Here is a 56596-nt window from a genome sequence, read left to right as displayed (position 1 = left end):
GCTTGCGGCGGCAGTGGACCTCAGCCAAACCGGCCTGCTGCACTACTTCGGCACAAAAGAGGATCTCTTCATCGAGGTGCTGCGCAAGCGCGACCAGCTCGACGTCGAGGCATACGGCGTCTCCGACCATGGGCCCGCCACGGGCACTGGCAGCGGCACTGGCACCGACACCGGCGCCGACATCATCGGAGCCCTCCTCCGCGTGGTCCGGCACAATGCCGACGTTCCCGGACTCGTGCGGTTGTACACGCAGTTCTCGGCGGAGGCGACGGAACCGGACCACCCGGCGCACGAGTATTTTCGGGAACGCTCCGCGACGTTCAGGTTCACCGTGGCGGCCGCGATCCGTCAGCAACAACGCGCCGGAAAACTGGCGAGTTCACTCGATCCCGACCGCATCGCAATGCTTCTCATCGCCGCGATCGACGGACTCCAAACCCAGTGGATGCTCGATGACAGCGTCGACATGGCAGCGCACGTCGCGCAACTCTGGGACTACCTCACTCGCGCCTCACACGCTGCTGAAGCATGAGGTTCTGGCGGCGGGCGAGATGCCGCCAAATTACCGTTGAACGGTTTGTTAGGTCAGCACTCGAGGGTGCGACAACGGGGTCATCTCGTCCACCTGTGACTATCGTCGCGCATGTTCGAACCCTGGTCAACACCGGCGTAGGTCGTGATCCGTGGGCGAGTGCCCGGCTCACTGCGCGATAGCGCAATCTCCAGTCGCAAGATCAGCTAACGTCGAGGGCTGCGACTGTCTGAGTTGAAGACGGCCTCCAGCCAGCCGAGGATGACCTCCAGGCTTTCAGGGTCCAATCGTGTGTCGGGGTCGTTATAGCTGCCACCGGGTGCTGCGACGACCTCAACCCGACTGCGCGGGTCCTCCTTGAACACATGATTCGCGTGCGGTGGGAATGCAAATGACACGTTCGCCAGCCCTCTGGCGGCATTCTGAAGCGGGTCCCCGTCGGCGCGTATATCGATCTGAACGTCGTTGCCGCCGATTAGCACGAGCGCGGGGATTTGGAGTTTGGCCAGCGACTCGCACGCGGATTCGACCCAGAGCTCGCGGGCAAGCGGCAGGTTCACCGGGGCTTCGAAACTGGCAAGCACCATCTTCACGCTGTCGGGCACGGCGGCGTCGACGTCCATCGGTTGTCCGACGCTATAGCGTGCAGCAGCTTCCTCCACCTTCGCCATCAACTCTGCACCTCGGGGAACCTGGGCAGACTGCGTAGTGAGCTGCGACAGTAGCACCGCCTGGACCGGACGGCCGGGCGGTGCCGCCAGCACGACCCCGACAAACGGCACCGCCTGGATGCTTGTGGCGTAGTGGAGCACATGGAGCGTTCCTTCGCTGTTGCCCAGCCCGGCAATCCGCGCGGAGTCCACGAAGTCCCACTGCGAAAGCACGTCGACGGCCGCGACCAGCTCATCCAAATGCGAGCGCATGCTCACTTTCCCGATCAATTTCGGAACGTTCTCACGGGCGTGAGGGCCGGAAGCCCGCTTGTCGTAACGCAGGGATGCGATGCCGGCGCGAGCAAACGCATCCGCAAAGAGACGGCCGCTGCCATTGTTGCCGGGCAACAGTGGTGAACACCAATCTCGATCGGTCGGACCGCTGCCCGCGACGAGAACCACCGTGGGGAACGGCCCCGCGCCGTCCGGGCGGACAAGAGTTCCCTCCATCGAGATGCCATCCAATTGCCAGGTCACCTCAACAGAACTCACCATGCATACATTCTCTCAGAGGAGCGACGCGAACCATGGTCTGCACCAAATCGTCGACAGTAAGTCGACCGGCAAGAAAATCCGGTCCGCTGACGAGACTGCCGCGAGAGGCTTTTGCTGCCTCGTCCGGCACCTAGCACACACGGGCGTGTATGTGATCCTCTCGCAACAATTCGAACGCCGCTTTGTCCCACAGCAGGGACTGACCGCACTCTTCCGCGCGATCGAGCCGACGACCGCTCAGTGCAACATAGACCCGCCCGGTGCGGTAGATGTAGCCCAAGACCCGACCGTCGCACTTCACGCGATCGATGTCTTCGGCACACGGGGTCACAGTCACGCGGACCGGGTGGATCCCGTCGATCCCGACGCCCGGAACGCGCAGTGTGAAGGTTCGACCGACTCCCGCGTCGGAGAGTTGCGGACCGGATGCGTGCGCGGCGGGCGGCGGCACATCGAACGGCGGCACATCGAACGGTTGCGCATCGGATGGTTGCGTGTCGGAACTGCGGGCGATGACTTCCTGCGGTTCGGCAAGCTTTTGCTCAGCTCGGAGAATAGTCATACTTCAACGGTAGGCGTCGAGTACTGGGCGCGCTAGGGTCATTAGACCCGAATGACAAGACACCGCGCGTGGTACCGGTTCACCGGCTGGTCGGCGACCGCGACTCCACACTCAGCACGGCTGCCTGCGTGCGACGCTCCAAACCAAGCTTGCCGAGCAGGCTTGACACATAGTTCTTCACGGTCTTCTCGGCCAGCGCCAGAGTTTCGCCGATCTGGCGATTGGTCAAGCCGTCAGCGATCAGGCTCAGTACCTCGCTCTCCCTGGCCGACAGGGCTTGGAGCCGAGGATCGCGCGTATGCTCATCGCGGATGCGGTTGACGACCTTGCGACTCAGGGCAGACCCGAGCAGAGACCTCCCAGCTGCAACAGTGTGCAGGTTCTCGATCAATCGATTCCCGCGCACCTCCTTCAGCACGTAGGCGGACGCACCGGCAAGCACAGCGGCATTAATCGCTTCGTCATCGTCGTATGCGGTCAAAATGATGCATCGGATGTTCGGATCCTGCGATCGCACGTAGCGGCACACCTCGATGCCGTCGCCATCTGGCAAACGCATGTCCAGCAACACAACATCGGGCCGGGTCGCCAGGATACGTGAGCGCGCCTGCGCCGCAGTGCCGGCTTCGCCGACGATCTCGATGTCCGGCTCTGCGGCGCAGAGGTCGATCACGCCGCGTCGCACGATCTCCTGGTCATCGACGACGAAGACTCTCACGGCGTTACCTCCGATCGTTGACGCTGGCAGGTTCCGACGCCTCGACAATCGGCACAGACCAGCTGACGCGGGTTTCGCCGGGGCGCGAGTCGAATGAGAAATGCCCGCCGCGCGCAGCAGCACGCGCTTCGAGGTTTCCCAGCCCGCTGCGGTGCTTCGCATCAGTCTCGCCTCGTCCGTCGTCAATGACGTCGACTGTAACGCGACCGTCCGCCACCGCGATGTGCAACGAAACGTTTGCTGCCGATGCGTGTTTCACGACATTCGTGAGTGCCTCGCGGGTGACGGCCACAATATCCTCGGCGAGCGCGTCTGTGATGACCAGGTCGACCGGCCCTGTGAACTCAAGTTGTGGATTCAATGCCGACGCGCCCGCCAAGTCGTTGACCAGATCGATGATCCGGTGCCGCACCGTCGGATTGTCGCTTCGCGAACGGGACAAGGCGAAGATCGCTGTGCGGATCCGAGTGATCGTGGCGTCCAGCGTGTCGATCGATCCGTTGATCCGGTCGGAGATCGGGCCGGATGGCAAAGCCCCTGCGACGCTCTGCAGTTCGAGCCCCATGGCAAAAAGTTGCTGGATGACATGGTCATGCAAATCGCGGGCAATTCTGCCGCGCTCCTCCAGCAACATCACTTTCTGCTGGTCTGCCCGTGCTGTGGCCAGTTGCATGGCAAGGCTGATTCGTCCGGCGAAATCTGCAGCGAGCTCCAAGTCGGAGGGGGTGAATCTGCCGCCGCCTGTCTCGCGTGAAACCACGAGTGCACCGCGGGCGCCGTCGGAATCCACCAGCGGGATGGCCATGGTCGGTCCGGGCTTCCGACCGGGCGTTGCTGTATACCCGCTCGCCTCAACCTCATTGACAAGTCGCGGCTGCCCGGCTTCTATCACGCTCGCAGCGATCGACCCCGCAGATGCGAACACGACGCCTTGCGCCGCATCATCGCTTTTGCTGCCCGCGGTTTCCACAATCATGTGCTCTGCGTCATGGATCGGTCGAACAATCGACACGAGGTCGGCGTCCGCGAGCGCCAGTGTGCGGGAGACAAGCAGATCGAGGAAGTCTCCTTGCTGACTGGATAGAAGTGAGGCGGTGATTTCCGCGGAGGCTGTGGCCCAGGCCTGCCGACGTTGAGAGTCGGCAAAAAGGCGAGCGTTGTCTATCGCGAACCCTGCCGTCGACGCAAGTGACACGACGAGCTGCTCATCTTCGTCGGTGAACTCGCCCGAAGCCTGATTCGTCAGGTACAGGTTGCCGTACACCTCGCCCCGCACGCGCACGGGAACGCCCAAGAAGCTGTCCATGGGTGGATGGCCCACGGGAAATCCCGCTGAGCGAGGGTCGTCTGACAGGTGCCGGAGCCGGATAGGTCGCTGCTCGTCGGTGAGTGCGCCGACCAGACCCAGCCCGACCGGCAAATGCCCGATCGCCCTGACTTCAGCCTCCGACATGCCGACGTGGATCAGTTGTTCCAGGCTGCCGTCTGGCGCGAGAACTCCGAGCGCACCGTATTGGGCGTCGACAAGCTCCAAAGCCGTTTCGACAATCTTGCGCAACACCACCGGCAAGTCAAGGTGTTCCACGACGGCCAGGTTCGCTCTGAGCAGCGCTCGCAGACGCCCCTGCGTCGCGGTCACGTGATTGGCGAGTTCGACCAAAGTACCGAGTGCGCGGTCCAAATCAACACGTGGTGCATCCGGAAAACTCAGTACGCCTTCCTCTGCCACGCGCTCTCCAAGACTCAGCCATCGAGATAGGCAATCAGCCAATCAGCACAATTGACCGACGTGCACTCGATAGTGGACGACCGTAACGGCCCTAGTATGCGCCCTGCAGGTTGGTTCGCACAAAGTGAGGACACACTCATCCGGCCGCGTCACTGAATTGCGGAGTTCGGATCCTCCCGCGCGACAGCAAGCTCAGCGTTCAGTCAACATCGCCTGGATGCACGACGACCGTCGGGCCTGTGAGATTGATCAGCACGTCGTGACTCACCGAGCCCACCATCGATTGTCCGGATTCATCTCTGCGTGAACTCCCGATGACCAGGAGCGCAGCACCGGCCGCCGCGTCTGCCAATACTGCCGCCGCCGGCCGTGGCACGCTGCGAGTCCTGACTTCGACGGTCGGGGATACCGAGCGAGCCCGATCGGCGGCATCCGCCAACAGCGTCGATGCGCGCGACTCAACATGCTGCCGCAGCTCGCGGTGCATTGCGTCGTTCCGCACGGGGATGTCGGGCAGGTCGTCTGCCCGGATGAGGGTAAGCGTCTCCCCCGCCCGTTCGGCTTCGTTCGCGCCGAATCGGATTGCCGCCCGACCTGCTGCGGAATCATCCACGCCCACAACGACGCCTCGCCCATCACGTGGCGACCCCTGCGGGACAACCGCCACGGGCGCATGGGCCTCTGCAGCCAGAAGCAGACTCCGTGAGCCGAAGACTTTGCCATTCACGAACCCCGTCTTGTGCGTGCCAACGGCCACGAAATCGACACTCTTCGACGCTGCGGCAAGCTCCTTCATCAGACTGCCGCGAAGCAATTGAGTGTGTACGACCACCTCGGGAGCGATCGACCGCGCGTAGTCTGCTTCGCCTTCGAGCAGGCGGCTCGCGTCTTCGCGAAGTTCGCTCAGCATCCGCGCGCCGATGGTCGCCCATCCGTCATCAAGCACATAGCATAAGGTCACTTCTGCGCCGATCGCGGCCGCCCGCTTCATGCTCCAGCGCAACGCCGCGCGACTGGGCTCGGTGCCCGTCACGCCCACCAAGATTGTTCTTGCCATCTCTCCTCGTCGCCTCTCATCTCGAGGGATGCGCGCCCGAAACTCTTAACGGAACGCAGCATGTTCATCAATGGTGGGGACAGGGCGCTGTGAGTCACCAGGGCCGAAAGTCCCCAAGTGGCAGAAATCGCGGCTGCGCGAACCTGTGCCGAACAAGCCGACGGGACGTTCGACCCTGTATAAGTCGCCTGCATCGCGTTTGACTCTACGTAGTGTCCTATCGAGCAAAGGATCAGTATGCAAACGGTGATAGTCGGCTGGGACAGAGGCGAGGCGTCTTGGGCGGCCTTGCGCTGGACCGTCGAGCGTTCGCAAGACTCCACGGTCTTGCTGATGCAGGTCACGGACGCGGACTTGTCGTCGGATCCAACCGCTTCGCCTGAGTCGCCCGCAGTAGGTGCCCTCGCCTGGCTCCAGGACGATCTGGCACGGGCCCGGAACGAGCATCCGCACGTGAAATTCGATAGCGAACTGGTGTCCGGTGACACCGTCGCCGAACTCGCTCGCCACTCCGGCGACTCGACTCTCGTCGTTGTCGGGTCGGACCGGCGGCAGGGCGGCGGTTTCCGGTATCGCTGGTCGATAGGCGCCAAGCTGGCTGCACGTGCCCGCGGCCCAGTCGGGGTCATCCCGGTGGGCGGTAATTCGAACGACGGCGATATAGTCGTCGGGGTCGATGGTTCGCCCGCATCGCACGCCGCTTTGGAATTTGCTGCGCGGGAAGCCGATCGAACTGGTGCAGCTGTGCAAGCCGTGCTCGCCTGGCAGGAATCTCCGGTGTGGCTCGACGCCACCGTGCCAGATGTCGATTACCTCCAGTCGCTGGAAGTCATGTACGCCGAACTGCTCGACGGCGCACTCGTCGATTTCCAGACCCGTCATCCCGAGCTCCAGGTGCTCCGGCGGCTCACGCGTGGTCCGGCGTCGAAGGTGTTGCTCGACGCGGCCCAGACTGCACGCCTACTCGTGGTCGGGAACCGTGCATATCGCGGTGTCGGACGGTTCTTTCTGGGGTCGGTCAGCCGCGCTGTCGTGGCCGGCACCCCGTGCCCGGTCGTCGTGTGCGCGAACTCCGCCATCGACATTCACCCTCGATGACCATCGTAAGTAAAATGCCGATTGCCGCGAAACAAGAGCACCGTCACAATATGACCCAGGAGGCACACCATGGCTGATCGGACGCGCTTCGTGGAGCGCAATGGGGCGTGGGGATTCTTCTTCCTCCTCGCCTACATCGGAGCCGCGATCTATTTCATCGCTCAGTCGCACGGCAGTTTCTGGGCCGTAGTTCTCGGACTGCTCAAAGCAATCGTCTGGCCGGTCTTTGCCGTTTATCACGGCCTCGCGGCGCTCGGCGTTTGACGGCTTACGTCTTGTGCGCTGTCAACGGTTGCGGTAGTAGTCCCGCCAGATCAGCTTGTGGATCGGGATGAGTCGCGGTATAGAGCGAAGGCCGGGGATGAAGGGCACCAGTGTGAGGAGGGCCGAGAGCAGTAGCATCAGGCCGACCACGACAAGGTCGGCGTTGGCGAGGCCGCCGATCGCAGGGATCTGATACCAGAACGAGAACAACCACAGCCACGACTGGCCCGGGTAGTTGCCGGTCTCGTTCATCATTCCCCATTGGTCACCCGTGAGGTGTTGGGCTGCCGCGAGGCCGGGAAAGTAGTTGCCGTCACCAAGGAAGAGGATCGTCAGAGTGGGGTTCGTGTTGAAAATGCCGCCCTCGCCCTGGATTAGTCCGTCGAGTGAACCACGATTCGCCGCAGCGAGCAGCCCCGCTGTCAGCGCCGGCACCGGACCGTATGCGCCGTGAGCGACTTTCGCCGGGCTGCCTCCCGGCGCCTTAGCCAGAGCGTCGGAATATGCGGATGCCCACTTGTCCTGCTGGCTCACGCTGGCGGCCTGCCAGCGATTGAGCGCCGCGGTCACCACATGGAGCTTCTGCAACGGTGTGACGACAAAATCGCGAGCGGTGTCGACAGGCAGCCGGGTCCCCGAAAGGCTCTGAAGATCTATCGGACCGAGAGTCTGTGTAGCACCCTGGGTGGTCGAATACGGCGGCCCATATGACGCCGTGTTCGAGGTGCGGCCGAGTTCCGCCGTTGCGGTCGCGACGAAGTCGTTCGAGCTCGCCTTCGCCCAGGACTGCAGGGTCACCGTCGAGTCGTCCGGAGAACCCGCGAACGCTGCGAACCCGAGAACGATCAGACCAACGACAATGACACCAACGGTGAGTTCTTTGAAAAGATCGTAGTCGCGCACCGCGCCGCTCCACGGCCGCGCGGCAAGGTCAGGATCCGGCTGAGGACGTCGTGACATCGGAGATCTCCTCGGTGATGAGTTGGGCGTCGGTCACTGCGGCGTCGAGGGGTGGGACCACGCCGCGTGCCCGAACGAGTATGACGTGCATGGCCACGATGACGACCACTGCGGCGGGCAGCAGCAGAATGTGCCACATGAACATCTGCCCGAAGTTGGCGACGTTGAACCAGGCGCCCATGCCGGACGCATTCAGCGCATCCTTGGCCTGGAAAGCAATCCATTCGGAGTCGAAGTTGGTCTGCACCAGGTAGCCCGTGAATGCCGCGACGATCGAGACGAGGAACGAGAACACTCCGGTGATCCACGTCAGAACCCGGTGGCCTCGCCATGCGGCCATCCAGAACTTGCCCCACAGGTGGATGACCATGAAGAAAAAGAAGAATTCGACGCTCCACAGATGCACGCTGTTGACGAAGTGGCCGAGCGCTGAGAGGTGGTACCACATCGGTCCGTTGAGACTGAGAACCGCACCAGAGGCGATGATGAAGATGAGTGCTGCGATTGCACCCATGCCGAAAACGTAGATCCACGATGCGACGTAGCTCGGTTGAGTGTTGGGCAGTAGCTTCTCCGGCGGGAGGCGTTTCACCATCCAACGTCGACTGCGACCCGTCCAGGATCGATCTGTCTCGGCTTCAGTATGGTCGCTCATTTCGTGCGCCTTCCCCCCGGGAACGGCACAATCAACGCGAGCACAAAAAGCACCAGCATGGCGACGATCACGATCAGGTTGCCCAACTGAATTGAGAAGATTCCCCAATTCAGAAAGACCCCGCCGACATCTGACGCCTTCAACAATTCGAGCAGCACCATGGTGACAACCTCTCCACTGTCGAGATTAGATTCCGACGATGGGCTCGGTCAGAGGCTTTAGTCCCGAGTTCAGACGTTGTCGCTGCCGACGTCGTCGTTGCTGTTGAACGTGCCGCGGGCGACTCCGGGCCAGGTCCAAGCGGCTACTTCGGGGATGTCTTCTCCGTGTGCTCGCGTATAGGCGCGGGCACGCAGCCTGGCGTCTTGCATATCTTGGCGCAGGATCGCCTCCCGTGCGCCAAGTCCTGGCACGCGGTCGATGACATCCATGACCAGGTGATACCGGTCGAGGTCGTTGAGCATGACCATGTCGAACGGCGTGGTCGTGGTTCCCTCTTCGATATAGCCGCGCACATGGAGATTGTCGTGCCCGTGGCGCCGGTAGGTCAGACGGTGGATCAGCCACGGGTACCCGTGATAGGCGAAGACCACAGGCTTGTCCCGGGTGAAGATCGCGTCGTACTCGCTGTCGCCCAACCCATGCGGATGCTCCCCCACGCTCTGCAAGCGCATCAGGTCGACGACGTTCACGACACGCACCTTCAGCGCAGGCACCCGTTCACGCAGAATGGACGCCGCAGCCAGGACCTCAAGGGTTGGCACGTCTCCGGCAGCCGCTAGCACGACATCCGGTTCCTCACCGGATCGTTCCGTACCGGCCCACTCGAGCAGTCCCAGCCCGCGCGTGCAGTGTTCGACCGCCTGCTCCATTGTGAGCCAGTTCGCAGCCGGTTGTTTGCCGGCGACCACCACGTTCACATAGTCAACCGAGCGCAGGCAATGATCGTAGGTCGACAGCAGCGTGTTCGCATCGAACGGCAGGTAGACGCGAACGACATCCGCCTTCTTGTTCACGACATGGTCGATGAAACCCGGATCCTGGTGGGAGAGCCCGTTGTTGTCCTGCCGCCACACATGGGAGCTCAGCAGATAATTCAGCGAGGAGACAGGGCGGCGCCATGGGATCTTCCGTGTCGTCTTCAACCACTTGGCGTGCTGATTGAACATGGAATCCACGATGTGGATGAAGGCCTCATAGGAGTTGATCACGCCGTGGCGTCCGGTCAGAAGGTAGCCTTCAAGCCACCCCTGGCACTGGTGTTCGCTGAGCATCTCCATCACGCGGCCCGCTCGCGCCAGATGATTATCGTCGTCGATCGGCCAAAACTCGGCATTCCATTGCTTGTCAGTCACCTCATACACGGCATCAAGCCGGTTCGAGGCGGTCTCGTCCGGGCCGAAGATCCGAAAGTTGTTCGGGTTCGCCGAGATCACGTCCCGCAACCAGCCGCCGAGAACCCTGGTGGCCTCGCTGACCGACCCGCCCGGTGTCGGAACGTCCACGGCGTAGTCCCGGAAGTCCGGCAGTCTCAATTCCTGACGCAACAGACCGCCGTTCGCCGCCGGGTTTGCGCTCATTCGCAGGTCGCCTTCCGGAGCAAGCGCGGTGGCTGCGGCGACCACGCTCCCGTTCTCATCGAAGAGTTCCTCCGGCCGGTAGGAACGCATCCAACTCTCCAACAATCGGGTGTGCGCCTCCGTATCGCGGGCATCTAACAGCGGAACCTGGTGGGAGCGCCAATTGTTCTCCGCCGGATGCCCGTCGATCTCGGCTGGACACGTCCACCCTTTCGGGGTGCGCAGAATGATCATCGGCCAAGCCGGGCGCTGCGTCAGAGAGCCGGCCGCGGCATCCGCCTTGATCTGAGCGATCTGGTTCAGGACGGTGTCGAGTGTCTCGGCGAAGCGTTTATGCACTTCGAGGGGATCCTCGCCGTCGAACCCGCCAGACACCAGATACGGTGTGTGGCCGTAACCGCGCATCAGGTCGAGCAGTTCGTTCTCTGGGATGCGGGCGAGCACGGTCGGGTTGGCGATCTTGTACCCGTTCAAGTGCAGGATCGGCAGCACGACGCCATCCTGCACCGGGTCGATGAACTTGTTCGAATGCCAGCTGGTGGCCAACGGGCCGGTCTCCGCCTCGCCGTCACCGACGACTGCGGCGACGAGCAGGTCGGGATTGTCGAAAGCGGCACCGTATGCGTGCGACAGCGCGTACCCGAGTTCCCCACCCTCGTGAATCGAACCGGGCGTCTCCGGCGCGACATGGCTGGGTATCCCTCCCGGGAACGAGAACTGCCGAAAGAGTTTGCGCAAGCCATCCGTCGTGCGGTCGATGCTGTTGTACACCTCGCCGTACGTGCCGTCCAGATATGCGTTGGCCACCATGCCGGGCCCGCCGTGACCCGGACCCGCAATGTAGATGGTGCTCAAGCGTCGCTCCTGAATGACGCGATTCAGGTGTGCATAAATGAGATTGAGGCCCGGGGTCGTACCCCAGTGCCCCAACAAGCGAGGCTTGATATGGTCGCGGATCAACGGCTCGCGAAGCAGCGGGTTGTCCAGCAGGTAGATCTGCCCGACCGACAAGTAGTTCGCGGCGCGCCACCACGTGTTCAGCTTCTGCAGCGCTTCAGCGGAGAGGGTCTGCGCGTCGCGGTGCGGCCAAGCGTCGACCATTTCAGGAAGCAACCGGTTCGCGCGCGACGAGTACAGCGCATTTCGCGTGCGCAGCACACTCAGCACTGACCGAACCCAGAAGCAGGCCGGCAAACCCGCCGTGGCCACGGGAACCGACAACCAGCAGCTCTGAACCCTCGCTCTGCGCGATCAGAACCTGTGCGGAGTTGCCCTCCGCAACGACGATGGTGAACCAGTCCGGCCAGCGGGTGCCGAAGACTCGATCGGCAGCTTCTCGAGCCGTCTCGCGTGCAGCATCTTCAAAGCTGGGCAACGTCGTGACGGGATACGGGCTCAACGCGATCGGGTACGTCCATGCCGCAACGCCTTCGAGCGAGGCATCCAACGCCGTGGCCAACCGTGCCGCGTGACGTAGCGCGGCGTCGGATGACGCGGACCCATCCAGTCCGACGACGATTTTGGGTTTTGTTTCCGACGAAGACGAGCCTGCTAGTGCGCCTTGTTGCGTGTCCGTGGCTGCATTGTTCATGCGCCCAGCCTGGCACCGGACGCGGCCCCGAGACAGAGTCGAAAGTCCCTGAATCCGCCGCGCCTCTCGGCTACGTGTCTCAGCTACGCCCGGGAATCAGGATGTCGGCTGAACAATGCGCGCGGCATCGAGCGGCCACACGATGAGCAGATGAGTAACGAGCCAGCCGACCAACGTACGGCAACCGTACTATTGATCACCGGTCCGCTCGGCCTGACGTTCTGGCGGGCAGTGCCGGCAGCCGGCGTCGTGCGCTTGGCTGGCGCCCGAGAGGGCATCATTCACATCCATTCTGGTTCAGGCCCGCGCTCGAAGCGTCGCCCAGTCAGACTCCGCGGGACGATACGCACGTAGATACTCTTCAACGTCGGGATCCATGAATTCAACGGCACCTTCTCCGCCCGATCGACGTCTTCCTGCCGGTCGAGCACGGCAGCAGTTCCCTTGGCGATGACGCTCCATGCGATCGGTTCGGTATAGCCATCCACCTCGAACACGACGTTTTCGTTGATGGTCAGCTCAACGAGTTTGTCCCCCGGCGCGGTGCGGAACAGGATGCTCGTGCCGTCCGAATAGTAATTGACGGGGAAGATATCGAGTACGCCACCCGCGCTCGTAGCAACCCGTCCCACTGTCGCTGTGCGCAAAAGCTGCCAGCAGTCCTCCTCAGAAAGCCGCTCGACCGGCCCCTCGACTCGACGCATTATTGCCTCCTCCTATGGAACTCCTTGCACCGAGACTACGTCGATGTCCACGACGGGCACAGGGGCGTTGGTCCTGTTCGCACCGGAGCAACGCGACGGCTTCCGCGCCGACCGGGCCGAACCATCCGCTCTCACCTGATGAGTCGAACGCGCCACAAGCGCAAACAGGGTCGAAAGTCCTACCATTCGATGCGCCGGTGCGATGAAATGAGACCACAATGAACAGCCAGACGACATCGACACCGCACCTGGAGTCTCCGCTCGCGCTGGAACACGTTGCATCGCAGGACAGTGCCGCAGTACTCAGTGCGTTGAACTCGCGCGCGCAAGGGCTCACGTCCGCAGAGGCGGCAGAGCGGCTCGCGATCGTAGGACGCAACGTATTGCGAGCACACAGGGCTCGACCGTGGCGTGTGCTAGGGCGGCAGCTGAAGAGCCCCATTCTGGTGTTGCTCTTTGTGACCGCCGGTGTGTCGGTGTTTCTTGGGGAGGCGGCCGACGCGGCGATCATTGCTGTGATCCTGGCCGCAAGCATCGGTCTGGGCTTCGTGAACGAGTTCCGGGCGGAGCGGGCGGCGGATGCGCTGCACGATCAGATCAGGCATACCGTCGTCGCGCTGCGGGATGGCGCCACGGCGAAGGTCGATGTCACAGACCTTGCACCCGGAGACGTCGTAGAGCTCTCCATGGGTGCCGTGGTGCCCGCGGACATGCGCCTGATTCTCGCCCACAACCTGTCCTGCGACGAGGGGATCATGACCGGCGAGTCGCTGCCGACCACGAAAACGCCGGAGCCGATCGGACGTGGCGCGGGCATCGGAGACCTCACCCCGTGCATGCTGATGGGCACGGTCGTGCAATCCGGAACCGCTACCGGAGTCGTGGTGGCAACGGGTGCCCGCACAGAGTTCGGGCGCATCGCCGGCGGGCTCGCGACCCAGCAACCGCAGACTGAGTTCCAGCGAGGCCTTGGCCGATTCTCGGTGCTCCTGCTCGAAGTGGCCGTCGTGCTGACCACGTTGATCTTCGTCGCGAACGTGCTGTTGCAACGCCCCCCGCTGGATTCGCTGCTGTTTTCACTGGCCATCGCCGTAGGAATCACACCTCAGCTCCTTCCTGCCGTGGTCAGTGCGAGCCTCGCCGCTGGCTCCCGCGCACTGGCGAAACGAAAGGTGCTCGTCAAGAGACTCGTCTGCATCGAGGACCTCGGAGACATGGACATTCTGGTCACCGACAAGACCGGCACCCTGACGGAAGGACGGATCAGCTTCACCGCTGCGCTCTCGACAGACGCGATGACGACGCCCGATCGCGTCTTCCTTCTCGGGTTACTCGCGACCGAAACCGACTACCGCACGCCTCCCGGCACGGTGCTCGCGCTCAATCCGTTGGACTCGGCCCTGTGGCAGGCACCCCGGTCGGATGCGACCAATCCGGCCGTTTATGAACGCATCGATCTGCTCTCGTTCGACCACGAGCGGCGGATGACCACGGCGCTCGTGGAGGCACCGACGCAGGAGCGTCAACTCGTGACGAAAGGCTCACCGGAAGACGTGCTGCGGCGCTGCTCGGTCGTGCCACCTGCAGCTCAGGGCGTTTTGGACGAGCAGTACGCGTCGGGCGCGCGCGTGATCGCGGTCGCGGTCAAGAGCGGATCCGGCATCGGACAGCTGTCACCGGCCGACGAGAACGGTCTCACCCTGGTTGGATTCCTCGTGTTTCTCGATCGCCCGAAAGCGGATGCCCGTGCCTCGCTGGAGACGCTGGCACAACTCGGGGTGGCGGTGAAGATCGCGACGGGCGACAACGCCCGGGTGGCCGAGAAGCTGCTGACGGACATCGGGCTCGCGTCGGGCGGCATCCTGTCGGGCATCGACATCGAGCCGCTGAGCGATGATGAGCTGCGACGCGCGGCAGCGACGGCGACGATCTTCGCGCGGGTCTCCCCCGAACAGAAGGCGCGAATCATCCGCTTGCTCCGGCATTCCGGCCGGGCGGTCGGCTTCCTCGGCGACGGAGTGAATGACGCGCTCGCGCTGCACCAGGCCGACATTGGCATCTCTGTCGAATCGGCCGCGGATGTGGCAAAGGATGCAGCCGACGTGCTGCTGCTGGACAAAGACCTCGCAGTGCTCGCTGACGGCGTCTCCGAAGGCCGCCGCATCTTCGCGAACACGATCAAGTACGTTCTGATGGGCACCTCTAGCAACTTCGGCAACATGTTCAGCGCATCGATCGCGTCTGTTGTCCTGCCTTTCCTGCCGATGCTTCCCGGGCAGATCCTGCTCAACAACCTGCTCTACGACTCCGGCCAGCTCGCGATCCCCGGTGACCGGGTCGATCGCGAGCAGTTGCAGGCACCGGCGCATTGGAACATCGGCTATATCCGCCGGTTCATGCTGCTGTTCGGACCGATCAGCTCGCTCTTCGACTTCGCAACCTTCGCCCTCATGCTTGTCTTTTTCCACGCATCGCAGAGCGAGTTTCAGGCCGGTTGGTTCATCGAGTCGATCGCAACGCAGACACTGATCATCTTCGCAATCCGCACCCGGCGCATCCCGTTCTTTCGCAGCAAGCCATCGCTCGGTTTGACCCTCGCCTCACTGGCGGTGGTCGCAGTCGGAATCTGGTTGCCGTATTCTCCCGTTTCGGGTCTGCTCGGTTTCCAGCCCATACCGGTGCCGTTCTTCCTCGCCCTGGTCGCCATGGTTGTCGCATATCTGGTCTGCGTCGAATTGGCGAAGAAGTGGTTCTTCAGTCGGCCGGCCCAGCAGTTCGAAACGGCTCCCCCGCCCCGTCGCCGACGCGGCTATTTCCATCGAGTGCACCGGCGTGCGTCACGGTTCACCGGTCGGTCAGCGTAGAACGGATGGGTTATCGCGCTCTTCGACGTCGGCACGAGTTGACCGGGCTCAGGTACGATCGTGTTCGGAGTGAATCACCGGGTGCGGGTGACGCTCGAACGAGCGCCCGCGTGCCGTGCTTGTCTGCTTCGAGCGCAACGTGAGGGTTGGCGATCAGTTCGCGGAGTTTGGTGCCGTCTGCGGTGCGAAAGACCACGCTGCGTTTGTCGACGTGGAAGTCGAGCGGGAAGATCTCCCGATACCCATCAATGCTGACTGCCAGCCGCCCGAAGCCGGCGCGGCGCAGTCGACTCCAACAGTGCGCGTCGGACAACTCGGTGACCGGCCCCCGCGGAGACCATCCGGTGAGTTCTTCGTCCATGGTCAGTACTCGAAGACGAGGCGTGCGAGCGCCTTGCCTGACAGCACTTCGGTCATAGCCTCATTGACCTGTTCGAGATGACGCCCCTCGGCGACGATCCTGGTGCGTCCGGCTGCATGCAGCGCAAACACCTCGGTGAGATCCTGCCGGGTGCCGACGATCGAACCGATGATGGAAATGCCTTTGATCACCGTGTCGAAGATCGAGATGGTCATCCGCTCGTCAGCGGGAAGGGCGACGCAGACAAGGCGACCGCCACGGTTCAGCGCAGAGAAAGCCTGCTCGAACACGCGAGGCGAGGCTGCAAGTACGACGGAGACATCGGCGCCGCCAAGCGCTTGTATGGCGGCTACTGGGTCCACCTTCGACGCGTTCACGAGCTGCTCGGCGCCGAGCTCGTGGGCGAGGTCGAGCTTGGCGTCTTCGATGTCGACAGCGATCACGGAGCCGCCCATGATTCGCGCATACTGCACCGCCAGGTGCCCCAGCCCACCGATACCGAAAACCGCGACGCGTTCTGTTGGAACAATGCGGGCGACCTTGAGTGCTTTGTATGTTGTCACGCCTGCACACGTCAGTGGTGCAGCTTCGACGGGCGAAATGCCCTCCGGCACCGGAACCGCAAAGCGAGCGTTCGCGACGGCATACTCTGCAAAAGCGCCATCGACGGAGTAACCACTGTTCTGCTGCTTCTCGCACAGCGTCTCACGGCCGTCGATGCAGTACCGGCACTCGCCACACGCGTAGCCGAGCCACGGAATCGCAACTCGCTCGCCTAACGCACGATTCGTGACGTGCGCCCCGAGCTTTTCGATGATTCCAACACCCTCGTGCCCCGGGATGAGCGGCAAGCGAGGCTTTGCAGGCCAGTCGCCGTGGGCGGCGTGAATGTCTGTGTGGCACAGCCCGCACGCCTCCAAGTGGACGAGCACCTCGCCCGATCCAGGCTCCGGGACTTCATGCTCGAGGATCTCGAGCGGTGCGGTGAACGAGGTGACAACGGCGGCTTTCATAGTGTTTCCTTCCTACTGGTACTCGGATGAATGCGCTCACGCGAACGTTGATGGTCTGGCCGAGCGCTGCTCCCCGAGTGCCACCCGCCTGAAATCCTGTGAATATGATTGCGTTGCGTCGATAAGGCCCGTATGCGATCAGATGGTGCAGAACCCGACCGACCGTGAAAGTGGGGAGAGTCACGACTCCGCCGCGCCCGCACACGGTCGTGATGATCTCGCCGAAATCGTGGGTGACGAACCGTTCGAGTGCTCTGTGAGCATCTTCTTCCCGGCACAGTGGCGCAGGACGCGCGTGCCGTGTTTGCCGGCGTCGCGTTGAGTCGCGAATTGACCATGGTCGCTGTTCTTTCTCCTGTTCGAAGACCGCTCACCGTTCCGCAGTCACCGCGGCATCGGCCGTATGCATGATGAGCACGGGGCAGCGAGCGTGTTCAGCGCAGGCTGTGCTCACGGAGCCGAGCAGCAGACCGACGAATCCGCCATGACCACGTGACCCGAGAACCAGCATCTCGGCGCCTTCGCTCTCGTCGATCAGCGCCTTCGGTGTGTTGCCTTCAACCACGAATGCGTGCAGCCACACCGGGTGTTGTGCACCGAACGCCGCGTGCAGCGCTGTGTTGAGAATGCTGCGCGCGTCTTCCTCGGGGTTCACATCGAATGCAAGCGGATACTCGCCGGCGCTGAGGGGCGTGTGCCAGACCGTCACCGCCTCGACCGATGCACCCAGCGCGGCTGCGATGCGACTCGCGCGGCGCAATGCTGCGATGGACGACTCTGAACCGTCCACGCCCACGACAATTCGTCGATTGTTCGCGTTACCTCCCATTGGCGCGTTCGCTGATGAAAGGCCTTCGTTCGGAGTCTGATTCTCGTCCATCACACTATAATCCGATCCGCGTGCGGCACCCGCCAGAGTCGAAGGTCCTGACCGGCGCTCCGGGTTGTCCTGGCCCGCGCTGCAGTACGGATCAACATTTCCGCCAGCTGGCCGAGCGCCACGCGATACTCGGTAACGACGGAGGGATGCGCTTCAACCGCCGCTCTCGCATCGGCTCTCAGTTCGCTGTCCACAACAGCCGTGATCTCCACGAACGAGGAAACATAGCCGAATTCTTCCTCTGGCGCCTTCGGTGCCGTGTCGTTACTCCATGAGCGGGCGATAACAAGGGGCGCCTTCAGTGCTTCTGCCAGTTCGAGGGCGACAAAAGGGGGCTCGGCTGCGCCGCTCGACCCGTCGGGGCCAACCACGATGCTGCCGCCCGCCACCGATTGATCGACGTCATCGACGTCGCTGTCAGGTTTTGTTGGCTCGTTCACCGTGCTGTCACTCTCAGATCGTGCGTCACGTTCGAATTGCTACAGTCAGTCCGGAGGCGCGGTCATTCAGGCGCGCGCGTCCGAGGCCGGCGCGGATTCGATCGGTTCTCTGCGGGGGGAACTCTTCGCGCGTACGATAACAACCGGCGTCGACATGCCGACCAGCACGCCGTGCGCGACGGAGCCCTCGAACAGTTGTGTGACCGCCGACCGATCGTGATGGCCCACGACGAGCAAGCGCGCATCCTGCGAGGCCTGAAGCAATACCTTCTGCGGTGACCCTTCCTCGCTGCGCGTCTGGATTGCCAACTGAGGAAAGAGCCGCAGCAGGTGTTCCGACGTCCGAGCCAAAATTTCGGCTCGCTCCTCAGCAGGCAGGGTGGGGGGAATGAGGTCAGAGTAGAGCGGATTGGGGGCATAGCCGACGCAAACCATAACCAGCTCGCTGCCCATCGCTGCCGCGTCTGCGGCAGCAAACTCGGCTGCTGTGCGGGACTGATCCGTGCTGTCCAGCCCCACGACGACGGCGCTCCCAGCAGGAACGGTCTCCGGGATGACAGCCACGGAACAGGCGGCTATTCTTGCCATCCGGATGCCGAGAGAGCCGAGGATCGCTTGTCTGAGCAGCCCGTTCTTATGGGTCCCGACGACCAGTAGGTCACACTGCGCGGAGGCACGCTTAAGCGCGTGAGCGACTCCCCCGTATACCAGTTCAGTGGCGACCGTGATCGACGGATAATTCTGTGCGACGCGTGCCCGCTCGGCCTGCAAGAACTCATCGGCACGACGTGCGAGTTGTGCTTGTAGGTGCGGTTCCTGGACTCCCACTACCTCGTCGATCACAGTGATCAGCCTCAGATTGCGCGTTCCTCGGTAGGCACGTTCCACCGCCCAGTCCACGGCAGCACGGCTGCGAGCACTCCCATCCACGGCCACGGTCGCTTCTCTTGATTCTGCCGAGAGTTCCATGCCACCAGGGTCCCTGGGCACGGGCCGATCGGCAAGGGTCGAAAGTCCCGTGCAGCTCGCCGTATCTCACGCTTTTACCGCTTCCCTTGCGGGCGTTTCGGTGCGAAGATGAGCCTGCTGGAGCGGACTTCGGGGTACACCGCCGCGGCCGCGAAAGCAGAGGAAGGCGTCTGGGATGTCCGCATTCGACGGCTGGTCGGCGGTCGCCACTGAATTCTTCCGCGGCCTCGAGGCCGACAACTCGAAGGCTTACTGGACTGAGAACAAAAGCGTGTACGACCAGGCCGTTCTCGCACCGATGCAAGCACTTCTGGGCGAACTCGGTGCTGAATTCGGCAAGAGCAAGATCTTCCGTCCGAATCGCGACATCCGATTCAGCGCCGACAAATCGCCGTACAAGACAGCGATCGGCGCCACGATCGGCCGCGGATACGTACAGTTCTCCGCGCACGGCATCGGCGTGGGTGCCGGATACTACACGATGGCGTCAGACCAGATCGATCGATACCGCACGGCAGTCGCGAATGGCGCGCAGGGCGAGAGACTCCAGCGGCTGATCGCCGAACTCACCGGCACCGAATTTGCCGGCGCCGGGGTCAAGGTCACATCCCGCGATGCTCTCAAGACGGTGCCGCGCGGCTATCCAAAAGATCACCCACGCGCCGATCTCCTCCGCAAAAAGGACCTCGCCGCCTGGGCGCGATGGCCCAGCACGGACAGCTGGATGCAGACCGCCGCGGCCAAAGACCACGTCGCCGCCATACTGTCGGCAACCCGGCCCCTCGTCGACTGGCTCGACGAGAATGTCGGCGACACGACACTCGATCGGCAACGCTGAAACGGCCGCGCTAAGCCGGCAAAACCGAGCCGGCAACCCCGAGTTGCGTGGGCCATCAGCCCCGCACGACGAAAGGAACATCATGAGCAAGTACATCTTCATCTACAACGGTCCGGCAACACCCATGGACCAATTCACCGAAGAGGAATCGGCGCAGCAAATGGCAGCGTGGGGCGCCTGGATGGGTGCCGTTGGCGCAGCACTCGTCGACGGCGGCGCGCCGTTCGGTGAACGCGCAAGCATCGGCGACGACGGCAGCGATCGCACGCCGACTGAGCTGCAAGGCTACTCGATAGTCGAAGCCGCCGACCTCGAAGGCGCGAAGGCGCTCAGTGCGGGACTCCCGTTTCTCTCCGAGGGACAGGGCCGGTTCAGTCTGGATATCTTCGAACTCGTGGACGTGCAGATGTGACCGAAGGGCGCGGGGCCGGACCCGAGCCCACCCGTCACGCCGGTTATCAGTGTCGTTGTCATGGCATCCAGCATCGTTCCTGATCTCACGGCGACGCAGTCGCCGCCATGTCATGGGACTGACAGACCCACGACAACCGCGGCTGCTCGACGCCTGGCCGGCAACCCGGTTGCCGTGTACGACGCGACGCGGAATCTGGTGGTCGCCAACGCGCCGTACGATGCGCTGGTGGGCGAGACAAGCGTGTGGCGCAACCTCGTCGGCGCAACCATCGTCACGGTGTGCGCGGTGTCAGTTCGCCGAATTCGTCCATAATCTGTGCCATTGTGCGAGCGACACAGTCGGAGTCGCAGCGATCCGCCAGATATCCGGAACCGCAGGTGTAGATTTCGGCGAGCGCACCTTGGAGTTTTTGGGCTTCGCGGCTCGCCGAAGCTGGATCGATGTCTATCTCGGGCACCGCGCTTGCTTCTTGGCGAGCACGCTCACCGTCGGCGAACTGCTGCACTGCCCGCACCATGGTCTGTGCCATGTCGTCGGCGTCCCGTCGGCCGGCAAGGAAATCCGGCCCGATCACAAGTACCGGCGACAACGCCGCCTGCATTCGCTCGGCCCGTCCGCTAAGCCCAACCATTTCTGTCACCGTGCACCAACCTTCCTCCTTTCATTGTGCACCTACCGTCGCAGATATCGCCTTGGTTGCGGCCTCAGATCGGCCGGCGTTCGACCACCAGATCGGCACGAGAGGTTGAATCCAATTTACGGAAGCACGTGCCCGGCCGCCGTGAAGAGCCGATACCATTCCTCACGGTCCAGCCGCACTTCCGAACCCGCGGCGGATTGTGCCACCCGTTCCGGCTTGGTCGTGCCCAGCACCACCTGCATGTTGGCGGGATGCCGAAGGATCCAGGCAACTGCAATGCCGGTCGGTGTCACGCCGTGGGCGGAAGCGATCTCATCGAGCGCATGGTTCAGAGGCCCGAAGTTCTCACGGTCACCGATGAAGACGCCGTCGAAGAATCCCTTCTGGAACGGGGACCACGCCTGGACCGTGATGTTGTTCAGCCGGCTGTAGTCGAGGATGCCATTGTCACGGTCGATGGACTGGTCCAGCCCGGCCATGTTCGCAGCGACGCCTGCTGCGATCATGGGGGCATGGGTGATGCTCAGCTGCATCTGATTGAAGGCGAGCGGTTGGTTGACGGAACGCTTGAGTAGTTCCACTTGGCCCGGAGTCTGATTCGATACCCCGAAGTTGCGTACCTTTCCGGAGGCCTGCAAAGAGTCGAAGGCCGCAGCGACCTCATCCGGTTCAACCAGCGCATCAGGACGGTGCAACAGCAGGATGTCGAGATAATCCGTTCGCAAAGCAGACAACGTTTTGTCGACCGAGTCGAGGATGTGCTCTGTCGAAAAGTCCCAGAACCCATTTCTGATCCCGACCTTGGACTGAATGATGACTGACTCGCGTTCGGCCGACGTGAAGGTGATCGCGTCGCCGAAGCGCCGCTCGCACCCGTGGTCGCCGCCGTACACGTCGGCGTGATCGAAGAAGTTGATACCTGCGTCGCGTGCCGCGCCGACGAGGGCGCGAATGGCCTGATCGTCGAGATCGGAGATCCGCATCAGCCCCAGAATGATGTTCGAGGCGTCGAGTGTGGTCAGTGGTGGGGTAAAGGTTTTCATCGGTTGATCCTCTTTCTTCGTTCTTTGTTTGTCGGTCCGGCTGTATGGTCTGGCGCTTCAATGCCCGGCCAGCATATCTTCATGATTTCCGCCGACAGCTGATCCGTCAGCGGTTGATGCTGGTACATCAGCCGGTAGTAGATCGGGCCGAACAACACATCGGCGACGGCAGCATAGTCGAGGTCCGCGCGCACCTCGCCTCGACGCGCACCCTGGGCGAGCAGCTCGATTACCGCGGCGCGGCGCGGCGCGATCCAATCGTTGATAAGCGCCTGCGCGACGGCCGAATCCGTGACAGCTGCCGCAGTCAGCCCTCTGAAGAGAGCGCCCGCCGACGTGTCCCGGACGAGCACGACGAGCCGACCAAGGTAGTCACCCAGCGCCTCGCGCGTCGTCGCGGAAGCGGGAGACTCGATCGTGTCGCGGGTGCGGTCGAGGAGTCCTTCGAGCAGTACGGCGGCTGCGGACGGCCACCACTTGTACACGGTGGTGCGGCTGACTCCTGCTCGGGCCGCGATCGCATCGACGCCTGCACCCGCGGCGCCCTCGAGTGCGAGCCCCGCAGCAGCGTCGAGTATGGACCGTCGCGCGTTCTCACTGCGCGGACGGCCACGCCGAGAGGCTCGTTGACTATTACTGGACACTGTGTACAGTATATGAAAAAAGCATGCAGGACGTAACGAATCGACGAAGATCATGCCTGAAGAATCTGCACGTCTTTCAGCGGTCCGCAGCTACTTCGCGCATCCCGTGCATGGGCCGCCCGTCAGCTCCTGATCCTGGCGGTCGGAAGTCTCGCCCTCGGAATCCAAAACGCGGTCGTACGCCAGCTCGCGGTGCCCGATATGACCACGACCGTCCTCACCATGACACTGACGGGCATCGGATCGGATCTGCGCAAACGCGACTTGGCGACGGCAGCGCGACGTCTGCTGACGGTGCTCGCAATGTTGATCGGAGCTGTGGTCGGCGCCATCCTGGTTCTGAATCTCGGTGTCGGTACGGGGATCGCGGCGGTGACCATCATGCTTGCGGCGGCTCTTGTCGGAACAGCCATTGCTGCCCGTGGCACACCACACTGGGCAAGCGGCAAGGTGTCAGCCTAGTCACTTTCTCAGCGGTTCTAGGATGCCCGCTGGAGCAGGCCCAGCACGCCGCAGTTCTGTGACGGCAACCGATAGCGGACGTCACCACCGTCGCGCATCGGCATCGTAATCCAGAAGCGTGTGCCGGGTGAGCGCTCTGTGCGATCCCCAATGTCGGTGCTCATTCGGGGGACGGCCGCTGCCGTTGCCGTTTCGTTGCCGACCGTTGCTCCTTCGCGGCCAGGCGTCGCGCGACCGAGCCCCGAGTGGGCTTGGTCGCGCGACGGAGAGCAGCCTCGGGAGCTAGAGCCATGCTGACGAGATCAGCAAGCTTGCCCAAGGCGATCTCGCGATTGCGGAGCTGGGAGCGGCGCTCTGACGCGGTCACAGTGATCGTTCCGGCGACGAGGCGTGGTTCGAGACGCGCGACCAGCAGCATCCGCTGGCCTTCGGAGAGTGCGTCCGAGTCGACGATGCTCCAGGTGAGCTCGACACGGCTGTCCGAGGTGTTGACGTGTTGACCACCCGGCCCAGACGAACGAGAGAACCGCCAGTCCAGTTCCGACGCGGGAATCGTGAGCGCGGGCGACACCTCCAGATCCATGCATCAAGCGTTGCACAATGGTGGCACTCAGTGGCCAGGCAAACTTCACGAGTCCCCAGATCCGTCCGAACGCCTGCGCGAAAACGCCTCGATCGCAACCGATCAGTCGCGCACTCGCACGATCACTTTTCCGCGTTTACGATCGGGTGCGTTGAACGCGGCTGCGGCATCGTCGATTGATACGACCGTGCCGATCGGTGTACGCAGTAGCCCGTCGCGCACACGCTGAGCGATTTCGCCCAACTGCCGGCGGTTCGCTTCAACAACGAAGAAGATCGCCTGGCCGTTCTCCGGATACCGTCGGGGCGGCCGGGCAATCGTGACGAGCGTGCCGCCCTTGTGAACGAGGTCGGTCGAGCGTGCCCCGATGTCGCCGCCAATGACGTCGAAGACGAGGTCGACTTTGTCGGTGTCTGCCCAGCCGTCGTCTGTGAGATCGAGGAACTCGTTCGCTCCGAAGTCCAACACGGCTTGCTTGTCCCCCGTGCGACTGGTGCCGATCACGTGGGCGCCGGCGGCGCGCGCGAGCTGAACGGCTACGGAGCCGACACCACCGGCCGCGCCGTGCACCAGCACCCGCTGGCCGACCCGCAGTCGGCCGTGGTCGAACAACCCTTGCCACGCGGTCAATCCGGAGATCGGCAGGCTGGCCGCGACCACGAAGTCGATGTCCGCCGCAAGCGGCGCCAAGTTCCTCGCTTCGACGGCGACATATTCGGCCAGAGTGCCATCGCGGGTCCAGTCCGTCAGACCGAATACCCGCTGCCCGAGCGTGAACCCAGTTGTTCCGTACCCGAGCTCGGCAACAACCCCGGCGCACTCATGCCCGGGGACCGACGGCGCCCGGTCGCGCCCCGCCCGGTCTTGCCATGTCCCTGGCCACGCCAATTCTCCGGGCGTGAAACCGGATGCGTGCACCGCCACGATCACATCGTTTTCGGATGCTCGTGGTTCGGGCCGCTCCGCCAGCGCCAGCCCTGCAGTTCCTGCGTTCCGATCGGTCGCGACGATGGCTTTCATAACTGGCTCCTCGCTGATATTCATCCCCACCAGTTTGGCCGCGAAAACCACAGAATAGTCAGATCAACGGTCGCAGCATCCGCTTCATTGTTCATTTCGCAGACGGCCGGCCAGTTTGCTGAGTTCATTTCCCGCATGACAGTTTTCGACCACGGGATCGGGCTCTGCGAGGAAACGGCGGAGCGAGCGGCCCCTACCGGTTCCGGTTCGACGCCGCGTCGAGACCCAGGTGACTGCGCAGGGAAGCCGTGATCGCCTCCACCTCCGCAAGCTGCGCCGAGGTAAGCGCATCGATGAAAAGCTCCCGCACAGCGCGCAAGTGCGGCACGGAACCGGCGCGAAACGCGTGCCTGCCCGGCTCGGTGGCAGTCACGTCGATTCCGTGCACACCGTCCGCGCAGGGGGTGCGGCGGATGAGGCCGCGCTTCTCCATCCTGCCCAAGTGATGGGACAAACGACTACGCTCCCACCCGATCAGTGTGGCCAGCTCCGAGGAGCGCAGGGTGTATTGCGCAGCCTCGGTCAAAGCCAGGAGGACCTGATAGTCGCCGGACGACAGTGCCGACGCGCCCTGCAACCGGCCCCCCAGGCGAGCCCTGAGCACCTCGCCCGTCTCGATGTAGTCCCGCCAGATGCGCAACTGCTCGCGCGTGGGCATCGTGCGACTTGTCTCGGTCATCTTCCCTCCTTGGGAATTGATACGTCAACTCTATCGTCGCAACGATATTGACACGTCAATTCAGGGTGTGGAACATGAGAAGGGTCGTAAGGACGATGACGGAGCAAAGGGCGCGTCTCGAATTCGGGTTGAATTCGTTCGGTGACGTCGCCACGGATCGGGGCCGGGTGATGTCGGACGCCCAGTCGGTGCGATTGCTTGTCGAGGAGGCGCAGTTGGCCGAATCGGTAGGGCTGGACGCCTTCAGCGTGGGCGAGCATTACAAGGAGAACTCGGTCGACTCCGCGACTCCGGTGCTGCTCGCGGCCGCAGCACAGGCCACATCGACAATCGGCCTCGGCACCTCGGTGACCGTGCTGTCGACACAAGATCCCGTTCGGCTCTACCAGGAGTTCGCCACGGTCGACGGCATCTCCGGTGGGCGCACCCAGCTCGTGCTGGGGCGGGCATCCGCGATCGAGTCATTCCCACTGTTCGGCTATGACATCGCCGAATATGAGGAGCTCTTCGAGGAGAAGCTCGACCTGTTCGTCCGGCTCATGCGGGAGGATCGCGTGACCTGGTCCGGCAGATATCGCGCCCCTCTCGACGAGGTGCGGCTGCACCCACGGATGCCAGAGGGCGGTATTCCTGCGTGGATCGGTATCGGCGGCAGCCCGGACTCGGTCATCCGTGCCGCGCGCTACGGGCTCCCCCTCATGATGGCGATCATCGGCGGACGCCCGGAGCGCTTCGCCGGTCACGCCGAGCTGTACCTGCGAGCGCTCACCCAATTCGGACACGAAGAACTGCCGATCGGCCAGCACTCCCTCGGCCTGATCGCCGAGACCGATGACGAGGCACGGAGCGTGCACTGGCAGCACTGGCAGCCTGTGATCACCCGGATGAGCAAGGAGCGCGGCTTCTATCCACCGGCCGTGGAGCGATACGCGGCGGAGGTCGAGACCGGGTCGCTGTACGTCGGGGCCCCGGAGACCGTCGCGCAAAAGATCGCCGCCATCGTGCGGGCCAACCACCTCTCGCGCTTCGACTTGAAATACGACCTCACCCATCTGCCGCGCGAGGCACGCGAGCAAAGCATCCGCCTGTTCGGGGAGCGTGTCGCGCCACGAGTACGCGAGCTGCTGGCTGAGGAGCCCGGCGATTGGCACCTGGCCGGGCGCGGAACCGCGCAGATCGTCAAGGGCGGCAAAGCCGTGCACGCGTGACAGACACCAGAGACCTCGACAGGAAGCAACCATGAGTCATATCGCCGACATCCACGACATCCGCGACATCCGCGACGGCCGCGATAGCCGCACGATCGGCATCCTGGGTGCCGGCAAGGTCGGAACGGTGCTTGCCCGCCTCGCGCTCGCTGCCGGCGATCGGGTGCTGATCGCCGGTTCCGGTGATCCGGAGCGGATCAAGTTGACGATCGACGTATTGGTGCCGGGCGCGCGTGCGGTGCGTCCGGAGGATGCCGCTCGTGACGCTGACATCGTGGTTCTCGCGTTGCCGCTCGGAAAGTACCGTCGGCTGCCTGTGGCCGAGTTGGAAGGCAAGCTCGTGATCGACGCGATGAACTACTGGTGGGAGACCGATGGAATCCGGGACGACCTGAATGATCCCCGAACCTCGACGAGCCGCATCGTCCAGGACTTCCTGCCCGGCTCGCGCATCGTGAAGGCGCTGAACCACATGGGCTACCACGATCTGGAAGAGGAAAACAGGCCTAATGGCGCACCGGGCCGCAAGGCGATCGCGATCTCCGGCGACGACGACGCGGATGTCGCGCGGGTGGCGGAGTTCGTCGATGCGATCGGCTTCGACCCCATTCGCATCGGGGTTTTGGACGCTGGAATCGTCCTGCAACCTGGCCATCCCGCGTTCGGCGCGAATCTCCCCGAGGATGAGCTGCGCCAACTGATCGAGGTCGCCGCCGACGAACAGAGCCTCACCGCGGATGGTCCGACGATATCGGAGGAAGCCGTCTTGCTTGACGCCTACGCCACCATCCGCACGGTGTCATGATGAAGAAGGACTAGCTGCTCGGGCGGCCTCCGCGGAGGGAATCGGTTCAGTTCACTGCAGTGTCGACCGGCGTACCGCAGGCAGGTGCGCACTTTCGCCCAAGAGCGCAAAAACAACAATCGCCCCGGAGAAACCTCCGAGGCGATTCGTCTTATGCCGGTTCCGTAAACGGCCGTCCGTCGGGCTGACAGGATTTGAACCTGCGACCCCCTGACCCCCAGGTAGCTCTGAAAACCCATTTCGTTGGTTTTTCGGGGCGCAGAGCTACGCAGAGCGCCTCAATTCACGTCATGCATTGCATGCATTGCATGATTTTGGTCCCCATCTGGTCCCCCACATCGCGAGCCTTATCGCCCCGTAAAACTGTTCTTCGTCATTAACAACCTGAACACGGGAGGATTGATTCATGAAGGTGGAGATCCTGTACATCAATGGCTGTCCCAATTGGCAGGAGATGTGGCAACGGTTCCCCGCTCAGGATCCCCAACCATCACCGTGGATGGCGAGGACCTGTTCCCTGCTGCTGGACGAATAGCCGATTTGGCCTGCCGGATCTATCCGACACCATCTGGACTCGCTGGTCTCCCCACGCTCGAGCAGTTGGTCGAGCGTGCGAACGTCATGACTAGCGATCCCGAACCTCTTGCTCGTGCTGCGGGCGAACGCTCCCCTGCACGAAGCTCCCTGCGGATGGGGGCGAGCGTCCTCGTCCATGTCACCATGATGGTTGAGAGTTCTCATAACTACACGCATCATCATTCCGCGGAGATCCAGCGCGGCGTTTCTAAGACCCGCGCTACTGTGAGGCCATGGCGAGCGGTAGACGAGCCCGGCAGCTCAGGCTGGAACGACGCGCGCGCCCCGCCCGGGAAATCCGAGCCAAGCAGCTAAGCCAAGTAGCGAAGAGAATGGCGACATTCGATTTCTCGACTGCGCCAATGTCGTCGGTAGCGCAATTCGCGATTGGATGGCTGAGTGCCACCTTCGCCGAAATCCAAGTTATCGCGCTCGCCTCGCAAAACGATCTCGATCATGCCGCCGCGCCGAACCGTCGATCATTGTTCGAGATCGTCCTCAGGCTTCAATGGCTTCATGCGACAGCCGACCGGCGCCAAGCCATTGACGCGATGATCGAGGCGGAAAAGAAGCAAGCGCAAAGCCACTTGGGACACCTGGCCGAGATGGGACTTCAAGACCTCCCAAATTTCGCTGACCTCGAGGCCGTCATTACCGATGTTTCTGAGCCTAAAGTACGACAACAAGCCAGGAGCATCACGGATCTGGCAAAGGCGACCCCCTCCGCCGTCGGACTATTTCGGGGCTGGCGGGAGGAAACTCAGAACACCCACGCTACCGGCAATCTCGCGATCAGCTACGCTCCCGTGGGCGAGAAGGGTTTTGAGCACGGCAAGCCATTTGTCGCCGACCCAGAGCTTGAATCATTGCTCCTCCTGTCGCTCGGCACCGTGGCGTTTGTCGCACGAATCTTGCTCGATGAAGGTGCGCCCAAGGAATTGACGGACAAGTTATTCGACGTCTACTTCAGCGGAATCAATGACGGGTTGTGACGCTGGCCCGGCTCGATTAATGTTTATCGAAAGCGGGCTATCCATTTCACTGCCACGTGTCGGTAGGATCGTCCTGTGCCGTCGCGCGGTTTGCAGTATCCCGGTTCGTACTCGGAGTTGCGGGCGTGGTTTCCTGATGACGAGTCGTGTATGGACTATCTGGACTGGCTGCGATGGCCGTCCGGGCGGGTTTGTCCGGCTTGCGGGCGGGAGGCAACCTCGGCGGCCAGGGGCCGGGTGTGGCGGTGCGGCGGGTGCCGCAAGCGGGTTTCGCGTACCGCGGGGACGGTCTTCCAGGACACGCGTACGCCATTGACGGTGTGGTTCGCTGCGGCCTGGTACATGACCGCCGATCCGGGCGGGGAGTCGGCGTTGACGATGCAGAGGCTGCTGGGGCTGGGCTCGTATCAGACGGCGTGGGCGATGCTGCACCGTTACCGCAGCGCGATGGTGCGGCCCGGCCGGGAGCTGCTGAGTGGACGGGTCGAGGTCGATGAGACCTTCCTCGGCGGCGAGCGGCCAGGGCCGCGTGGCCGCGGCGCGCTGGGCAAGACGATGGTGGTGATCGCGGTCGAGCTACACGATCCGCGCGGCTACGGGCGAGCCAGGATGAGCATTATACCAAACTCCTCGGCCAAGACACTGCGCCGGTTCCTGACCGCCACGATCGAGCCGGGCTCCACGGTCGTCACCGACGGCTGGTCCGCCTACCGGAAGGCGTGTCTGGACTGGTACGTGCACGAGCCGCTCCCGGTCTCCGGCCACGAGGCACATGAGCTGCTTCCTGCCATGCACCGGGTCGCCGCGCTGTGCAAGCGGTGGTTGCTGGGCACCCACCAAGGAGGGGTCGACGCCGATCATCTGCAGTCGTATCTGGACGAGTTCTGCTTTCGCTTCAACCGCCGCCACTCCCGCGCCCGCGGCCTGCTGTTCTACCGCCTGCTCCAATATGCCGCCGCAGCCCCGCCACTGACCTACCGGCAGCTCGTGGCCGACCCGCAACCGAAGGCAGTCAAGCCGACCGGTGTGAACGGCCCACGATCCCGGCCGGCCAGCCTGGCCCAGCCGCCCCAAGACAGACCGTGGCGGGCCACAACAAGCCTCGAATGAGGCCATCAGAAGGTGACAGTGAAATGGATAGCCCACTATCGAAATTTGACGTCGGCCTGTGTTGAGCGTCAGGTTCTATTTGTGATGTTCTCTCACGCAGTGGCGTTTGACGGAGACATTCAATCCGTAAGACAAATTGGCCAATTCATAAGCGCGCAAGGCTGCTTTCATGACCGGCGGGCCGAGGGTTCCTCTGGTGATCGCCCGCTCAATTCTGGCTTCGAGAATCGGCCAAAGGGCATCCGCTAACTCCGGTTTGCTGACTCCCGATTTTCTCCAAGCATCGTCGATATCCGGCGTTGGATCTTTCGTGCGCTGTTGGTGGATGTCCGCGATTAGCCGGTCGCGGCCGGCGGGATGTGGCTTGCCAGCCGCCTTGATGAGACTGTCCGCGAGCTGAGCGTCGCTGAAGTGTGCGAATTCCCACGGAAGCCGGCCCCACGTGATGATCTCGACGATTCGTGCACCACGCGTGTAGAGGTCGGGCCGCAGATCGCCGGGAAGTGTCGCAGCGATCGAATCGAGTAGGAGTTTTCGCTGGTGTTGACGATCCGCCCGCGTCTCATATTTGTTCTCCGCGTCGGTGAGGACAAGGAAGCGGGTAACCGGACGATCCAGCATGACGAACTGACCGTGGTCGGACCCGAGCGCGGGCGATGAGGCGTAGCCAGCGAGCAGGGACAGGTCCTTTTTTGTGCCACCGAAGTTCACAAGTCGTATCCACGTGGGATCGACTTTCATGCCCAAGAGCGCCATCACTCTGGGAATGATGAGCATCTCCGTTTGTCCTTCGACCGCAAGGACGAGCGGCGGATGCGGGGATAGCTGGAGGCTAGTGAGAACACGATCTATTGAGGGCTCACGAACGCTCAGGCCTTGCATCGATAGGTGTTCGCTTCCCGCCGAGGCCAGATCGTCTTCGTCGTCGGTGAGTTCGTGAGCGAAGAGATCCAGCACTTCGGCCGCCATACGGCTATCCATTGCCGTCCGCGCATCCCCTTGCAGAGTCTCCCAAGTCTTCGGGTTCGCCCGCCGGATGAGGTCATAGAAATCGCCGAGCACATCATCGAAGCTAGCCGACGAGCGCAACAGCTCGGCCTGCCGATGCACCTCTTTGACGGTGAGACCGAGCCAGCCCAACAGCTCCTGCGGTGGCTGCGAAAGCGTGGTAGATCGCCAAGTCTCACTGCCCGCGATCATTCGCGTAATGTGCGGCCATGCCCTTGTATCCAAGGCAGAAAGCGTTATGGCTAGCGATCGCCACGACGCGCAGGCGCTCAATGCATGCTGGTCGGGCACATCAACCTCGTCAAGATGGACGACCAGCCGATTGGCGATCAGGGTTGGGCGGAGCGAGCTGGCCAGTGAACGCGCCCGTTCGAGGCCAAGAAGCTGGTGCTGCGAATAGAGATACCCTCGCGCTACGGATGGCCAAGAAGCGCGTACTCGTTCATGCGGCCACTGCTCGAAGTCTTCCGCGCCCGGGTCCATCACGCGCCCTTCCTGTGCTGCTCGGTAGAGTTCTGAAACCACCGTCGAATGAACATGCTTAGGGGTGAGGGATGCACTCGTGTCCCGCCGCCGAGACGGATCCGCATCATCAATGCTCACGCAGAACATCGGGACGAGCACACCGCGGCGATGCAACTCCTCGAGTCCGCTGAGGTCCAGATCCCGCCCGCCCCACATGGTAATCCGGCGCTCCTTCGCAGCCTTCGCAAACTGTTCCGGGTCAAGAAGAGCGACCTGACTGAAAGGGAACGGTAGAGCCAAGAGGTCCAAGCTTGTGCGTGATGTTGCCGCGACTGCTTGCACCACGGAATGAATGATTCGCATCTCGGACTCATCGGATGTCGAAATGGCCGAGGACCTTGTCATCTAAACAGTTTTACCGTGACGCGTGCGGTTGTCGCGATTCGTGAGGTGGAGCCAGGCCTAAAAACCGATTGCGTTATCCACGGAGACCTCGACACCGATCATCAAGACGACCCTTCCACCGCCACTCACCCTGACGTGTCTCAGTCGTCCGGTAGGAGCGTCGCATTGAACTACCCCAAACATCCGCATGCGGTTCCCTAGCGCGGGCCGTCCCATCTCAGTCGTCGCCTCATTTTCCCACGCGAGCTCAACGAACTGCCCTCGCCGAAATCGTGCGATGCACACAGGGCCGAGGCTGTCCCTTCGATATCTTCTGATCAGCACACCGCCGCGGGTTTGACGTGCTCATTCGGTGTCGGATGATCGAACTCACTGTCTAGCGGCAACAACCGAATTGGGCGGCTGATCGCGCCTGATTTGCATTGTCTACCCGAGATTGGGCATAAGGTAATTTGTGAACGAGTAGCTGGCCGCTTGACCGTCTGCCGACCTAGCGACTCGGACAAGGAGTTCGTCGGCAATACCGAGGTGCTTGAGCAGGGCAAGCTTCAGAAGCCACCGAATTCCAAGCTGAAGTGCGTTCAGTCCACTGGTGTCGACGTGAGCGGTGAAGCTTCCGAGGTGGGTTAGATCGTTGCGGGCTGCGTGGGCTTTTGCGATCCATTCAGCTTGATTTTGGGTTGGCACGATGACAGCGAATTGGGTAGGTCCGACCCACGCGAGCAGGGTCGAGATCTTTTCCTTCAGCTGGAGATCGCGCTTGGACGTGGATCGCAGCGCGACGTGCAGATCGGGTGTGAGTGCTTGCCGAGCTTGCCCGATCTTCGCCGCGACGTCATCCGACTGGCTTGGTCTCGTCCGCGGAAACGCCGCAGGGTGATGTTTGGACAGCGCAAGGTATAAAGATTCGAGAGCTGTCATTGCGTTCAGAAAATTGGTCTCGACATATTGGTCGTCTTTATAGTCGGCTGCCTGGAGCACGTTGACGCCTATCCGGCCGCCGTCTTTGTTGAATTGGAACCATCTCGGAAGGACTGTCTGAAGATCAATTTCGTTCGAATGGAGCAGCTCCCGCTTCTTAAGCTCGATCAAGCTTGGAGTATCTAGGGCAATGTCAAGTGGTCTTAGCAACGCGGTGGGTTTCATGCTGCGGTGAGCAGCTGGGCCAGCCGGTTGGCTGGGGTCTGAAGGTCCAGGGTGGGGCGGGGCCGGCGGTTGAGGATCGCGGCGACTCGTTTGAGGTCGTCGGCGCTGTGGTTGGACAGGTTGGAGCTCTTTTCGAACCAGAACCGCAGCAATCGGTTCGTGTTCTCGTTGGTGCCCCGCTGCCACGGCGAGTGCGGATCACAGAAGAACACGGTGGTGTCCAAGGCGAGCTGGATGCGCTGGTAGTCGGCTAGTTCGGTGCCGCGGTCCCAGGTCACCGACCGGCGCAGATGCTCCGGCAGGTGTCCCATCTCGCGGATCATCGCGGTGGCCACCGCGTCCGCGGAATGGCAGCCGGGCAGGTGCAGCAGGATCGTGAACCGGCTGCTGCGTTCCACCAGCGTTCCGATCGCCGTCCCGTCCGCACCGATAATCAGGTCGCCTTCCCAGTGCCCAGGCACCGCCCGATCGGCCACCTCGGCCGGTCGTTGACTGATCGTGAACGCGTCCTTATACGGGCTGTTTCGGCGCCGGTCCTCGCCGTGGGAGACGCGTTTGGTCCGTTTCAAACTCAGCTTCTCCGCCAGATCCGCCCGCAGTTTGCCGCGGGTCTGGACATACAGGGCTTGGTAAATCGTCTCGTGGCTCACCTGCATAGTCTGATCATCGCCGAAGGTCACCGCCAGCATCGCCGAGATCAACTTCGGCGACCAACCCTCATCCATCCACCCCGCGATCTGCACACACAACGCCTCGTTCTGGATCAGCTTGAAATCCTTCGGCCGGCGCCGGCCCTGATGCGCTTTCGTGTTCGCCACCGAGGCGTAATACACCCCATTCGGCGACGTGTTCCGGTTCACCTCACGCCACACCACGGACTTGTCCCGCCCGATCTCCGCCCCGATCTCGGCGTAACTGAGCCCCTTACGGCAACCGAACTGGATCACCGCCCGCTCCGCCAACGACAGCATCCGACCACCGACACCCTCGGGCTCCACGAACGGATCGACCAATCCACCATCACGACCCACAGTCATACTCATTCGCCCAGACTGGCGCCACCAACTATGGCCCGTACGCCTCGACGCGCCAACACGCCCACAAGCCTCGGTCAGCGAGACCCCTGAGCAGACCAAATCCACAAACAGCGTCCGAGTATCCGGCGGAAACAACTTGACCATAAAACACTCCTTCAATCAGAGCGTTGCTACGACCATATGACTCTGCCAGGGCGCGATGTCCGGATTCGAGCAATTCGAAGGCGGTATCGCCTCGCCCTTGAAGCAGGATGCTCCGACTCTGTATCCACGCCGTTGATCCAGTGAACAGGGTCACCAGCCCGAGGAAGATCCGAGCGTCCTCGATCGAGTCGTGAATTGTTACAGGGGTGTCGTAGGAGATCTCAATCGCAACGTTGTCCGCGACGGTGAAGATCGTGCCGTCCTGGGCGTGGCTCGATTCGCGCGAGCCTGTATCGATTGCTCGGATGCGCATGCCCTGGGCGAGAGTGATCGTTCCGAAATCGGCAGACCGCGTCTCGGCCGTCCACTTTATCGCACCGGATTTCTCGTCCACTGTTCGATGGAGTTCGTCGATGTAGGTTCCCGCGCCTAACCAATGGTCCAGTCCGAATATCTGTGCTCTCGCTGCGGAGACGGTTCTTGCATCGAACTTGTCCATGTGGCATCCGACTAGCACCGCGGCGTTGACGGTGAGTTCCTGCCGGGTGTCGAAGTACGACGGCTCGAAGTTCGGCGTGATCGTCCCGCTGCACTCAAATAGCGTGAACTTTCTGAACGGAGCGGCTTCGTAGCCATGAACAACGTCATACTCATATAAGCCGAAGAGCGCGAAGCCGTTGCCAGTCGAGGGAGGTTCCAGGTCGCCGATGAGGCTGAGTTGGGCGAAAGAGTCGCCGGCCGCAAGCGATCCGGAAACCCGTCGATCAGGCCGCTCCGGCACCCACCATTTCCCCAGCACCGCACCTAGAACCATTGGAGAATCCTACGAGTCGGCAGATGCTCGTACATTTCGCTCCCCCGCATGCCGTGCCGGTTTCCTATATCTTCGAATCGCTTTGCACCATCTCAAACCGCTCCTCCGGCCATCCGAGTTGCCATCGGCCATGTCTCACCTCCAGGAAGCAGTCGCTGTCGCGAAGAATCGCTCTGACCTTTGCTTCGCTTTGGGCCACGGGAAGGGCAGGAAGCAGGGCTGCGAGTTCACGTGCCGTGCAGGCACTGAAGCGTGATCGGGCCAGCGCCCGTAAACACGCGCGAAAGAGCACTCGGTCAGGTGCAAGCTCCGTCTCAAGTTGGGCTGGAGTGGGGACTGTAGGAGCAGCCTGAGCGAACACCTTGCGAGCCCGCTTGTATTCTGCGTCCATCGCCGCGATCAGCGTCGCTACGTGCCGCGCCAACTCTCGAAAGTCCTGCTTCCGTTCGTCCGGCATGACGCGAATCGAGTAGCCAACTGCCGCAACTCCTACCACGACCGAGGCAACCTGCAACCAGGCAGGCATAGCCCGCGCGGACAGTTTCAGCAACTCCCAGACCCCGGACGCTGAAAGATTGGCTAGCACTTCGGCCCCGGAGAGCAGCAGCCCCATCTGCCCTGCATCGCCCCCAGCCCAGAGCGTCTTCAGCCACGGTTCCAATTGCTTTCCGTCGCGGTATTCGTCGTAGACAGCCGCGGCTGCATCGGTGTCCTGCGACAAGTAGTAGGCCGGAAGGCAGAGCGACAGAATGACCGAAGGGATGTCGTCCGGATCGATCGCCCGTAGCGTCTCGATACGCTCGCGTTCCGCCGCCGACAGCAACTCCTCGGGGAGGACGCCAGGAATGATTCGAAGCTGAGGGAGATATTGCTCTTCCCAAACAGCGAGAAACACCTCGGATGACACCGTCTTTCGCGCCGCGAAGTCCTTGTGCTTCCGCAGCACCTCCCCAATCACATGCTCGGCACAGTAAAGACGGAACAGACCGGCGTTGGCGGCCGCAACCAGCGTCGTGTGCCGACCTTCGCGGACGCAACTTTGAAGAACGTCACTCAGTAGGACATTGGCATCGACCACAACCGGCGGAACGTCAGCAAGAGCCGAATCCGGAAATTGACCCTCGCTGTTCGGCAACCGTATCGCCGTCGTACTACTCCGAACATGCAACTCTTTGAGCGAGGCTTGGACAGAGACGATTGCGCTCGCCAGGTCGCCCACGGCAATGCCAGCGCAGTCCTGCGTCGTCACGGTAACAAGCCTGAAAGCATGGGTTGCTGCTGGCCGGGTTCACTCATGACTGTCACAGCTCCGGGTTGGTGAACCAGCCATCGTCTTGCGCGAGCTGGAGCACCGCCTTGTCGGGTCGCTGGGAATCAATGTTCCGACTGCCCGCTGCAATGATTTCCCATGGATAGAGAGTGGGGTTGGCGTGTACGTCGTCTCGCAGGTTCTGAAGCAGTCCGCGGTCGGAGGGTGCAACTCTGATTGGGTATCGGGAGGATCGGAACAGATGAAGTCGTGAAAGGTCGATGTCTGGATTGGGCAGTGACCAGTAGGCGCTGAGGATGGGTGCCCGTGTGGATGGATCTTCGGCGAGGGTGCCCTCTGGTGGTGTAGTGAGGAGTTTGACGCCGAGTGCCCTCTCGTTCAGTGGCACGTGGTGCGCGAGAAGGATTGCTGTCGCCGGATGCTTCGATGCGATCTGGTCGACCCAGGTGTACGAGATTTTGCGCGCGGCCTGTCGGTCGGCTATCCGCAGTGATGCTTCTGCGATCGTCGTCTGCCAGGGCGCGGGAAGGTCACCGATGGACTCTTCAATTCTTGGCGCGAGGGCGGTAAGGACCGTTGGAGTGGCCGAGGTGATTGCGGCTAGTGCCCACGAGGCGTGGTCGATGATGTCGATGAGTTGAGTGTGCTGGACGGTCCACCAGTCGATGTTGCCGCGGCCGAAGCGAATGTCTCGGAGAAGAGTGCCGGGGTGCGAGTCGGGGCCGAAGGCTGGTCGGCCGGTATCGATGTCACCGCCAATGTTGAGTCCCGTCGCGGAGGCGCCGATGATCGCGATCTCACGAGCAAGCCAGTTCTGGCCGTAGAGTTTCGTGAGTTCAAGTGCGCTGTTTCCCCAGATGGTGGTGGTGCCACCTTGACTTTTCCCGCCTCGCAAGGCCGTCAGCAAACGCTCGTACTTATCATCGCGCTTGCGTAGGCGAGCCGCTGCCTTGTTCGCCTCCGCGGCATCCTCTGCATACGAGTAGGGCACGTCTGCGGTGGGCTGGGGCAGTTTCGCGATGAGCCTGTCGGGATTGGCGACACGAAAGAGGTCAGCGGGCAGAGACACTCCTTCGACTCGGACCGATGTACTGCGTCCCGATAGCACGGAGCGGATCATCGCCGCTTCGACGGCGGAGCCATCTGCGGGTTCGATCGATGCGGCGAGGAGATACGCTGCATCGTCTTCGTTAGTGATCTGGACCGACTTCAGATCTGAAGTGGTGAGGTAGCTGCCGATCTGTATAACGCTCCCGAGCCGGAGCCATGCCCACCGAAGGTCGGACGAGCTGTTCTCATAGCCCTGAAGCCACCACTGAGAGAACTCGACGGGCTGGTCGTGTCGTACAAGTGACCAAGCGTATTCCAGGCTCACAAAGTGAGCCGGGTCTCTTTCAATTGCCTTTCGCAGCAGATCGACTACCTCTTGACCGCCACGATCTGGCGGGTACGGCTGGGTGTCGCTGGCCGTCAAGTCGCGAGTCAAGAGCCGAAGACCGAGCGCATCATTGTTCGCAGTGACCGCGAGAGATCTCGCTCGCGGTTTCGCGTCGAATACGCCGTCTTGTACGAGTGTGCGCGCGACACGGAGCGGCCAGAAGTCTTGCGGGTTCTCTTCCCGGAGTTGGTCCAGTGCATCCTTGAGCGCGAATAATTCGCCTTGGACGAAGAAGCCTGCCATGAAACGGGTGGTGTTGAGCCAATAGGGCCGCGAGGCGATTGCCTTAAACCGATCGATCTTGTCCGCTCCGCCACTGCTTGTCCTGAGCGGCGCGGTATTCACCAGATGCTGGGCCGCGAAGAATTCGCGGATGGGTTGGACGTCGAATTCGTAAGTCCCTTGGACGCGGCTGGTAATCACCCAGACCCGATCCCGCATCGCGGTGAAGAGTTCCTCGACGAGGGTTACGTCCTTGCCCTCCTCATGCAGGTAGAGCAGCAGGGTTTTTGCGAGGTCTTTCTGGGTCAATCTGATCTGCGCTGTGTTGGACTCGGCCGATGCTTGGAGGTACCAGCCGAGGTATCCAGTCACCTCCTCCAGGAGGAGTCGGTGTTGCCTGACGACGTTATCTTTTTCGGCTTCCCGATCGAGGAATGAGGACATGTATTCCCGGTACAACCCCGTCCGATCCTTGGGAACGGACTCGGATCGCCGGTTGATGAGGTACAGCAGAATGGTCAGCTGCATCGGATTGGTAGCCAAGCTCAAAACGTGGGGCTCCGCGGAGCGTTCTCGGAAGATGCGAGTCAAGTCCCGACGGTCTTTGCCGTCGATCTGGCGGTGTGTGGCCCACTTACGTAGGTAGGAGATTCGAAGGGCTTCGTTGAGCGGTTGGAGTTCGAGATACGCGTACTCAGATCGTGAGGGCTCAGCGAGTGCGTCATAACTCGGCCGCGCCGTCACCAGGATCGATGGTTGAGCGTTGAGTTGTTTGAGTCGAGCGCTCACTTCGTCAATCTGTTTGACGATCAACTCACGGGTGATCGAGTTCGCAACTTCGTCGAGTCCATCGAAGATGAGAAGAGTCGGATAGCGGTCGAGAATGTCGCGCACGTCAGCGACCGAGACGGATGATCCGTCGCCCGACAAGCTCATGACGTGAGCCAAGAAGCCCTCAACGGTGCGAGGGGCGCCTCGCGGTCGTCTTGATTGAGGGTCATGGTCGGAAAATGGGTCGAGACCTTCGACCCATTGGGCGTATTCGCGCAGCTCGACGCGGAAAGCCAGTCGGGAGTTCTCCGGTCGAAATTTCTCTCCGACGTTGGCGAAATATGCGTCGTCTTGGAGCAATGCGGCGCGGTAAGCCTGGCAAACGAATTGCCCGAGGGTTGACTTGCCTTGCCCGGGTGCGCCGAGGACCACAGATCTTGATGGAGGTTTTGAGAGGTAGTACAGCGCCGCACCGTTCATTGCACCAATGACGTCGACGAGGGGACGAGATTGTTGATCTATCTTTTCCTGTAGCGACAATGGGACGTCGACGAAGAGGTTGCCGATGTCGGCGTTCTCGAGGCCTGCTTGCTTGAAGCGTATATAGCGGTCGTTGGCCCATTGTGTGGCCAGCACTGCCTTGAGGACTCTGTCCAATTCGCGTGCGCGCTGGTTCTCGCGGGAATTCTCGAGCCAAGCTCTGAAGGCATCGAATCCGGTCAGGACGTCAGGGTAGGACAGCTTCAACGCATCGGGCGCGAGGTCCATGCGACGGTCAAGCTCATCGCGCCACCAGCAACTCATCGGTATGCCGTAGGACTTACTGAGCGTGTCAAGCGTCCTGTCAAGGCGATCGAGCCTTCCGCCCTTCGGATGCGCCGTTGACGGCATGTTGGTCATCAGGACGTACTGCTGTGCACCCTCCTTCACCAACCGCTGAATGTTCTTGTGCTCGCCAGCGATGGTGTCCTCGAGCCATTTGACGGGGTCCGGGTGTGCACGGTGGTCGGCTGTCCACTTGACCTGATAGATGACCCGTTCGCTAGGTTTCCCAGGTTGTCGGACGACGGCGTCCCTGCCTCCGTCTGACTGCCGCACCGGCAGACATTGAACGTTGGGAAAGACGATGACGAGGAGCGACTGGCACAGCTTCTGGAATCTCTGGTCATCGAGATCCTGATAGCGGTATGCCACGTTGTCATCCTCAGAAAAGCCTGGTCGACCCAGAGCTTCATTCTCCCATGGACGCCGTCGAGCGTCGTTGATAACCGCACGAACGGCGGCCCGGTCTGTCGCAATCACCATGACAAGCTTTCACCGGGTGTGGCGGCGTCGGCGGAAAAAGCTAGACCGAAAGCCGAGAGTGGCTGGGTTCGGTCTCGATTCGTCGAGCCTCGTCTCGGTGTTCTGCGATCAGGGCGCGGGCCAGAAGAATCAAGCTGATCGGTCCGAAAACTAGGAACTTGACTCCGTTCCATACGAACAGGACCACGAGCAGGTTGAGCCAGCCAGGGCCGCCATCAGCGATGAGGTTGGTGCAGATGCTCGCGGCGAGCAGGTACGGGGCAGCGAGGAGCATCGCTGGAAGGCCCCATTTCAGGCCGCGGCGGGTGCGGATCAGGTCGAGCAGGATGTTCGTAGGCATGTAGCGCCGCAGGATGTAGCGGGCGCGGACGCTCAGCGCCCAGAGCAATCGGAGCATGATCAGGCCTCTCATCAGACGTGTTTCTCCGTCGAGGAGGCAGAATATGATGAGTGGCCCCGAAGGGACTGTCCCGAAGGACCTGCAGAGATTGGAACGCTGCCTCCTCCTCAGAATACGACTTGGGGGCGCCGTGCGTAAGAGGTGCGCGGTCGGTACCGTCGGTGGTGGCTGCGTCTATAGGGTCGGGCCGACCCGCTCTGGCCCGGTGCGGTAGACGGGTTCCTGGTCGGCAGGTTCGGCGTCCGCGAGCCTCCGAGCCTGATCGAGCGCGGCACGCGAGCGGGTGGCATCGATCTTTTGCGCGTCGCTCTCAGTCGGCGCGCCAAACGTGGATGCGTCGCTGATGCCGTAGCGATCGCGGTACGCGGCGACAACGCGGGCTGCCTGCCGCCACGCGAGCGCGGCGCGGGCCTGCTTCGGCTGGCTCCCGAGCCCCACGATCCACTCCTGACCCTCGCTGACTGCGGCGTCGAGCATTGCGTCTGTGCGGGCTTCGATGAGGTCGCGCCGCTCGGTGAGCGCCCGCCGGAACGCGGGGCTCATGGTTCCGGTGGCCTCGGGGATGAGGCCAGCGATCAGGCACGGGGTCTTGCGGACACGCCCGGAGCCGGCGGGCCGCTCGGTGGCCTTGGCGACGCGATAGTGGAGGACGGCGGCGATGTCGTCGGCGTCGGTGAACCGTCGTGCTCGCACGAGGCGCGGTAGCAGCGCTTCGGTGTCGTAGTGGTTGGCCTCGGCCCGGCGCAGCTCGGCGGTCAGCGCGCCGAATGCCGGAGAGCTGATCGCGGCCTCTGCTTCGTCGTCAGTGAGGCCGGAGGCTTGGATGAGGTTCGCCCAGCGGTCGTGTTGCGCGGCGGCGGCAAGTGTTTCGTACTCGGCGGCGAGCTGGGCGATCGACCCCCATGCCTCTTGCTCGGCGGTGATCGTCTCGTGGGCGGAGAGTTCGGCACCGACGTGCTGCAGCACCCCGAACAGCACCGACTTCGCCGTGGCCTCGATGTTGTCTCCGGGATGCGGCCCCTCGTGCGAGTCGTCGGGCTTGTCGACGGCGACGTAGGCCATGTTCGCCTCACGGCCGCGAGTGAGAGCGACGTACAGGTTCTCCCGGGTCATCGAAGCGTCGACCAGGACGTGCGCTGTTTCCGTCGTGATGCCCTGCGCGCGGAAAGAAGTCACCGCGTAGCCGAGGTCGAGGTGCTCGGCCACGTACCCGGCCGGGAGCACGACCGACCTGCCCCACCGTTTGCCGGCCAGGCGGAGAGTGAGGGAACCATCATCGCGAACCTCAGTGACCGTCCACCTGTCTCCGTTGCGAACCCAGCCTCGGCCGGCGCGCAGACGCCGGTCGTTGTGCCGGGTGATGACCGAATCCCCGACCGCGGCCCTCGTGCCGTCGTGCAGCTCGACCTCGCGCAGCGCATTCACGGTGCCGTCGAGGATCAGGTCGGTGCGGGCGCGCTGGTTAAGCGCGAGGACGGATTCGTTCGAGTCGGTGACCAGCACGGTCGCGCGTCCGGCGAGCCGGTCTGCGTGCCATGCAGTGTAGGCGGTGTCGATCATCGTCTCCGTCGCCCCACCGATGATTCGGCCGTGCTCCAGATAGGCGTCGATGACCTCGGAGCGCCCGTGGCGCAGGCCGAGCGAGGCGATCTTCTCCCACGGGTTCATGAACCTGTGGACGTCGACCAGCTCGGGTACGTCCTCACGGTCGTGCACGAGCAGCGAGAACGCCCCACCGGCGTCGACCGACTGGAGCTGCGCGTAATCGCCCACCAGGAGCACCTTCGCACCGGCGTCGGCTGCGAGGCGCGTGATGCGGTCGAGGGAGAGCGTGCCGGCGAGAGAGGCTTCGTCCACGATGACGAGTTGGCCCTTGCGGAATGTCTCGCCGGTGCGCTCGTGCGTGTCCCACCACTTCGCCGTGTTCTCGGTCTGGACGCCGAGGTCATCGGCGAGGACCTGCGCCGCAGCCGCGGAGGGTGCGAGCCCGACCACCGAGCCGGGGCCGTGCTCGGCCTCCCACGCCCGGCGAAGCGCGTTCATCGCGGTCGTCTTGCCCACCCCAGCCGGACCCACGAGGACATCGACGACGCGGCCGGAGACGGCGACTTTCGCTAGCGCAGCGGCCTGGTCGTCACCGAGCATCTGTCCCTTCCGGTCGGGCCGTGCCGCGATCCGCTCGACCGTCGCGAGCGGCACGGTCGGGCCAGTGGTGGCGCGGGCGCGCTCGAGGAGGCGGCCTTCGGCCGCCAGCAATTCCCCTGAGGAGAACACTGTCGAGTACTTCGGCCGGAACACGCTCGTCCCGTCCGGCCGCTGGAACACCGCCGGACTGGATGCGAGCTCGGGCGGCGTCAGCCGTAGTGATGCGGCTTCGGCGGCGTCCACGACCAGGCCGGCGACCGCCTCCCGATCCTCGGTGCTGGCGAACCGGTAGCGCATCGTCTGCCGGGCCGCCTCGGCGGTCAGATTCCACCGCCGCCAGGTGGAGCGCTTCTCACCGACCGCCTCGACAACGCTTCCCCCGAGCGAGGCGATCACGTCCAACGGTATGTCGTCCGCGTGGAGCAGTAGCGGCTCCTCGTTCGCAGTCACACCCTGCGCCCACGAGGTCGCATCCGATCCGAGGATGCGGCCGGTCCGCCGCCGCCAGTCGGCGGTGAGGTCGGCCAGCGAGTGCACTGCCTTCTCCGGCCGCGTCGAGAGTGTCGCCTGGGCGCGGAGCTTCATGATCGTCGCCGGCGACGGACGGTGCCCGTGCTCGGTCACGTATTGCTCGATAAGACGGTCTGTCTCGACGTCAATGTGCCGCGACCTCGTGGAGAACTCTGCCAGCAGCTCCTCTGGCACACCCACGATCGCCCACGCCGGGTTCCGGTCGCGGCCCATGTCGCGGGCCTCCCACTCGACGCCGAACATTCGAGTCAGGTGGTCGGCGAACACGGCCTCATGCAACTCCGAGAGCGCAACCGTCGCCGCGTGCATCGGCCGCCCATCCAGCGAGCGCCACTTGCCGTCGAGAACGGTCTGTACCTTGTTCGAGATGACGACATGCGTGTGCAAGTGCGGATCGCCCGCCCGGCTGTCGTAGTGGTCGAACGCGGTTGCGATCAGCCCGCGAACGCCCACCTGCGCAACCGCGCCGTCGCGTCCGGTTGCGCCCGTGCGGGTGGCTGCAACCTCCCGTTCCATGTACGCAACCACCTCTGCTACCGCCGCGTGGTGCGCCTGTGCGATCAGCGCTTGCTTGCCCGCGTCTGCGACCGCCCAGAGCACCGAGGCGGACTTCGGGATGGAGAAGGTGAAGTCGTATCCGGCAACCGCTCGCCGCGTGCCGCGCTGTGCCTCCTCGACCTCGATAGCGGCAACCGCCTCCGCGCGCGCGACCGGCCCCAGAGCAGGGTCAAAGTCCGAGATGCGCTCAGCGACCCGTTCCGCGACAGGCTGGTACGCGGGGTAGGCACGGCCCAACGACGTGCCGGTGATCGGGTCGCGACCCATGCCTACAAGGAGCTGGAGCTGTGCTTCGGAGACCTGATCACCCTCCACGATCTGACCGCCGCCGAGGCCGACAACACCGGCTCCGAGCCACCGGCCGGGCGGCGTGCCCTCGGCGTTGTAGTACCTCGTCAACGGGGTAGAGAGCGACCTGTCACCGTCCGCCGCGGCGACCGTCCGTAGCAGGTACTTGTAGCCATCGCCCGCCGACATGACCCGCATCGAGACCGTCATACCTCTCAGGTGTGCCGGTCAGTGACCGGATTCAGCGGGCGGTCGACCCCTGGTAGAGCTCAGTGACGACGTCGATGGTGATGTCGAGCAGGGTCGCGCTCTCTGTCGCCGTCACCTCGGGACGGGAAGGCACGATCGACATGGGCCGGCTCGCGGCCGCGCGGGCGACAAGATCGCGGCTGAGCCGCCCCTCCTGGGCGAGGCGGTCCAATCGTTGCGTCAGGTCGTCGTCGCGTGGCGCGCCGACGCCGTCGAGGGCATCGGCGAGCGCCGCCCGTGCGACGAGTACCGCGGCCAGATACGTCCCTGCCCGATGACAGGCCCGCGCCTCTTCGAGCTTCGCCTGCACATCCGGCGGCACCGGCCGCGCTCTCGGTGGGTTGGCAGGTGGTGACGTGGTACGTGATCGGGGTTCGGGTGCCAGCATTGACTCCCCGCGCATCTCGGGCAGGTTGCGCAGCATCTCGCTCGCCCTTGACGAAAGCCGTGGCGCGGCGCTTCGGGCGTTCTGATCGTCCGCGTCGTCTTCGGGTTGCTCGTCTGCCTTGGCCTTGTCGATCGCGACCTGGATTAGCACCCGGGCGAGCGCATGGAGGTCGGGCTCGGGGCGTGCCAGCGCCCGGACGGTGAGGTTGCGTTCCTTGCCGCGTCGTTTGCGCGGCGCAACACCTGACTCTCTGGCCTGTTGCGCCCGAACAGCGTCGTGTTGCACCTGCTCTCGCGCCCGTCCGTAGTGTTCGCACGCCGCGTCGGCCTCGGCCGCGTTCTCCGGCCGGAGCCGTTGCATGTCTCGGAAGTCTGCGAGCGCTTGCTGCTCCGAGATGTCCTTCGTCGGCTGGTACGCCGCGTGGAGCGCCCACTCCTCGGCCACTTCCAGGTATGACAGCGCCTGGCCGCCGGAGTTCCAGTCCGAGCGCAGTACGCGTCGCCAGTTCACGAACTCCGCATCCGACACCGCCTCGCCAGGAGATGCGGCTTCCTCATCGACTTCGATCAGCGGCTCCAGGACCATCCCGACAGGCGGGTACTCGCCATGCTCCAGCCAATATCGACCCCGCGACGTCAGCCTGGCCCGCCACGACGTCCCATACCGGTTGTCGAGGTCGATCAGCCCACGGCTCGCCAACGCGGTAGCCGAATGCTTGTACGTCGGAATCGGCTCATCGCCCGCACGGCGTCCCGCCGCTATCCAGTTCAGAACCGCACGCTGCCGGTCGTTCAATGGAGCGCCCACGCCCCGATTCTCCCGCTCGTGCTGCGGATAGGCCAGCCCCTCTCGCGCCGTCGAATATCCGAACTGGACACGGTCGACCTCGATCTGCAAGAGGCGTGGTCGGGGTCGGCCTACCGTTTTGGCCCGCGCCGACAATCCTGTACCCCTGCCTGCGCGAGTTGCACCTATGAGCACTGACGCTGCGGACCGCTGTTGTCCCGATTTATTCGTTCGCAACACTGGCCTCTGAGCGGTCTGGATATTCGCGCTCGACCCCCACACCCGGTAAGCGATGACGCCGGTGCGACCCATCGACTGGGAGGTCGGTGAGCCGCACGCACTCTCGTGTTAGAAGCTGAGGATCTGATATCCGTCGACGAGGAGCTTGCGGTTGCTGGCCTCACCGTCGTTGTCCGTGAGCAGGTTCCAGCCCGCGTCGCGGATCTGGTCCTCGACTTTGTGGGAGTGAGCACAAAAGGCACAGGCGCCAATGATGTTGTCGGCCAGTGCCACAGCGAGCGGATTCAACTTGCTTTCTTTGCTCGAGATCGCGGCGAGGCTTTCCACTCCGGCCCCATCGAACTGCACCACGACCTCGTCGCCGGCCTTCTTGAATTCGAGCGCCGTTTTCAAGCCCCGGTACACCCGGGACAGATCAGCACCGATGGGTTGGTTGATGACTACAGCGACTTTGAACTCCGACACGATTACTCCAGTTTCTGTCCGGCTAGATATTAGACGGACCCGTCTATTGACATTAGACAGATTCGTCTAACATTGTCAACATGGATGCTGCGATGGGTACTACCACCAAGAAGTCTCGTGAGCGCCTCTTCGAGACGGCGACCAGGCTTTTCTACTCACAGGGAATCAATTCCACCGGCATCGATAGGGTCATTGCCGAGGCCGGGGCGGCCAAGGGAAGCATGTACTATCACTTCCACAACAAGCAGGCGCTGGTGGCGGCGTACCTCCGCGGCCAGGAGGCGGCCTGGAAGCGCAACGCAGAGACGGCGGATTCGCCGACAGCCGATCCGTCCGAGCGTGTCGCCCGAATGTTTTCCATCGTTGCGAACGCGGTAGTCAACGGCACCTTTCACGGCTGTGCCTTCACCAACGCCATCGTGGAGTGCCCGAACGATGAGACCATCCGAAACATCGTTAAGGACTACCGGCTCACCGTGGGTAACCACATTGCCCACCTGCTGGGAACGCACATCGGCGACCCCGTCGTTCCGCAAATTATGGTGCTCTATGACGGAGCCATCACCTCTGCGAAACAGACCCATGACGCCGCGCTGGTCGAGATGGCCAGCACCATGGCGCAACAACTCGTGGAACGGTCGCACCAATCAGCAGGAGACTCTGGCCAGCTCGCCGCAAGCCGAGCCCGGTGAGCCGGGTCCCATACGTCGCCGCGGGAAGGATAGACATGCCCGGGAAGAACAATAACTCATAACGTGTTGAGGCTGATATGGACTATGAACTGCGCACCTATACCGTCGCTGAGGGCAAGATGAACGACCTACTCCGGCGGTTCCGGGAGCACACCATGGTCCTCTTCGAATCACACCGGATGACGAGTATCGGGTATTGGACCGCGGCATCCGACCATTCGAAATAGGAAGGATCGTGGCCAGGGGCAAGGCGAGAATTTCAGCTTGGGTGGGCAAGGGGTCTGGCCGTTGAGGTTAGGGCGCAGGGATCGTACTGGGGCATGAATTGCTCGGGGGCTGTGCGTTCCGAAAGAGGAACGTGCTGCGCGACAAATTCGTTCCCCAGTAAGGGATCCGCAGGCGGGCAGTTCGTCAACCTTGATGCTGAAGAGCGCAATCCGTTTCTTCACCATCGTCCAGAGCTGTGATCGTGGCGTTGGTCGAGATGCCGGGCGTGTTCCTCTACAACCTGCCGAGCCGCACCGCGAGGAGAATGTACCCAGACGCGTTGAGCGACACCAGGAAGCTCCCCGTCGACGGCTCAGCCGCTGGCGCAGGGCAAGCCGGTAGCGGCTCGCCCTGCTTGACGACTGAGCGACTCCGGGCTCGCCGCGGCGTAGTCATGGACGGCTATCCAGTCAGGGACCGACTGCTCCCCTGATCATGCTCATCAGCGACGCGATCAGGCCGGGAAGTGCGTCATCGTCGGCCCGCTGGGACATGAGCCAGACATCCACCGCCTCTCCCATGCCCATCACTACCGCGATCAGCAGGGTGGGTGGGACGTCGTCGCGCACCGCTCCCACCCGCTGCCCGGTGGCGAGCACCTGCGCGATCCATGGGAGGGATGACTGCTCCAGTTCCTGCTGCGCCTTCTGTGAGGCGGGGCTCTTCGCCGCGGCGGCCCAGCCGCGCAACATGGCCGCCAACTGCGGTGACGCGACGAGTGCTCGCATCAGCCGGAGGTAGTAGTCGCCCAGAACCGACCAGAAGGCGTCGGCATCCCCCACGCCCAGGTCGGGCAGTGGACCAACCTGCCCGAACAGCCCGGCCAGGCCGAGCTGCGCGACGTAGGCATACAGATCCTCTTTGCCGTCGAAGTAGTAATACATCGACCCCTTGGAAATTCCGGCGGCATCGATGACCCGGTTGAGCGAGGCGTCGTGAAACCCGTGCGTCGCGAACTCGTCGAGGGCCGCCTGCACGATCGCCTGTTGCTGCGGCGCAGGCAATTTCGTGAATCGGGGTCGAACCATTCGGTCAGCGCCTCGAATTCTGTTGCGGGAAGGACGGGAGTTCGACCCGGTCGTGGAAGCTCCTGCCCATCGCGATCTCGGCAACCTTGGGAAGCCCCATCATCTTCAACACCGTATTCCTCACGAGAAGCTGGAATCTATTCTTCGGGGCGAAGGCCACACCCAAGCCCTGGGCGGCATCCTGCTTGGAGCGTATCAGCGGGGCCAGCCGCTCCTCGTAGCGGGCGAACGCCTCGCGGTGGTCACTGGTTCGTGCCAGTTCCGCCGCCAGCGTGTACGCCTCCACCATGGCCAGCGCCGAGCCCTGACCCGCCAAGAAAGACGGACACGCGCCGGCATCGCCCACCAAGGCGATGCGGCCGGTCGACCACGACGGCATCTGGATCTGGCTCACCGAGTCGAAATAGAAGTTCTTCGCGTTGGGCATTGCCGCCAGCATCTCGGGAACCTCCCACCCTTTGTCGCCCAGCTGCTCCCGCAGCAAGCTCTCCTGTGCCGTGCGCTCGACCGGCACGTCGCCGTCATGCCGCAGACTGAACAGGAGCAGGGTGGCGTCGTCGCGAAAAGAGAGTCGGATCGCCTGAAACCCGACCTCGGCGTACATCATCGCCACGAGCTCGTCACGTTCCGGATACCGCTCCGCATCGAACGCGGCCACCACCATGCCGAGATACTTCTCGAATTGCTCCTCCGGCCCGAAAGCAAGCCTGCGCACCCGCGAGTGCAGGCCATCCGCGCCGATGACGAGATCGAAATCGCGGGCGCTCCCGCTCTCGAAGGCGACCCGAACGCGCTCACCGTCGTCGGCGAGGTCTCGCACGGTGTCGCTGAGCATCAGCTCCACCGCGCCGCCGAGGGAGTCGTAGATCACCGAAGCCAGGTCGGTTCGCGGAATGCTCAGATACCGCTTATTCGACTCGATCACGGCCTCGGGATTGAACGACGCGATCTTGCGACCGCTCCGATCGATCGCCCTCGCCTCCGTGAACACATAGCCGCGCGTACGCAACTCGGGCACGATGCCCATCCGCTGCGCCACATCGAAACCGGCACCCCAGAAATCGACCAGGTAACCGCCGCTGCGCAACTTGGGAGCGTGTTCCACGATGGTGACCTCGTGGCCCGACCTGTTGAGCCAGAACGCCAGCGTCGGGCCGGCGATCCCGGCACCCACGATCAAGACCTTCATGACGCATCCTCTCCGGCGGCCGCTTTAAACCACTAGCCTAAACCGCTGGTCTAAAACCGTCAACGGGTGCGCGCGACCGCCCGAAGACCGGGCGGCGCTTCTGCTGAAACGCACGAATCCGTGGGCAAATCCCGAACCGCACCACGCCCAAGTGCGCCCGGCCTGGACTGCGCCCACCGATGTCGGTTCTCACGGCCCGCAAGCGGAACCTCCTACGCACGAGCTGCGGCACTTGACTTGGCCGACGAGGCTGCGCTTGAAAGATCAGCTTGACATTCTCCTCTAGGGCAAGGATGAGACTGTTGGCGAGAGCAGTTCTCACCCCACTACTGCTTCGAGTGGTGGGGCCATAGTCCCGTGCTTGGGAAGGAACGGCAATGATGACAGGTTCGAAACGTGGCGGTGGGACGACGGTGTTGGGCACCATCGGTATTCTGCTTCTTCCGGTGGTTTGCTGCGGTGCCCCATTGTTGATCGGGGCTGGTGCTGCAGGGGTTCTGGGCGCTGTCGGTTCAGTCGTGGGTAACCCGTGGGTTATCGCCGTGGCGATTGCTGCGGTGGTGGGGCTGTCAGTGGTTTTTTTGCGTCGCAGGACACAACGGGGCGGGCAAGTCGATGCTTGCTGTGTGCCGCGGAAGACCGCTGCGGACCAAGGCATCTCTGACCATGCGGAGGCCGAACAGCGGTGAGGGCAGTCTCTTTGAGTCAACGGATGTCACGAGTGGTGCGACTCCGCCCCTCGTGGCTGATCGTTGTCGGCGTACTGGTTAGCGTTGGCCTCGGCTTGACCGGGTGTGCCGTACCCCAGGCGGCTCAAACCCCAGCCGGGGCTGTCTCGCCGGCCGCTGCGTCGGTTGCGGTTCCGTTCACTGCTCAGACGGTGGCCGGTGCGAAGGTGACGGTGCCGGGGTCGAAACCGACCGTGGTGTACTTCTTCGCGGTCGGTTGTTCCTCGTGCGGGCCGACGGCGAAGGTGCTGGCCGATGTTCAAAGCAGTACCGCACAGAAGGTCGATTATGTGGCCGTGGATGTGTCACCTGACGAGACAGGACCTCAGGTCGAAGCGTTCCTTTCCCAATATCATGCGACCTCGATGGCGTATGCGCTTGATACCAACGCGGGCCTGATTGACGCATATGGTGTGCAGGATTTGGGCACCGCGATTGTGCTGGATGGGTCCGGCAAGGTGGTGTTCCGTGGTGTGGAGCCCAGTGCGGGGCAGATCCGTGATGCTGTGGCCAAGGCTAGTGCTTGATGAGCGCGCTTCTGGTTCTGGCGTTCGGGGCCGGAATGCTTGCCCCGCTCAACCCGTGTGGTTTCGCTGTCCTACCCGCCTTTCTCGCCTACGGCACTGGCTCGGCGACCGCAGTCGGCACGCGTGGAACCTGGGGGCGGCTGGTCGGCGGGTTGAAGTCGGGTGTGGCCCTCACGGTGGGGTTCACCGGAACGTTTACGGTGTTCGGTCTGCTGTTAGCTGTCGGGATGCGCTCGCTGATCGGGGCGATCCCGTGGCTGGCCGCGGTGCTGGGCGCCGTGTTTGTTCTGCTAGGTCTTGGGATGCTGATCGGCCTCCGAATCTCGCTCGGGATGACGTCTTTGAGTTCGGTGGGGCAGAAGCGTAAAGCGGGCGGGATGTTCGCATTCGGGGTCGGCTACGCACTGGCGTCGGCATCATGCAGCCTGGCCCTGCTCTTGGCGGTGGTCACCCAAGCCCTCACCGGCACCGGGTGGGGAACCGTGCTACTAGTGTTTGCCGCCTACGCGGCAGGCTCCAGCATCCTTCTAGTCACTCTTTCGGTGGTGACCGCCTTTGCTAGCACGGTGATCAGTAGATACTTGCGCCGTTTGATGCCCCACATGAGCCGGATCACCGACGCCGTCTTAGCGCTATCCGGCGGGTACCTGCTCGTGTATTGGCTGCCCCAACTTTTCGGCGGCACAGCCGGAACGACAATCTTGTCCGGGATCGCGGGTCCCCTGTCGAGTTGGGTGGGCGGCAACCAACTGTTGATGCTTATCGTTGCCGGCGGGCTAGTGGTGGCAATCCTCACCGGCGCGATGCTGCGCCGGACCACGTCCCGTCGGGCGGAGACAACGGACGAATCCCGCCGGCTGGCCGGCGAGGACAATTGCTGCGCCCCTGCCCTGAACCCGGGACACCAGCGACCCTGAGCAAAATCTTCGCCTGCCCGCGTCGGAGGGAACTGCGGATGCGTTCGAGGTCACGACTACCTGGATCAGACGCGGCAACGGCGTCGCGCCATCCTGCGACAGTTGCTCTGAGTACGAGTTCGGGATCTGCCGGGCGAGTAATTTCACCACGTTGGGTGCAGAGGGCGCAGAACTGACCACCCGGACAGTGACCGTCCTGTTGACGCCTACCGACTCTCCTCCACCGCAGGACTAACTGGTTGGCGTTTGTTTGTAACGAGCCGGTGGCAAGCGACGAGCACTCCGACGTTGGCCACGACGAAGGGCACCAAGAATGTCACGGCAACCTTGACCCAGGTCGTGAGGGTGGCGTGTCCGGCCAGGACCACGTCGAGCTGGTTGATGGCGAACAGGACAGCACCAACAATGAGCGTGATTGGCACGGTCTGCGCAAGGTGCGGACGGTAAACGACGACCTGGCAGGCTTCTCGGGCAGTTTGCCAACTCGGGTGCGGTGCGACGGTCACGACATGACCTCAAGCATCGATGCCGACCAACGGGTATCGACGGTGGTTTCCATGAGAAGTTCGTCCTCCGCTTTCTAATCCGAACAACGAATCTCAGTCTTCACCATCCACCATGGTGGAATGTCAAGACCAAGCTGGAAAGAAGAGCATGGCAACTAGAAGCCGGTGTTGGCCACCGTCGTTACGGTGGTGCTTTCGATGCTGGGTCGCGCTGATTACTGTCGGTTGGGGCTAGTGCTGCTGGAATCCTGAGCGCGGCCGGCCCAACAGTGGTGCTTCACTACTGATTGCTGTCGCTGACGCCCTCGGCTATCGGATCGGCGAGTTAGAGGTAGCTGCAGATGCGTTCGGGGTCGCAGGCGACGGGATCGGCCGCGGCGACCGTGTCGTGATATTCGGCAATGGTGGCTCTGAGCGCCACCAGTTCGGCGATCTGCCGGTCAAGGTCCGCCACTTGTCGGCCCAGTAATTCCACCACGTGGGTGCAGGGGGTCTCGCCTGCGTCGCGGACCCGCAGAATGCCACCGATCTGGGCCAGGGTGAGCCCGGCGTTCCGGCCCCGGTGGATGAAATCCAGGCGGGCTATCGTCTCGTTTCCGTAGTCGCGGTAGCCATTGGGTGCCCGCCGGGCCGATGGCAAGAGTCCTCGGTCTTCGTAGAACCGGAGGGTCTTCGTCGTCATCCCTGTGGCCTCTGCTGCTTCACCGATGCGCATAATGCACCTTCCGATCCGTTCTCACGCAATTCCGCTCTTGACATTCCACTATAGGGCAAGGTGCAAAGTGATAGATAGCAGGATCAGCGACGGACGTTGTGCCCAACTGGTTCCCATATTTCAGCCCTTCTGTGGAGGTTTCATGTCCGATCTGTCAGCACCCGTGTTCGACCTCGCCATTATCGGCTCCGGCGGTGGTGCGTTCGCCGCCGCGATTCGGGCCACCAGCCTCGGCAAGAAGGTCGTGATGGTTGAGCGTGGCACGATTGGTGGCACCTGCGTGAACACCGGTTGCGTGCCCTCGAAAGCCCTGTTGGCGGCCGCTGACGCACGCCATGTTGCCTTGGATTCGGGCCGGTTCCCCGGCATCGTTGCCTCCGCCGGGCCGGTGGACATGCCGGAGTTGATCGACGGTAAACGCCAGCTCGTGGAAACAATGCGGGCCGGGAAATACGTTGACTTGATCGCCGATTACGGGTGGGAACTGCGGCAGGGCAACGCCGTATTCTCCGGAACCGCTGACGATCCCGCGCTGGAAGTCACGGGCGCCGACGAGGCCGTGGAAACAATACGCGCCACCCATTACCTCGTGGCGACTGGTTCGGCCCCGTGGGCTCCTCCGATCGACGGATTGGCCGAGGTGGACTATCTGACCTCGACCTCCGCGATGGAGCTCGATGAACTCCCGCAGTCGCTGCTGGTCCTCGGTGGTGGGTATGTCGCCCTGGAACAGGCGCAACTGTTCGCCAGGCTCGGCTCGAAGGTGACCATGTTGGTGCGCTCTAGGCTTGCTTCGGCGGAGGAACCGGAAGCATCCAACGCGCTGGCCGGAGTTTTCGCCGACGAGGGCATCCGGGTCGTCCGCCGGGCCGCCGTGACCGCGGTGCGCACTGACAAGTCCAGCGGAGAGGTTGTCGCGACCGCCACAGTGGATGGTGGGCAGCAGGAATTCCGGGCCGGCAAACTCCTTGTAGCTACAGGCCGACGCCCGGTCACCGACGGCCTGAACCTGACCGCGGTCGGCGTCGAAACCGGGGAGAAGGGCGAGATTGTGGTCAACAACATGCTCGCCAGCTCGAACCCGAGGATCTGGGCTGCCGGGGACGTCACCGGGCACCGCGAGTTCGTCTACGTCGCCGCCAACCACGGCGCCCTGGTCGTGGAGAACGCCTTCAACAATGCCGGCCGCGAAGTTGACTACTCCCATCTCCCGCGCGTCACCTTCACCAGCCCCGCCCTGGCGGCGGTGGGAATGACGGACAAGGAAGCCAACGGGACGGGTATCCGCTGCCAGTGCGGGGTCGTGCCACTGGAGTACGTACCCCGTGCGCTGGTCAACCGGGACACTCGCGGGTTCATCAAGATCGTCGCCGACCACACCACCGGGCGCATCCTCGGTATCACCGCCGTTGCTAAAGATGCCGGAGAAATTGCCGCGGCCGGCGTTTACATCCTGGAGGCCGGCATGACCGTCGACCAGGTAGCCCACATGTGGAGTCCCTATCTGACCATGGCCGAAGGCATCAAAATCGCCGCCCAATCCTTCAACACCGACGTCTCCAAACTCTCCTGCTGCGCCGCATAACCGCGCCAACCCACGAATAGAACGGAAAATATCACCATGTCAAACACGCTGAACCTCGCCGAGCGTCTCACCTCACCGGCCACCGGGCTGGATGCCGACATCTGGGTACCGCTGCTGCGGCTCCTCGCACTGGGTCAACCGGTCGAGGTCGGCGCCCTTGCGGCGGCGACCGGCAAGGCGGTGCCCGAAGTCATCCGCGCATTGGCCAGCGTTCCGGATACCGAATACGACGATGCCGGACGGATCATCGGCCAGGGCCTGACCCTGAATCCCACCCCGCATCACATCGAGATCGGCGGAATACTGCTCTACACCTGGTGCGCCCTGGACACGCTGATCTTCCCCGCCATTCTGGGCGCTTCGGCACGCATCGAGTCCGCCTGCCAGGCCTGCGGCGTCCCGGTACGGGTCACCGTCAACACCAGTGGGGCCACGGCTGTCGAACCAGTTAGCGCGGTCGTCTCGTTGGTCAACCCTGAAGACATGAGTACCATCCGCTCCGCCTTCTGCAACCAGGTCCATTTCTTCGCCTCCCCCGAAGCAGCACAACCATGGCTGGCCGCCCACCCCGGCGGCACCATCATCCCCGTTACCGAGGCCTACCAGCTCGGCACCACCATGGCCGAAAATCTCCTCAACAAGACCCCGGAGAAGCAACCGAACCCGCTCGACCTGGGCACAGACACCTGCTGCTGCTGTTGAATTGAACCACCTGCACGAACCACTGATGGAAGTGAGAGCGCGATGAGCGAGAATGTTGATGTTGCTATTTTGGGCATGGGACCCGGCGGTGAGGTCGCTGCCAGCCGGTTACTGAAAGCCGGGAAGAAGGTCGCGGTCATCGAGCGGGAACTTATCGGCGGGGAATGCGCCTACTGGGCGTGCATCCCGTCCAAGACAGTACTGCGCCCGGCCGAGGCACGCACCGAGGTGCAGCGGGCGGCCGGGGTGTCGGGGGCGGAGCTGGACTGGCCTGAAGCTAGTAAGTACCGCGACTATATGATCCGCAACCTGGATGACTCGGCACAGATCGATGGCTACGCACACCGTGGCGCCCTGGTGATCAAAGAGGCCGGCCGGATCACCGGCCCTGGCAGTATTCAAGCTGGGGACCAGGAAATCACTGCGGACCAGATCATTATCGCCACCGGCTCGGAACCGGTCATCCCCGAACTCGAGGGCCTGGATCAGATCACCGCCTGGACGAACCGGGAAACCTTCACGGCCACGGCGCTACCGAAAAGTGTGGTGATCATCGGCGGGAGCGCCGTAGGGATCGAGACCAGCACGTTCCTGGCGCGTTTCGGGGTGAAGGTCACACTGATCCACCGCGGTGACAGACTCCTGGGCAGGGAAGAACCCCGGGTCGGCGAGCTGGCCTCCACCTACCTCGCCGAGGCCGGAATCGAGATCCGACTCGGCGTGACTGCCCGCAAGGCACACCGCGCCGGGGATCAGAGTGTGATCGAACTCGACGACGGCAGCGAGATCACCGCTGAGGTTGTCATCTTCGCAACCGGCCGCACTCCTCGCACTCAGAATCTCGGCTTCGAACAAGCCGGAGTGAAGCTGGGCGAGCGTGGACAAGTGCGGGTAGACGAACACTGCCGCGCCGCCCAGAATGTGTGGGCGATCGGCGACGTCACCGGGATCATGCCCTTCACCCACGTCGCAATGTATCAAGGACGCATCGCTGCCGATAGTATCCTCGGCGGTACCCGTGAAGCCTCCTACAACGGTATCCCCCGGGTCGTATTCGCCAACCCGGAAATCGCCGCCGTCGGCATCACCCAGGCTCAAGCCGACCGACAAGGACTGCACACCGTGGCAACGGAACTGGACCTGGCCAACGCAATCGCCCGCCCCTGGACCTACGAAGAGAACCCCCGAGGACACCTCAGACTACTCGCCGATGCGGATCGTAAAATCCTGATCGGCGCGTGGGCAGTCTCACCCCTGGCCGGCGAATGGATACACCAAGCCTCCCTCGCCATCCGCGAACAAATCCCCATCGACAGGCTGCTCGATCAAGTCGCCCAATTCCCCACCTACAACGAGGCCTACCTCGCCGCCCTCGAAGACCTCAAACTCTGATGTACAAAGAATTGGACGGACCCGCCAAAGTCCGAAACGATCGTTTCTGATCGTGACCCTGCTGTCTTCCGCG

At 62.9% G+C, this 56596-nt stretch carries 56 protein-coding genes (1 of these 56 running past the window's edge); 18 read left to right on the top strand and 38 right to left on the bottom strand.

Features of this window, described 5'->3' with window-relative positions:
* Positions 1-532: the 3' portion of a TetR/AcrR family transcriptional regulator gene (locus tag QU604_RS09460; RefSeq protein ID WP_308468554.1), read on the top strand. 110 nt of this gene lie to the left of the window's left edge; the window shows 532 of its 642 coding nt (coding positions 111-642); its start codon lies beyond the left edge, outside the window; its stop codon occupies positions 530-532.
* A gap of 206 nt (positions 533-738) precedes the next feature.
* On the opposite strand, the gene QU604_RS09455 is transcribed toward QU604_RS09460, so the two are convergent.
* The 5 genes from QU604_RS09455 to QU604_RS09435 form a co-directional block, all read right to left on the bottom strand.
* Positions 739-1740, bottom strand: a complete 1002-nt coding sequence (locus QU604_RS09455) for an alpha/beta hydrolase family protein (protein WP_308468553.1) — start codon at positions 1738-1740, stop codon at positions 739-741.
* Between the two features lie 130 nt (positions 1741-1870).
* Positions 1871-2302, bottom strand: coding sequence for a hypothetical protein (locus QU604_RS09450; RefSeq protein WP_308468552.1), 432 nt, complete (start codon positions 2300-2302; stop codon positions 1871-1873).
* 79 nt (positions 2303-2381) lie between these two features.
* Positions 2382-3020, bottom strand: coding sequence for a response regulator (locus tag QU604_RS09445; protein ID WP_308468551.1), 639 nt, complete (start codon positions 3018-3020; stop codon positions 2382-2384).
* A 4-nt stretch (positions 3021-3024) separates the two neighbouring features.
* Complete coding sequence (locus tag QU604_RS09440) at positions 3025-4749, bottom strand: sensor histidine kinase (RefSeq protein ID WP_308468550.1); 1725 nt, start codon at positions 4747-4749, stop codon at positions 3025-3027.
* Between the two features lie 199 nt (positions 4750-4948).
* Positions 4949-5806: a universal stress protein gene (locus tag QU604_RS09435; RefSeq protein WP_308468549.1), complete on the bottom strand. Its 858-nt coding sequence runs from the start codon at positions 5804-5806 to the stop codon at positions 4949-4951.
* A 237-nt stretch (positions 5807-6043) separates the two neighbouring features.
* Between QU604_RS09435 and QU604_RS09430 the strand changes: the two genes are divergently transcribed.
* Positions 6044-6904: a universal stress protein gene (locus tag QU604_RS09430; RefSeq protein ID WP_308468548.1), complete on the top strand. Its 861-nt coding sequence runs from the start codon at positions 6044-6046 to the stop codon at positions 6902-6904.
* 69 nt (positions 6905-6973) lie between these two features.
* The gene (locus QU604_RS09425; protein ID WP_308468547.1) at positions 6974-7168 is read left to right on the top strand and encodes a hypothetical protein; all 195 of its coding nucleotides are present in this window, start codon (positions 6974-6976) and stop codon (positions 7166-7168) included.
* A gap of 21 nt (positions 7169-7189) precedes the next feature.
* Here QU604_RS09425 and QU604_RS09420 read toward each other — a convergent pair whose 3' ends face one another.
* From QU604_RS09420 to QU604_RS09395, 6 genes are all read right to left on the bottom strand, one after another.
* Complete coding sequence (locus QU604_RS09420; RefSeq protein WP_308468545.1) at positions 7190-8128, bottom strand: hypothetical protein; 939 nt, start codon at positions 8126-8128, stop codon at positions 7190-7192.
* Positions 8100-8783, bottom strand: a complete 684-nt coding sequence (locus QU604_RS09415) for a cytochrome b N-terminal domain-containing protein (protein WP_308468544.1) — start codon at positions 8781-8783, stop codon at positions 8100-8102. Before QU604_RS09415 ends, QU604_RS09420 begins: the two co-directional genes overlap by 29 nt.
* A complete protein-coding gene (locus tag QU604_RS09410; RefSeq protein ID WP_308468543.1) occupies positions 8780-8944 on the bottom strand; it encodes a hypothetical protein in 165 nt (54 codons plus the stop codon). The genes QU604_RS09415 and QU604_RS09410 overlap by 4 nt, the downstream gene beginning before the upstream one ends.
* A gap of 69 nt (positions 8945-9013) precedes the next feature.
* Positions 9014-11464 (bottom strand): phosphoketolase family protein, encoded by a 2451-nt coding sequence (locus tag QU604_RS09405; protein WP_308468542.1) that lies wholly within the window; start codon positions 11462-11464, stop codon positions 9014-9016.
* 1 nt (position 11465) lies between these two features.
* A complete protein-coding gene (locus tag QU604_RS09400; RefSeq protein ID WP_308468541.1) occupies positions 11466-11954 on the bottom strand; it encodes a universal stress protein in 489 nt (162 codons plus the stop codon).
* Between the two features lie 281 nt (positions 11955-12235).
* Entirely contained in the window at positions 12236-12658 is a 423-nt protein-coding gene (locus tag QU604_RS09395; protein ID WP_308468540.1) for a pyridoxamine 5'-phosphate oxidase family protein, read from the bottom strand.
* Between the two features lie 218 nt (positions 12659-12876).
* Here QU604_RS09395 and mgtA point away from each other — a divergent pair, with 218 nt between their 5' ends.
* Positions 12877-15522, top strand: coding sequence for a magnesium-translocating P-type ATPase (gene mgtA / locus QU604_RS09390; RefSeq protein WP_308468539.1), 2646 nt, complete (start codon positions 12877-12879; stop codon positions 15520-15522).
* A gap of 10 nt (positions 15523-15532) precedes the next feature.
* Here the strand turns inward: mgtA and QU604_RS09385 are convergent, their stop codons facing one another.
* From QU604_RS09385 to QU604_RS09365, 6 genes are all read right to left on the bottom strand, one after another.
* A complete protein-coding gene (locus tag QU604_RS09385) occupies positions 15533-15883 on the bottom strand; it encodes a pyridoxamine 5'-phosphate oxidase family protein (protein WP_308468538.1) in 351 nt (116 codons plus the stop codon).
* Between the two features lie 2 nt (positions 15884-15885).
* On the bottom strand, positions 15886-16896 hold the full coding sequence (gene adhP / locus QU604_RS09380) for an alcohol dehydrogenase AdhP (protein ID WP_308468537.1): 1011 nt from the start codon (positions 16894-16896) through the stop codon (positions 15886-15888).
* Complete coding sequence (locus tag QU604_RS22190) at positions 16841-17080, bottom strand: hypothetical protein (protein ID WP_409350013.1); 240 nt, start codon at positions 17078-17080, stop codon at positions 16841-16843. The genes adhP and QU604_RS22190 overlap by 56 nt, the downstream gene beginning before the upstream one ends.
* Positions 17081-17266: 186 nt before the next feature.
* Positions 17267-17725, bottom strand: a complete 459-nt coding sequence (locus QU604_RS09375) for a universal stress protein (RefSeq protein WP_308468888.1) — start codon at positions 17723-17725, stop codon at positions 17267-17269.
* A 50-nt stretch (positions 17726-17775) separates the two neighbouring features.
* Positions 17776-18216, bottom strand: coding sequence for a hypothetical protein (locus QU604_RS09370; protein ID WP_308468536.1), 441 nt, complete (start codon positions 18214-18216; stop codon positions 17776-17778).
* 66 nt (positions 18217-18282) lie between these two features.
* Positions 18283-19185, bottom strand: coding sequence for a universal stress protein (locus QU604_RS09365; protein ID WP_308468535.1), 903 nt, complete (start codon positions 19183-19185; stop codon positions 18283-18285).
* 175 nt (positions 19186-19360) lie between these two features.
* On the opposite strand from QU604_RS09365, the gene QU604_RS09360 reads away from it, so the two are divergent.
* Complete coding sequence (locus QU604_RS09360) at positions 19361-20023, top strand: DUF2461 domain-containing protein (protein ID WP_308468534.1); 663 nt, start codon at positions 19361-19363, stop codon at positions 20021-20023.
* A gap of 82 nt (positions 20024-20105) precedes the next feature.
* Positions 20106-20435, top strand: coding sequence for a YciI family protein (locus QU604_RS09355; RefSeq protein WP_308468533.1), 330 nt, complete (start codon positions 20106-20108; stop codon positions 20433-20435).
* 274 nt (positions 20436-20709) lie between these two features.
* On the opposite strand, the gene QU604_RS09350 is transcribed toward QU604_RS09355, so the two are convergent.
* The 3 genes from QU604_RS09350 to QU604_RS09340 all read right to left on the bottom strand — a co-directional run bounded on the left by QU604_RS09350 (position 20710) and on the right by QU604_RS09340 (position 22765).
* Positions 20710-21078 (bottom strand): hypothetical protein, encoded by a 369-nt coding sequence (locus QU604_RS09350; RefSeq protein WP_308468532.1) that lies wholly within the window; start codon positions 21076-21078, stop codon positions 20710-20712.
* A 116-nt stretch (positions 21079-21194) separates the two neighbouring features.
* The gene (locus QU604_RS09345; RefSeq protein ID WP_308468531.1) at positions 21195-22121 is read right to left on the bottom strand and encodes an aldo/keto reductase; all 927 of its coding nucleotides are present in this window, start codon (positions 22119-22121) and stop codon (positions 21195-21197) included.
* A complete protein-coding gene (locus QU604_RS09340; protein WP_308468530.1) occupies positions 22118-22765 on the bottom strand; it encodes a TetR-like C-terminal domain-containing protein in 648 nt (215 codons plus the stop codon). The genes QU604_RS09345 and QU604_RS09340 overlap by 4 nt, the downstream gene beginning before the upstream one ends.
* A gap of 63 nt (positions 22766-22828) precedes the next feature.
* Between QU604_RS09340 and QU604_RS09335 the strand changes: the two genes are divergently transcribed.
* Positions 22829-23227: a DUF1275 family protein gene (locus tag QU604_RS09335; protein WP_308468887.1), complete on the top strand. Its 399-nt coding sequence runs from the start codon at positions 22829-22831 to the stop codon at positions 23225-23227.
* 17 nt (positions 23228-23244) lie between these two features.
* Here QU604_RS09335 and QU604_RS09330 read toward each other — a convergent pair whose 3' ends face one another.
* The 4 genes from QU604_RS09330 to QU604_RS09315 all read right to left on the bottom strand — a co-directional run bounded on the left by QU604_RS09330 (position 23245) and on the right by QU604_RS09315 (position 25509).
* Complete coding sequence (locus tag QU604_RS09330; RefSeq protein ID WP_308468529.1) at positions 23245-23391, bottom strand: hypothetical protein; 147 nt, start codon at positions 23389-23391, stop codon at positions 23245-23247.
* Positions 23388-23810, bottom strand: coding sequence for an alternative ribosome rescue aminoacyl-tRNA hydrolase ArfB (gene arfB / locus QU604_RS09325; protein WP_308468528.1), 423 nt, complete (start codon positions 23808-23810; stop codon positions 23388-23390). Before arfB ends, QU604_RS09330 begins: the two co-directional genes overlap by 4 nt.
* 102 nt (positions 23811-23912) lie before the next feature.
* Positions 23913-24830 carry an NADP-dependent oxidoreductase gene (locus tag QU604_RS09320; RefSeq protein WP_308468527.1) on the bottom strand — a complete coding sequence of 306 codons (918 nt, stop codon included), beginning with the start codon at positions 24828-24830 and terminating at the stop codon, positions 23913-23915.
* 193 nt (positions 24831-25023) lie between these two features.
* Positions 25024-25509: a MarR family winged helix-turn-helix transcriptional regulator gene (locus QU604_RS09315; protein WP_308468526.1), complete on the bottom strand. Its 486-nt coding sequence runs from the start codon at positions 25507-25509 to the stop codon at positions 25024-25026.
* Between the two features lie 95 nt (positions 25510-25604).
* Here QU604_RS09315 and QU604_RS09310 point away from each other — a divergent pair, with 95 nt between their 5' ends.
* The 4 genes from QU604_RS09310 to QU604_RS09295 all read left to right on the top strand — a co-directional run bounded on the left by QU604_RS09310 (position 25605) and on the right by QU604_RS09295 (position 30200).
* Entirely contained in the window at positions 25605-26717 is a 1113-nt protein-coding gene (locus tag QU604_RS09310) for an LLM class flavin-dependent oxidoreductase (RefSeq protein ID WP_308468525.1), read from the top strand.
* A 31-nt stretch (positions 26718-26748) separates the two neighbouring features.
* Positions 26749-27522, top strand: a complete 774-nt coding sequence (locus QU604_RS09305; protein WP_308468524.1) for an NADPH-dependent F420 reductase — start codon at positions 26749-26751, stop codon at positions 27520-27522.
* Positions 27523-28430: 908 nt separating this feature from the next.
* The gene (locus QU604_RS09300; protein WP_308468523.1) at positions 28431-29090 is read left to right on the top strand and encodes a hypothetical protein; all 660 of its coding nucleotides are present in this window, start codon (positions 28431-28433) and stop codon (positions 29088-29090) included.
* 75 nt (positions 29091-29165) lie between these two features.
* A complete protein-coding gene (locus tag QU604_RS09295; RefSeq protein WP_409350012.1) occupies positions 29166-30200 on the top strand; it encodes an IS1595 family transposase in 1035 nt (344 codons plus the stop codon).
* A 75-nt stretch (positions 30201-30275) separates the two neighbouring features.
* Here QU604_RS09295 and QU604_RS09290 read toward each other — a convergent pair whose 3' ends face one another.
* The 10 genes from QU604_RS09290 to QU604_RS09245 all read right to left on the bottom strand — a co-directional run bounded on the left by QU604_RS09290 (position 30276) and on the right by QU604_RS09245 (position 46275).
* A complete protein-coding gene (locus QU604_RS09290) occupies positions 30276-32036 on the bottom strand; it encodes a hypothetical protein (RefSeq protein ID WP_308468522.1) in 1761 nt (586 codons plus the stop codon).
* A gap of 468 nt (positions 32037-32504) precedes the next feature.
* Complete coding sequence (locus QU604_RS09285; protein WP_308468521.1) at positions 32505-33170, bottom strand: HEPN domain-containing protein; 666 nt, start codon at positions 33168-33170, stop codon at positions 32505-32507.
* Between the two features lie 50 nt (positions 33171-33220).
* Positions 33221-34405, bottom strand: coding sequence for an IS30 family transposase (locus QU604_RS09280; protein WP_409350011.1), 1185 nt, complete (start codon positions 34403-34405; stop codon positions 33221-33223).
* Positions 34290-35219, bottom strand: a complete 930-nt coding sequence (locus QU604_RS09275) for an ApeA N-terminal domain 1-containing protein (protein ID WP_308468519.1) — start codon at positions 35217-35219, stop codon at positions 34290-34292. The genes QU604_RS09280 and QU604_RS09275 overlap by 116 nt, the downstream gene beginning before the upstream one ends.
* 64 nt (positions 35220-35283) lie before the next feature.
* On the bottom strand, positions 35284-36468 hold the full coding sequence (locus QU604_RS09270; RefSeq protein ID WP_308468518.1) for a PIN domain-containing protein: 1185 nt from the start codon (positions 36466-36468) through the stop codon (positions 35284-35286).
* 52 nt (positions 36469-36520) lie between these two features.
* Positions 36521-40114 carry an NACHT domain-containing protein gene (locus QU604_RS09265; protein WP_308468517.1) on the bottom strand — a complete coding sequence of 1198 codons (3594 nt, stop codon included), beginning with the start codon at positions 40112-40114 and terminating at the stop codon, positions 36521-36523.
* Positions 40115-40265: 151 nt separating this feature from the next.
* Entirely contained in the window at positions 40266-40622 is a 357-nt protein-coding gene (locus tag QU604_RS09260) for a sulfate permease (RefSeq protein WP_308468886.1), read from the bottom strand.
* Between the two features lie 177 nt (positions 40623-40799).
* Positions 40800-44357 (bottom strand): MobF family relaxase, encoded by a 3558-nt coding sequence (gene mobF, locus QU604_RS09255; RefSeq protein ID WP_308468516.1) that lies wholly within the window; start codon positions 44355-44357, stop codon positions 40800-40802.
* Between the two features lie 31 nt (positions 44358-44388).
* Positions 44389-45591, bottom strand: a complete 1203-nt coding sequence (locus QU604_RS09250; protein WP_308468515.1) for a hypothetical protein — start codon at positions 45589-45591, stop codon at positions 44389-44391.
* A gap of 327 nt (positions 45592-45918) precedes the next feature.
* On the bottom strand, positions 45919-46275 hold the full coding sequence (locus QU604_RS09245; protein ID WP_308468514.1) for a sulfur reduction protein DsrE: 357 nt from the start codon (positions 46273-46275) through the stop codon (positions 45919-45921).
* An 80-nt stretch (positions 46276-46355) separates the two neighbouring features.
* Here QU604_RS09245 and QU604_RS09240 point away from each other — a divergent pair, with 80 nt between their 5' ends.
* Both QU604_RS09240 and QU604_RS09235 read left to right on the top strand, forming a co-directional pair.
* Positions 46356-46967, top strand: coding sequence for a TetR/AcrR family transcriptional regulator (locus tag QU604_RS09240; protein WP_308468513.1), 612 nt, complete (start codon positions 46356-46358; stop codon positions 46965-46967).
* Positions 46968-47044: 77 nt separating this feature from the next.
* Positions 47045-47194, top strand: a complete 150-nt coding sequence (locus tag QU604_RS09235; RefSeq protein WP_308468512.1) for an NIPSNAP family protein — start codon at positions 47045-47047, stop codon at positions 47192-47194.
* A 450-nt stretch (positions 47195-47644) separates the two neighbouring features.
* On the opposite strand, the gene QU604_RS09230 is transcribed toward QU604_RS09235, so the two are convergent.
* Together QU604_RS09230 and QU604_RS09225 are read right to left on the bottom strand one after the other, a co-directional pair.
* The gene (locus tag QU604_RS09230) at positions 47645-48262 is read right to left on the bottom strand and encodes a TetR/AcrR family transcriptional regulator (RefSeq protein WP_308468511.1); all 618 of its coding nucleotides are present in this window, start codon (positions 48260-48262) and stop codon (positions 47645-47647) included.
* Positions 48263-48266: 4 nt separating this feature from the next.
* Complete coding sequence (locus tag QU604_RS09225; RefSeq protein WP_308468510.1) at positions 48267-49451, bottom strand: FAD-binding domain; 1185 nt, start codon at positions 49449-49451, stop codon at positions 48267-48269.
* 712 nt (positions 49452-50163) lie between these two features.
* On the opposite strand from QU604_RS09225, the gene QU604_RS09220 reads away from it, so the two are divergent.
* On the top strand, positions 50164-50706 hold the full coding sequence (locus QU604_RS09220; RefSeq protein ID WP_345784279.1) for a thioredoxin family protein: 543 nt from the start codon (positions 50164-50166) through the stop codon (positions 50704-50706).
* Positions 50706-51623, top strand: coding sequence for a cytochrome c biogenesis CcdA family protein (locus QU604_RS09215; RefSeq protein ID WP_308468507.1), 918 nt, complete (start codon positions 50706-50708; stop codon positions 51621-51623). Before QU604_RS09220 ends, QU604_RS09215 begins: the two co-directional genes overlap by 1 nt.
* Positions 51624-51829: 206 nt before the next feature.
* Here QU604_RS09215 and nrtS read toward each other — a convergent pair whose 3' ends face one another.
* On the bottom strand, positions 51830-52129 hold the full coding sequence (nrtS, locus tag QU604_RS09210; RefSeq protein WP_308468506.1) for a nitrate/nitrite transporter NrtS: 300 nt from the start codon (positions 52127-52129) through the stop codon (positions 51830-51832).
* A gap of 325 nt (positions 52130-52454) precedes the next feature.
* The gene (locus QU604_RS09205; protein WP_308468505.1) at positions 52455-52844 is read right to left on the bottom strand and encodes a heavy metal-responsive transcriptional regulator; all 390 of its coding nucleotides are present in this window, start codon (positions 52842-52844) and stop codon (positions 52455-52457) included.
* A 142-nt stretch (positions 52845-52986) separates the two neighbouring features.
* Between QU604_RS09205 and merA the strand changes: the two genes are divergently transcribed.
* Genes merA through QU604_RS09190 form a run of 3 tightly spaced genes read left to right on the top strand, consistent with a single transcriptional unit; the run spans position 52987 to position 56523 of the window.
* Positions 52987-54429, top strand: a complete 1443-nt coding sequence (gene merA, locus QU604_RS09200; protein WP_308468504.1) for a mercury(II) reductase — start codon at positions 52987-52989, stop codon at positions 54427-54429.
* Between the two features lie 36 nt (positions 54430-54465).
* Entirely contained in the window at positions 54466-55131 is a 666-nt protein-coding gene (gene merB, locus QU604_RS09195) for an organomercurial lyase MerB (RefSeq protein ID WP_308468503.1), read from the top strand.
* A gap of 42 nt (positions 55132-55173) precedes the next feature.
* On the top strand, positions 55174-56523 hold the full coding sequence (locus QU604_RS09190) for a dihydrolipoyl dehydrogenase family protein (RefSeq protein WP_308468502.1): 1350 nt from the start codon (positions 55174-55176) through the stop codon (positions 56521-56523).
* Positions 56524-56596 lie beyond the last annotated feature (73 nt).

Origin of the sequence: Rathayibacter sp. SW19, assembly GCF_030866825.1 — a bacterium.
GTDB lineage: Bacteria > Actinomycetota > Actinomycetes > Actinomycetales > Microbacteriaceae > Rathayibacter_A > Rathayibacter_A soli.
This window is presented reverse-complemented; position numbering and strand designations above follow the sequence as displayed.

Excerpts from the sequence above, each read along its gene's own strand:
- QU604_RS09455 (WP_308468553.1), bottom strand. The coding sequence starts at position 1,740 with ATGGTGAGTTCTGTTGAGGTGACCTGGCAATTGGATGGCATCTCGATG.
- QU604_RS09450 (WP_308468552.1), bottom strand. The coding sequence starts at position 2,302 with ATGACTATTCTCCGAGCTGAGCAAAAGCTTGCCGAACCGCAGGAAGTC.
- QU604_RS09435 (WP_308468549.1), bottom strand. The coding sequence starts at position 5,806 with ATGGCAAGAACAATCTTGGTGGGCGTGACGGGCACCGAGCCCAGTCGC.
- QU604_RS09430 (WP_308468548.1), top strand. The coding sequence starts at position 6,044 with ATGCAAACGGTGATAGTCGGCTGGGACAGAGGCGAGGCGTCTTGGGCG.
- QU604_RS09425 (WP_308468547.1), top strand. The coding sequence starts at position 6,974 with ATGGCTGATCGGACGCGCTTCGTGGAGCGCAATGGGGCGTGGGGATTC.
- QU604_RS09420 (WP_308468545.1), bottom strand. The coding sequence starts at position 8,128 with ATGTCACGACGTCCTCAGCCGGATCCTGACCTTGCCGCGCGGCCGTGG.
- QU604_RS09415 (WP_308468544.1), bottom strand. The coding sequence starts at position 8,783 with ATGAGCGACCATACTGAAGCCGAGACAGATCGATCCTGGACGGGTCGC.
- QU604_RS09410 (WP_308468543.1), bottom strand. The coding sequence starts at position 8,944 with ATGGTGCTGCTCGAATTGTTGAAGGCGTCAGATGTCGGCGGGGTCTTT.
- QU604_RS09405 (WP_308468542.1), bottom strand. The coding sequence starts at position 11,464 with ATGGTCGACGCTTGGCCGCACCGCGACGCGCAGACCCTCTCCGCTGAA.
- QU604_RS09400 (WP_308468541.1), bottom strand. The coding sequence starts at position 11,954 with ATGAACAATGCAGCCACGGACACGCAACAAGGCGCACTAGCAGGCTCG.
- QU604_RS09395 (WP_308468540.1), bottom strand. The coding sequence starts at position 12,658 with ATGCGTCGAGTCGAGGGGCCGGTCGAGCGGCTTTCTGAGGAGGACTGC.
- mgtA (WP_308468539.1), top strand. The coding sequence starts at position 12,877 with ATGAACAGCCAGACGACATCGACACCGCACCTGGAGTCTCCGCTCGCG.
- QU604_RS09385 (WP_308468538.1), bottom strand. The coding sequence starts at position 15,883 with ATGGACGAAGAACTCACCGGATGGTCTCCGCGGGGGCCGGTCACCGAG.
- adhP (WP_308468537.1), bottom strand. The coding sequence starts at position 16,896 with ATGAAAGCCGCCGTTGTCACCTCGTTCACCGCACCGCTCGAGATCCTC.
- QU604_RS09375 (WP_308468888.1), bottom strand. The coding sequence starts at position 17,725 with ATGGGAGGTAACGCGAACAATCGACGAATTGTCGTGGGCGTGGACGGT.
- QU604_RS09365 (WP_308468535.1), bottom strand. The coding sequence starts at position 19,185 with ATGGAACTCTCGGCAGAATCAAGAGAAGCGACCGTGGCCGTGGATGGG.
- QU604_RS09360 (WP_308468534.1), top strand. The coding sequence starts at position 19,361 with ATGTCCGCATTCGACGGCTGGTCGGCGGTCGCCACTGAATTCTTCCGC.
- QU604_RS09355 (WP_308468533.1), top strand. The coding sequence starts at position 20,106 with ATGAGCAAGTACATCTTCATCTACAACGGTCCGGCAACACCCATGGAC.
- QU604_RS09345 (WP_308468531.1), bottom strand. The coding sequence starts at position 22,121 with ATGAAAACCTTTACCCCACCACTGACCACACTCGACGCCTCGAACATC.
- QU604_RS09330 (WP_308468529.1), bottom strand. The coding sequence starts at position 23,391 with ATGAGCACCGACATTGGGGATCGCACAGAGCGCTCACCCGGCACACGC.
- arfB (WP_308468528.1), bottom strand. The coding sequence starts at position 23,810 with ATGGATCTGGAGGTGTCGCCCGCGCTCACGATTCCCGCGTCGGAACTG.
- QU604_RS09320 (WP_308468527.1), bottom strand. The coding sequence starts at position 24,830 with ATGAAAGCCATCGTCGCGACCGATCGGAACGCAGGAACTGCAGGGCTG.
- QU604_RS09315 (WP_308468526.1), bottom strand. The coding sequence starts at position 25,509 with ATGACCGAGACAAGTCGCACGATGCCCACGCGCGAGCAGTTGCGCATC.
- QU604_RS09310 (WP_308468525.1), top strand. The coding sequence starts at position 25,605 with ATGACGGAGCAAAGGGCGCGTCTCGAATTCGGGTTGAATTCGTTCGGT.
- QU604_RS09305 (WP_308468524.1), top strand. The coding sequence starts at position 26,749 with ATGAGTCATATCGCCGACATCCACGACATCCGCGACATCCGCGACGGC.
- QU604_RS09300 (WP_308468523.1), top strand. The coding sequence starts at position 28,431 with ATGGCGACATTCGATTTCTCGACTGCGCCAATGTCGTCGGTAGCGCAA.
- QU604_RS09290 (WP_308468522.1), bottom strand. The coding sequence starts at position 32,036 with ATGCGAATCATTCATTCCGTGGTGCAAGCAGTCGCGGCAACATCACGC.
- QU604_RS09280 (WP_409350011.1), bottom strand. The coding sequence starts at position 34,405 with ATGGTCAAGTTGTTTCCGCCGGATACTCGGACGCTGTTTGTGGATTTG.
- QU604_RS09275 (WP_308468519.1), bottom strand. The coding sequence starts at position 35,219 with ATGGTTCTAGGTGCGGTGCTGGGGAAATGGTGGGTGCCGGAGCGGCCT.
- QU604_RS09260 (WP_308468886.1), bottom strand. The coding sequence starts at position 40,622 with ATGCTCCGATTGCTCTGGGCGCTGAGCGTCCGCGCCCGCTACATCCTG.
- mobF (WP_308468516.1), bottom strand. The coding sequence starts at position 44,357 with ATGACGGTCTCGATGCGGGTCATGTCGGCGGGCGATGGCTACAAGTAC.
- QU604_RS09240 (WP_308468513.1), top strand. The coding sequence starts at position 46,356 with ATGGATGCTGCGATGGGTACTACCACCAAGAAGTCTCGTGAGCGCCTC.
- QU604_RS09235 (WP_308468512.1), top strand. The coding sequence starts at position 47,045 with ATGGACTATGAACTGCGCACCTATACCGTCGCTGAGGGCAAGATGAAC.
- QU604_RS09230 (WP_308468511.1), bottom strand. The coding sequence starts at position 48,262 with ATGGTTCGACCCCGATTCACGAAATTGCCTGCGCCGCAGCAACAGGCG.
- QU604_RS09225 (WP_308468510.1), bottom strand. The coding sequence starts at position 49,451 with ATGAAGGTCTTGATCGTGGGTGCCGGGATCGCCGGCCCGACGCTGGCG.
- QU604_RS09220 (WP_345784279.1), top strand. The coding sequence starts at position 50,164 with ATGTCACGAGTGGTGCGACTCCGCCCCTCGTGGCTGATCGTTGTCGGC.
- QU604_RS09215 (WP_308468507.1), top strand. The coding sequence starts at position 50,706 with ATGAGCGCGCTTCTGGTTCTGGCGTTCGGGGCCGGAATGCTTGCCCCG.
- QU604_RS09205 (WP_308468505.1), bottom strand. The coding sequence starts at position 52,844 with ATGCGCATCGGTGAAGCAGCAGAGGCCACAGGGATGACGACGAAGACC.
- merA (WP_308468504.1), top strand. The coding sequence starts at position 52,987 with ATGTCCGATCTGTCAGCACCCGTGTTCGACCTCGCCATTATCGGCTCC.
- merB (WP_308468503.1), top strand. The coding sequence starts at position 54,466 with ATGTCAAACACGCTGAACCTCGCCGAGCGTCTCACCTCACCGGCCACC.
- QU604_RS09190 (WP_308468502.1), top strand. The coding sequence starts at position 55,174 with ATGAGCGAGAATGTTGATGTTGCTATTTTGGGCATGGGACCCGGCGGT.